Below are 56,794 nucleotides of genomic sequence, written 5' to 3'. Positions count from 1 at the left end.
CCGTGCGGGGGACGGTGCGGGCAAGGTCGGCGAACGGATGGCGGAATTCGGTTTGGACGGTGCAGACTATCTGCAAGGCTTTCCCGTGCGCTTTTGGGACGTATTCGGCGAAACGGGCATCCCCGTGCGCGTTACCGTATCCGAAATGGGGCCAATGCTGCTCTCGCGCCTGATGAATTTGAACGACACCCAGGAAGGCCTGCTCAACCTGGTATTCAAGGTTGCCGACGATAAAGGCTGGCATCTGATTGATTTGAAAGACCTGCGCGGGATGCTGCAATATGTGGCCGACCACGCCAAAGAATACCGCACCCAATACGGCAACGTTTCCGCCGCCAGCGTCGGCGCGATTCAGCGGCAGTTGCTGGTATTGGAGAAAGAAGGTGCGGAACAGTTTTTCGGCGAACCCGAACTAAACCTGCAGGACTGGCTGCAAAGCGAGGGTGGGAAAGGCGTCATCAACATCCTGAATTCGGAAAAACTGATGCGCTCCCCGCGCATGTACAGCGCGTTTTTGCTGTGGTTTCTGGCCGAACTGTTTGAAACCCTGCCCGAAGTCGGCGATGCCGACAAACCCAAATTCGTCATGTTCTTCGACGAAGCGCATTTAATGTTCGACAACGCCGCACCGGCCTTGGTAGAGCAAGTCGAGCAAGTGGTGCGCCTCATCCGCTCCAAAGGCGTGGGCGTATATTTCGTTACCCAAAACCCGCTCGACCTGCCCGACAGCATCCTCGGCCAACTCGGCAACCGCGTGCAGCACGCCCTGCGCGCCTTCACCCCGCGCGACCAAAAAGCGGTAAAGGCCGCCGCCGAAACCTTCCGCAGCAATCCGAAGCTGAACGTGGCCGAAGCCATTATCGAACTGGGCGTGGGCGAGGCATTGGTGTCCTTCCTCGATGAAAAAGGCATGCCCGGCATCGTGGAACGCGCCTTCGTCCTGCCGCCGCAATCGCAGCTTGCCCCACTCTCGGCCGAAGAGCGCGGCCGCCTGTTCCAAAACGACATCCTCTACCGCCACTATAAAGACGCGGTGGACAATTTCTCTGCCTACGAAGCCCTGCAGCAGCTTGCGGCGGAACAAACCCAAGCGGAACAGGCTGCCGGTGCGGAAAAAGCCGCACAACAGGCGCAGACACAGGCCGAAGCGGCGCAACCGGCCAAACCCGGACTGGTGGAAGGCTTCCTCGGCGGACTGTTCGGCGGACGGAAAAAGGCCAACCAAGGGCTGGGCTACAACGTTGCCGACAGCATCGGCAGCCAAATCAACCGCCAAGTCACCAACGCCATTTCGCGCAGTGTGATGGGCGTAATCAAAAACATGTTGAAATAAACGGCAGGCCGTCTGAAAACCCGTTACCCGGTTTTCAGACGGCCTCAAATGGAAAAAAGATGAAAAACGACGACTTCAACACCCTATTCGACGGCGAAGACTTCCAAAAAATGCTGGCACAGATGAGCGAGGAAGAACGTGCCGAATTCAAACGAGAATCGCAGCAACTGTTTGCCGAAGTATCCGAAATGTTTGCCGCCTTCGACAACCGCACCATCCATGAAAAACTGACCGCCGCCGTCTTGGCGCAAACGCCCGACGAAGAGCTGGTACTGACCGTGTTCGACACCCTGGCCGTACAGGCACCCGAAGGCATGGGTGAAGAAGCATACCTGCAAACGCTCTCCCCCGCCCGCCGCGCCGTTTACGCGCTGTACATCCTGGCCGGAGAAGTGGACAACGGCGGTTTCAACCAGTATTACTACAACACCGGCGCCGAAGCCGCCGCCTACCTGCCCGAAGCCTGCGAACTCGTCGGCGCGCCCAAATATGCCGACCTCGTACGCCGTGCCAACGCCTGTTACGAACGCGAAAAACTGGCCGACCGCCAAGACGGTTCGCTGGAAGGTTTCTGCGCCTCGTATGAGAACAACCCGCTCGAAGCCTACGACGACGAATTCTACCTGCTGGAAAACTGCCAACCTCTGGACGGCCTGCTGGTACGTTTCATCCGCGAAAATCCCGAAGCGTTTACCGACTGACGGAAATGCCGCCCAAGATCGGGATTTTATGAACGTACAATCCCGCCGCATTTTTCAGACGGCCTTTTACAGCGGGAGGCCGTCTGAAAACACAACCGCCCAACCCAACCGAGGAAAAAATCCCCATGCCGCACCATTTGGTTTTACAGTGTCCCGACATCGGGCGTTGCGACCTGTCCTTTCTCCCCCCTTTGCCGACAAGGCCGTCTGAAAACGGAAACGGCAGCATCCTGCGCTTTGAAGTGCCGGAAAACTTTGCCCTGCCGCCCGAAGCCACCGCCGAACTGGACAAGCTGAAAATCGACCACGCCGTATTGCCCGCCATCCCGTTCTCCGACCTCGGACTGATTGTCAGCGACATGGACTCGACACTGATTACCATAGAATGCGTGGACGAAATTGCCGCCGGAGTCGGACTGAAAGAACAAGTGGCGGCGATTACCGAACAATCCATGCGCGGCGAATTGGACTTCGAACAATCGCTGCGCAAACGCGTCGGCCTGTTGGCTGGATTACCGGAAAGCGTGCTGCAAGAAGTGTACGACCAAGTGCTGAAACTGTCGCCCGGTGCGGAATACCTCTTGAGCGAATGCAAAAAGCACGGCGTGAAATTCATGCTGGTATCGGGCGGCTTCACCTTTTTCACCGACCGCCTGCAAACCCGCCTCGGCCTCGACTACACCCACGCCAACCTGCTCGACACCGACGACGGCCGCCTGACAGGCCGTCTGAACGGCCGCATCATCGACGCACAAGCCAAAGCCGACCTGCTGCGCGAATACCGCGCCAAACTCGGTTTGCGCCACGGGCAGGTTTTGGCCGTGGGCGACGGGGCCAACGACATCCCCATGCTGACAGAAGCCGGCTTCGGCATCGCCTACCATGCCAAACCCAAAGCCCGGCAGGCTGCCGACGTATGCATCAACCACAACGGCTTGGAAGCCATACGCGGCTGTTTTTTATAGAGGATTCCGTTCAAACCGAAGCGGGGAACACACCTTGCCCGCCGGAACGGAAACCGGCATATCGGGCCGCCCCCAAACCTTTCCCTGCCGCCTTTCGGCAGGCGGGGGATTTCAGTATAATCCCCGCTTTTTACCGACGGGGGCTTGTTTTCCCCCTTAGGCGGCACTATTTAGCGAAAATCTGATTTCGAGCCTGAAAGCCGAAGTGCTATTGCAGGCTGTTTCCAAACGGCGGTGTGCACCACACGCTGCAAGACAGGCAGAATTCCGAATATCCGTCCGCCCGCCGCATTATCCGAAAATACCGAGACCACAATGAGTAATCCGCAAGACTACGAAGAACAAGAAGACGACAACCGCCCGCTGACCGCGGAGGAACAGCGCGCCCGCCTGCGCCAGCTGATTCTGCAGGGCAAAGACCGCGGCTACATCACTTACGCCGAAATCAACGATGCCCTGCCGGACGACATGTCCGACGCCGAACAAATTGACAACATCGTCAACATGATTCAGGGTTTGGGTATTCAAGTAACCGAAGAAGCCCCCGATGCCGACAGCCTGCTGATGAACGACAGCGGCACCGGCATGACCGATGACGACGCGGTAGAAGAAGCGGAGGCCGCCCTTTCCAACGCCGACTCCGAATTCGGCCGCACCACCGACCCCGTGCGCATGTATATGCGCGAAATGGGGCAGGTGGAACTCCTGACGCGCGAAGACGAAATCATCATCGCCAAAAAAATCGAAAACGCCCTGAAAAACATGATTCAGGCCATTTCGGCCTGCCCGGGTTCGATTGCGGAAATCCTCGAATTGATTGAAAAAATCCGCAACGACGAAATCAAAGTAGACGAAGTGGTCGAAGCGATTATCGACCCGAACGAAGTGCTGCTTAACGAACTGGGCCTGGGTCATTTGGAAACCGTACCGCCCGGCGCACGTCCCGGCGACAACACCGAAGAAGAGTCCGAAGACGGCGAAGATGAAGACGGCGAAGGCGATGCCGCCGATATGGGAAGCGTCAATCTGGAAGAATTGAAACGCGAAGTGCTGGAGCATTTTGCCGTTATCAAAGACAGCTACGGCCTGATGGTCGAGGCTTTGAATGCCAACGGCAGCAACCATCCAGAATACCTGAAACACCGCGACGCGATTGCCCACAAACTGCTGGAAGTCCGCTTTGCCACCCGTCAGATTGAAAGTCTGAGCAGCAGCCTGCGGCAGAAAGTAGACAACATCCGCAAGCTGGAGCGCGAAATCCGCGACATCTGCCTCGACCGCGTCCAAATGGACCGCGACTACTTCATCAGCCAATTCCTGCCGAACATCACCGATTTGACTTGGTTGGAAAACGAAATTGCCAAACGCCGCGTATGGGCGAACGCCTTGGAGCGTTTCCAACACGCCATCCTGGAAAAACAGTCCGAATTGGCGGAAATGGAAAAAACGGCGCAGATTTCCATCGAAGAACTGAAGGAAATCAATAAAAACATGCAAAGCAGCGAACGGGAAACCGCGCGTGCGAAAGAGGAAATGATACAGGCCAACCTGCGCCTGGTGATTTCCATCGCCAAAAAATACACCAACCGAGGCTTGCAGTTCCTTGATTTGATTCAGGAAGGCAACATCGGCCTGATGAAGGCGGTCGATAAATTCGAATACCGCCGCGGCTACAAATTCTCCACCTACGCGACATGGTGGATCCGTCAGGCAATCACCCGCTCGATTGCCGACCAGGCGCGCACCATCCGCATCCCGGTTCACATGATTGAAACCATCAACAAAATGAACCGCATCTCCCGCCAATACCTGCAGGAAACCGGAGAAGACCCCGATTCCGCCAAACTGGCCGAGCTGATGGAAATGCCGGAAGACAAAATCCGCAAAATCATGAAAATCGCCAAAGAGCCGATTTCGATGGAAACCCCGATCGGCGACGACGACGATTCGCACTTGGGCGACTTCATCGAAGACGTAAACAACGTCGCACCGGCGGATGCGGCCATGTATTCCAGCCTGCGCGAAGTTACCGCCGACGTACTGGAAAGCCTAACCCCGCGCGAAGCCAAGGTGCTGCGTATGCGTTTCGGCATCGACATGAACACCGACCACACGCTGGAAGAAGTCGGCAAGCAGTTTGACGTAACCCGCGAACGTATCCGCCAAATCGAAGCCAAAGCCCTGCGCAAATTGCGTCATCCGACCCGTAGCGACAGATTGAAAAGCTTCCTGGACAGCGAAGACAACAAATAGCCGTTTCACAGCAAGAGAGGCCGTCTGAAAAACAATTTTCAGACGGCCTCTTTATCATCGGAACATCAAACACCATCCAAACCCAAACACACAGCCGCAGTTTGTATGGCCAGCCATGGCATTGCCGTTCGGTTGAGCGTCGGACTGCCCATCCATCGCAAAACTGCAACAAATCATCCTGACGCAGAAACACTTTTCAGACGGCCTCCCCGGGAGGCTGCCTACGTTTAATTTTCGGGGCTGTCCTAGATAACTAGGGAAATTCAATTCAAGCTAAAATTATCCCCATGAGAAGAAGCCGCCTAAGTCAGTATAAGCAAAATAAGCTCATCGAACTATTCGTTGCAGGCGTTACCGCCAGAACGGCAGCCCAATTGGTCGGCGCCAACAAAAATACCTCAGCTTATTATTTCCACCGGCTGCGTCTGCTTATATTTCACAGCAGCCCGCATTTGGAAATGTTTGTTGGTGAAGTAGAAGCAGATGGAAGCTACTTTGGCGGGCATCGCAAAGGCAGACGGGGGCGCGGTGCGGTAGGGAAGGTCGCCGTATTCGGGCTTTTAAAGCGCAACGGCAAGGTTTATACCGTTGCCGTACCTAATACGCAAACGACCATCTTACTGCCTATTATCCGTGAGCAGGTAAAGCCTGACAGCATCGTTTATACAGATTGTTATAAGAGCTATGATGTGCCGGATGTCAGTGAGTTTAGTCACTTGCGCATCAACCACAGTACACACTTTGCCGAAAGGCAAAACCACATCAATGGGATAGAGAACTTTTGTAATCAGGCAAAACGTCATTTGCGCAAGTTCAACGGTATTCCCAAAGAGCATTTTGAGCTGTATCTGAAGGAGTGCGAATGGTGTTTTAACAACAGTGAAATAAAAGTTCAAATCTCTATTTTAAAACAACTAGGTAAAGCACGATTTATCCTAGTTATCTAGGACAGCCCCAAGATTTTTTCATTTTATATTCCTGTGTTTGAATAGGAGATGTATTGAAAAATGTAAAGCTAGTTATTGCCAACATTTTGCTTTACTAATTAATGTATAAATTTGCAAAAATATACCATTCGAGATAATATGAGACCTTTGCAAAATACCTCTCTTCACCTTTTCGTTGACAGCCGAAACCCAAACACAGGTTTTCGGCTGTTTCCGCCCCTAATTGCGCCTAATTTTACCCAAATCTCCCCTTAATCCTCCCCGGACACCCCATAATCAGGTATCCAAGGGGGATTAAGGGGGTATTTGAGTAGAATCAGTGGATATTTGAAACAAAAACAGCCGAAAATCTTTATTTAGGTTTCGGCTGTTGGGAGGGAGAAGGAATTTTGCAAAGGTCTCAATCAATGATTTCTCGGAAATGGATAAAGTCTGAAGGCGATTATTCGTTAGACGGTTTATCTGTCTGAGACTTGTGCGTTTGTAATATGCGCACTACCTTACCCTCATAACGCTGGCGTAACCACGCCTGTATCCGCTCGTAATCTTTGGCAGGTAGTGGCTGCTCCAATTCGAGAGAGACAACGACGATATCGTCATATGTATCTGTCTTCGGTTCTGCGTTTTTTTGGCTTTCAGACTGTTCGGAAACAGGCGTTGTTTGCGCTTTATCCCAAGCCAAGCCGCGTCCGACAACGATTTTTTCCGCTTCCGGATATTGGGCTTTTAATTCCTTAAGTACCGCAGCATCGTCAGCACCGGCGGTATCGGCAGTTTTGCCCGCCAGTACGGTATCGATGTAGGCCTGCTGCTCTTCCAGCTTGTTCTGTAACTGCACCGAGTTGTTATGGCTTGCCAGCAGTTCTTCAATTCTAGTGTCACTGCCCCCCGCATAGACTACTTTCACTTGCGGTTCTTTTATACCTGCCGCTTTCAGATTTGTGACCAGCAGAGTGGTAATTTTCTCGGCATTCCCTGTTCCGTTGACAATCAGCCCAACTGCACGTTCTTTGTAGTTCACCATTTTACGCAGCACGAAAAAACCTTCCTGCTGTTGTGCAGCGGCGATGGCATTGTTGGCTTTGGTATTAAACAGCTCCTGACGCACTAGTCCCGATGCCATATATCCGCTCGGAATCATCACTGCCAACACTACGGCTGTGATAATAATACGGTGCAGTCTGCGTTTGGTCTCACTTACCAGCCCCCTGCGCGGCAGCTTAAGTAGTTTGGAAAACAGTAGGGTGGAAAAAGCGATGAACACGCAGTTGATGGCAAACAGATAAAAAGCACCGAAAAAATAGTGCCAGTTACCGTGTGCTAGTCCATAGCCCGCCGTGCACAGAGGAGGCATCAGTGCAGTGGCAATTGCCACACCCGGGATGGCATTGCCTCCTTCTTTGCGCGTTAATGCCACAATGCCTGCACTACCGCCGAAGAAGGCAATTAACACGTCCCATAGGGTTGGCTGGGTACGTGCCAAAAGCTCGCTTTGTGCCTCTTTCAGCGGGGTTAGCAGGAAATACAGTGTAGCGGTAACCAAACTGATGGCGATGAACACAATAATATTGCGTGCTGCTTGGCGGATCAGTGCAGTATCGCCTACCGCGGCACCGTAACCCACACCGACGATCGGCCCCATCAACGGAGAAATCAACATCGCCCCAATCACTACCGCCGTGCTGTTTACATTCAGACCGATACTCGCCACGGCAATGGCAAACATTAATACCCACATATTGGTTCCGGTCACCCGAGTATTGGCGCGGATGACGGCATCAATTTTATCGGGATGGGCCTGGTCATGCGCAAGATTGAACACATCTTGCAACTTGGTCATGGCACCATTGTCTTCTTTTGGCTGGTTTTCTTGTTCTTCTTGGTTTTTAATGTTTTCTTGGTCTTGCATTTTCATCCTTAAATCAATCTTAACGATTGTCTCTGAATATTTAATTAACTGGAATTTCGGATACTGATAATTATGCTTGATAACTAAGTTCGAATATGATTAAACAGATACCTTGCAGAATATTAACATATACCCGAAAACGCTAACAACGCTGACAACGCTGATCCTGCGTAGGCCTTCACGAAACCAGCATATGCAAAAACCTTCTCTCAAATCCAATTCCTACTTTTTCAGCAGCAACCGCCATCAAAATTTTTTAAGGGGCTGTACTAGTAGATTAGCCCTAAATTCCACACCATTTTTGCAGGATTTTAAGCTGTTGAGACGATGTGCCAAAATTAAATCGAAATTCGCATTCTTTCAAGAACAGCGGGAAAGATTTGCGATCGATTCCGTTGTATTTTCGCAAGACGCGTTTTGCCTGATTCCAAAAATTCTCAATGCCGTTGATGTGGTTCTGACGGTCGGCAAACGCTTTGGAATGATTGATGCGGTAATGGATAAAACCGCTTACGTCTAGCTTGTCATAGCTGCTCAGACTATCGGTATAAACAATGCTGTCCGGCATGATTGTCTGTTTGCTAACAGGCATCAACGTATCGGACTTGGCATTATCTACGACAACGATATAGACCCGTCCGTTACGTTTCAGAATGCCGAAGACAACCACTTTTCCTGCCGCACCGCGACCACGTCTGCCTTTACGCCGTCCGCCGAAATAACTTTCGTCCAACTCGACAGGGCCCTCAAAAACCTCATCGGCAACCAAGGCCAGATAATGGCTGATGACCATACGGATTTTACGGTAGAACAGAATAGCGGAGTTGGGCTGAATGCCCAAAATATCGGCAGCGGAACGGGCGGTAACTTGGAGTACAAAAAATTCAAGTAGTTTGTAGTTTCTTTTGAACTCTCTTGCTTAATTTACAATTGGTTATCTGCATTTTCGCAGCCTAGCATAACTACTAATCTACGTCAGCCCCAAATTCAAATAAGAACGCACCATATCGTCATTCCCGCGCAGGCAGGAATCCGTGCATTTGATTTTTAGGAATGCTTGAAGGCTGGCGCAAACCCAATTTTTTGGATTACTGTCTTATTGTGAATGACGATGGTCGGTATTTTTAAATGGGGCGGTTCCGTTTATCCCCGACAGCCCTAGAACTAATCCGCCCGACGGGAAGGAGTGTCGGCTTTATCCCAAAGACGGCATATCGGTACTGTCTCGCAGATTGGTTTTTGAATCGCCACACTCACTGGCCGCGCAAAAACAGCGCGTCCAATTCTTTCAGCGTGAGTTTGACCCATGTAGGACGGCCGTGGTTGCACTGATTGCTGCGCGGGGTTTGTTCCATATCGCGCAGGAGGGCGTTCATTTCCGGCAGGGTGAGTTTCCGTCCGGCGCGTATCGAACCGTGGCAGGACATAGTGGCGAGGATGCGGTTTTCCCGCGCTTCCACCGCCTGCGACACGCCGACTTCGGCAAATTCGCGCAACATATCCCGCGCCAGTTGTTCCACGTCGGACTTGCCCAGCATTTGCGGTACGGCGCGCACAGCGATGCGGTTTTCGCCGATGGGCGAGAGGTCCAGGCCGAAACGGCGCAGTTCATCGCCGAAATCGGCCAGGGCGGCCATTTCGCCGTGCCCTGCGGCAAAGGTAACGGGGATGAGCAGCGACTGGCTGTTCAGACGGCCTTGTTCGCCGCGCTGGCGTTTCATTTTTTCGTAGTTCACGCGTTCGGCGGCGGCGTGCATGTCCACCAAAAGCAGGCTGTCTTCCGCTTGGGCAAGGATGTAAATGCCGAGCAGTTGGGCAATGGCGAAGCCCAGCGGGTAGGCGTTTCCGCTGCCTCCGCCGTGCGCTTCGTCCCGGCCGTCTGAAACGGCGGTTTGCGCTATTGCGCCGCCAAAGCGTTCGTGTTCGAGCTGTGCCAGTTCGTCGTCGCGCCGGTAGAGTTCGGCATAGGTGTCGATGGCGCGGCGGTTTTCGTTCAGGCTTAAACTGCGCTGTTGCGGCACCCGGGTGGCAGAATAGGAAACGGGGGCGGTTTTGCCTGCTTGGAGGCCGTCTGAAAACGGTGCATGGCTGCCGCCGTGGTTTTCAGACGGCCTTTCTTCGGCCAAGCCCATCATTTTGTACAGCACTTCGCCCGCATTGCCGACGCTCTCCGTCCGGTCGGCACGCGTGCCGGCCAGTGCTTTGTCGAGGGTGTGGAAAACGAGTTGGTGTACGGCCTGGCTGTCGCGGAAACGGATTTCGGTTTTGGTGGGATGGACGTTCACGTCCACGGCTTCGGGCGGCAGTTCGAGAAAGAGGACGAAGGCGGGCGCGAGGGCTTGGTGGAGCACGTCGCGGTAGGCCTGCTTGACGGCGTGCAGCATGACTTTGTCGCGCACGAAGCGGCGGTTGACGAAGCAATATTGTTGGCCGGTTTTGCCTTTGGCGAAGGTGGGTTTGGCAATCAGGCCGTAGAGCCGCATGCCGCCGCCCCCGCCTTCCACGGGCAATGAGGCCGTCTGAAAATCGCTGCCGAGTATGGCGGCCGCGCGTTCTTCGAGGCTTTGCGGCGGGTATTTGAAAACGGGTTTGCCGTCGCGTTTGAGGCTGAAGGCGGTTTCGGGATGGGCGAGCGCGAGGCGTTCGAGCATGGTGGCGCAGTGGGCGTATTCGGTATTTTCGGATTTGAGGAATTTGCGCCGTGCGGGGGTGTTGAAAAACAAATCGGCCACTTCCACGGTGGTGCCTTCGGGATGGGCGGCGGCGGCAACGGGCGACAGGATGCCGTCTTCGGCGCGGATTTCGTGGCCGTGCGCGCTGCCGGGAGTGCGGCTGGTGAGGGTAAGCCGGCTAACGGAGGCGATGCTGGCCAGCCCTTCGCCGCGAAAACCCATGCTGGAAACGTGTTCCAAATCGGTAAGGCTGGCGATTTTGCTGGTGGCGTGGCGGGAAAGCGCGAGCGGCAGGTCGTCGGCATGGATGCCGCCGCCGTTGTCGCGCACGAGCAGGCGTTTGATGCCGCCGCCGTCCAGTTCCACCTCGATTTCGGCCGCCCCCGCGTCTATGCTGTTTTCGACGATTTCCTTCAGGGCATTGGCGGGGCGTTCCACCACCTCTCCGGCGGCGATTTGGTTGACTAGATGGTCGGGCAGTGCGGCGATACGGGACATGGCTTCGGACTCGTTTGAGGCTGTCTGTAAATGAGGCGGGCATTATAACAGGCCGTCTGAAATTTGTTTTTCAGACGGCCTGCACTTGTTGGCGTTTGATTATTTGGTGCCGAAGATTTTATCGCCCGCGTCGCCCAAACCCGGGATGATGTAGCCGTTTTCATTCAAATGGCTGTCGAGTGCGGCGGTGTAAATTTTCACGTCGGGATGCGCCTCGCTCACCCGTTTCACGCCTTCGGGCGCGGCCACCAGTACCAAGGCCTTGATGTTAGTACAGCCTTTGCTTTTCAACAGGTCGATGGTGGCGACCATCGAGCCGCCCGTGGCCAGCATCGGGTCGATGATGAGTGCCGGACGCTGGTCCATTTTGCTGACGAATTTTTCAAAATACGACACCGGTTCGAGTGTTTCCTCGTTGCGCTGCAGGCCGACCACGCTGATTTTCGCCGTCGGAATCAAGTCCAACACGCCGTCGAGCATACCCAAACCCGCACGCAGGATGGGGACGACGGTCAGGGTTTTGCCTTTGATGCGCTCGCCTTCCATTTCGCCGCACCAGCCCGCGAAAGAAAAGGTTTCGGTTTCGAAATCGCGGCTGGCTTCATATGCCAGCAGCCGCGCCAGTTCGTTGGTGAGCGTGCGGAATTTGTAGGTGCTGCAATCGGCTTCGCGCATCAGGGCGAGTTTGTGTTTGACTAAGGGGTGGTCGATGATATGGAGGTTCATGGGAAATATCTCTGCTTTTTTCAGACGGCCGCAATTATAGGCGAACCACGAATTTCTGTCTTGACGGAAATAATAGAAATAACCATAATAAGCCGTATGAAACTGAATCCGACCACTCAAAAATTCGTGCTCCACTGGGGCGAAATGGGCTCTAAATGGGGCGTAAACCGCACGGTGGCGCAAATCCACGCGCTGCTCTACATCATCGGCAAACCGATGAATGCCGAGGAAATCAGCGAAACGCTGACCGTGGCGCGTTCCAACGTCAGCAACAGCATCCGCGAGCTGCAAGGCTTGAAACTGGTGCAAACCGTGCACCAGCTCGGCGACCGGCGCGATTATTTCACCACCTCCGACGATGTTTGGGTATTGGTGAAAACCATCGTCGAACAACGCCAACAGCGCGAAATCGAGCCGACACTGCACTTCCTCAACGAACTGATCGCCACGCCCGAATTCGAACAGGAGAACGAACAGGTGCAAAAACGCATCCGCGACACGCAGCAGTTTATGGACATTGCCACTAGCTGGACGAAGGAAATGCTCAAACTGCCCACCGGCACACTGGCGCAGGTTTTAAAACTCGGCACCAAAATCCAGCGTTTCCTGACCGGCGGCAAAAAAGACTGAATCCGCCGCACAATATCCGAAAAGCCGCACAGGCCGTCTGAAAACAGGCTTTCAGACGGCCTTTCCCTGTCTTTTGACTGCCGGATGGCATATAATCCGCCCACTCGAAACACTCTGCGGAAACTATGGAAAAAACGGTGCACAATCCCATGCGCCGCCGTCTGATACTGGCCGGCGGCGCGCTGCTTTTGTCTTCCCGCCCGATCTTGGCCGGAGCGCAGCGCGAAGAAACCCTGTCGGACGACGTGGCCTCCGTCATGCGGACGTCGGTAAACAACGTCAACCCCGCCCGTTTGGTTTTCACCAACCCGCGCGACGGCGAACGCTGGCTGCGCGACATGTCGGCACGGCTCAGCCGTTTTGTGCCCGACGAACCGTCGCGCCGCCGCCTGCTGATCAATATCCAATACGAAACCACCCGCGCAGGCCTCGATACCCAGCTGATACTCGGCCTGATCGAAGTGGAAAGCGCGTTCCGCCAATACGCCATCAGCAACGTCGGCGCAAAAGGCCTGATGCAGGTCATGCCGTTCTGGCAGCGTTACATCGGCAAACCCGACCACAACCTGTTCGATATCCGCACCAACCTGCGCTACGGTTGCACCATCCTGCGCCACTACCTTAATGTAGAAAACGGCAACATCGTCCGCGCCCTCGCCCGCTTCAACGGCAGCCTCGGCAGCAACAAATACCCCAACGCCGTCATCGGTGCCTGGCGCAACCGATGGCAATGGAATTAACCAACCCTGTTCATTTTTAAGGATAAACCATGCAAAACCAACAGAACGATTATCGACATCCCGCACCGTCAAACAACGGACAATACTACCAACAGCAGCCCCAACCGGTACAAGGCACCAATGCCCTGGCCATCTCCAGCCTGGTTTGCGGCATCATCGGCTGGATTATCCCGATACTCTTCGCCCTGCTGGCCATTATTTTCGGCCACGTTGCCCGCAGTCAGATTAAACGCAGCGGCCAGGGCGGTGCAGGTTTGGCCCTGGCCGGCCTGATTTTGGGTTATATCCAGTTCGTCATCATGTCTATCGGCATACTTGCCGCCATCGCCCTGCCCGCCTACCACGACTACGTTATCCGTTCCAAATGGGTAGAAGCCGACGTCTATCTGGTGCAGGCGCGCGACAAACTGGCCAAACGCATCGCCGCCGATAAAGACAACGCCATCATCATCAACATTCCCGCCGAAGAAATGAACATTCCCGGCATGGAAAAGCACTGGAACGAATTTACGGTGGAAAACGGCGTACTGCATGCCCAGCTCAACCCGAAAAGCCAACTGTACCCTTTGATTAAAAGCACAAACTTGAGCATTACACCGCAAGTAATGAAAGACAGCATCGTTTGGGAATGCCGATTCGAACAACAAATGAGACAAAGCCAGATGCCGAAATCATGCACAACCGACGGCAACATCACCTCTTTGTAAGCCGTCTGTAAAGCACCGTTCCAGCAACACAGCCCAACCGTAAAAAGGCCGTCTGAAAGCTTTCAGACGGCCTTTTCACATCCTGCCCAAACTATGCCAGACCCGGCATCCTTCCCGGATTCAGAATATTGTGCGGATCAAACAATTTTTTCAGCCGACGCTGGATACGAAGCACGTTTTCCTGCGGCAGGGTAAACGCGGTTTCGCCGGCCCGCAGCGCACCCCGGAACAATGTGGCATGCCCGCCGGCTTGAGATGCGGCAGCACGGATTTCGTCTGCGGGCAGGCTGGTTTGGTACCAACGCAGGCCGCCGCCCCATTCCATACAAAATGTTCCGTCCAATTCCAACTCGGGCGCGGTATCGGGCACGGATACGCGCCACAACCGTACATCTTTGTTTTCAGACGGCCTGAAGGCAGGCAGGAGCTGCTCACGCACCGCCAGCCACAAATCGGCATTCGCCCGCCCGGCCAAGCGTTCCCCACCCAGGCGGATTGCTGCCGCCTCTACACCCGCCGCACTGCCGCCGAGACGGACGAATAGCGCGCCGTTGTCCCAAAAACCGGCCGTCAGCGGCAGCGGCTGTCCCATCCAAGCGTGAAGCATCCTGCGGGCGGCGGCCGCCGAACATTCAAACTGCAAGGTGATTTCACGTTCGGGCGCAGGCAACACCTTTAGCGACACTTCCGCCAACACCCCCAAAGTCCCCATCGCTCCGGCCATGGTTTTATGGATGTCGTAACCGGCGACGTTTTTCACCACCCGGCCGCCGAAATCAAGCACCTGGCCGCAGCCGTCTATCAAACGGCAGCCGAGGACGAAATCGCGCACCGCGCCGAAATGCGCCCGCCCCGGTCCGGCCAAACCGCAGGCCACCGCGCCGCCCAAGGTTGCACCCGCACCGAAATGCGGCGGCTCAAACGGCAGGATTTGGCGGCGTTCGGCCAAAGCCGCTTCGATTTCTGCCAAGGGTGTGCCCGCTTTGGCGGTGATGACCAACTCGTCGGGATCGTAGGCGGTGATGCCGCTGTGGATGCGGGTATCAAGGATGGCGGCCGGACGCGCGGGTTCGCCGTAAAAATCCTTGCTGCCGCCGCCCCGCACGGTCAGTGCGTACCCTTCTTCGGCAGCCTGCCGGATTTGTTGCTGCAAATATTGCAATGAATTATCCATATCCTGCTTTCAGACGGCCTTTGTCTGTATTTTTCAGACGGCCTTAGGGTTGGTCGGCCTTTTGATATGCCGATAGTGTGTTTGACGTGCCGCCTCGGCCAAGTTTTCCGCCCATTTGATAAAAAAGCCGATTCCTGCAACGGCGGGCGGAAAAGATTATTGGATGCACACGTGCGTAAGACGTGAAAAATTCGGTAGGCATCAATACCTTTTCCCCGTAAAAAATACGGTGTTATTGCTCCATCACGCTTTTTGAAATATAGATAATATTTGCCTTAATGCCTGAATTTCATCATTCTTTTGTTGCAGCATTTCCTCTTTGGCAATCCGAAGCTCTTTTTCATGCTGCAACTGTAATTTTAATTTTTCCACTTCCCAAATCAATTCTTCTTGGTGGCCGAGATAATAGCTGGAATGGTTACCACTATTCTCCCCATTAAACAAAATCAATCCTTTGCCATCGGAAGCAATTAATTCAGCCACATCAATTTTAAAAATGGCAGCTAATTTCTCCAGTTTTTCTAAATCCAATTTACTTTTACCCCTTTCCAATCGCGAATAGCTACTTTCTGAAATCTGCATGCGTTCGGCCACCTCTTCTTGCGACCAATTATTCAATTCGCGTAGTGCGCGTACTTTATCATTTACAGACATACCAACCCTCCATGCAAATAATGCGATTTTATCTCAAAAACAGCTTTTCAGATGCGGTTTACGCCATGGTTGCTAACCAGCCTGCAGTATAAAATCAAACTGCCAAAAGGCAATTTCAATCTTATCTTTCAAAAGGAAATCAACTATGGCAAGCAATACGAATCCCAATTGGCCAAGTAAAACTGGAAATGCGTCCGGCGGCGGTCGCGGCAACAATCCGCCTAAAGGCGGCAACAACGGAACAAATAACGGGAAAGGTAAATAAATGAAAGGGAGAAACCTGTCGGTTTTGTTACTCATAGGCGGGTTATCCGCCTGTATAATAACGTTACCCACCACTTCCAGCAAAATAGTGGAAACGAATGCCGAAAAGGGAGATTTATATTCTATTACTTCGCAGCATTGCCGCCTTCAATGTAACGATTTTTTAATGGATCAGGCGCAAAAAATCTGCGAAGGTGGCTACACCATACAAGACAGGCAGGTTCTTGCCGGAGGCACTACGATGCTTATCCGCTGTACAAAAAAATAAATCCAACTTTATCCGTCTGCATTTTGTGAAAATAAACAGGCCGTCTGAAATATGTCATCCACTTTCAGACGGCCTCTTACTGCTTCTCGGCCTTCCCCCGCCTTATCCGTCCAAATGGCTGCTATCGCGTGCCAGCACGGTGCGTTTGCCGCCCGCATCGGCGGCAGAAATGATGCCGTCGGCCTCCATTTGTTCGATGAGGTTGGCGGCGCGGTTGTAGCCGATTTTCAGGTAACGCTGCACCGAGGAAATGGTGGCTTTGTTGGTTTTAATCACGCAAGAAACGGCCTCGTCGTACAGCGGATCGCTGCCGCCTTCGTTGTTGCGGCCTTCGTTGGCATTGCTGAAGATGTCGTCGCTGCCGACGCCGCCGGTGAGCAGGTCTTCGACGTAATCGGGTTCGCCGAACTGTTTGAGGTATTCCACCACGCCGTGTACTTCTTCGTCGGAAGCGAACGCGCCGTGTACGCGCTGCGGATAGCCGGTGCCCGGCGGCAGGAACAGCATGTCGCCCTGACCAAGCAGGTTTTCCGCACCCATTTGGTCGAGGATGGTGCGGCTGTCGATTTTGCTCGACACTTGGAAGGCGATGCGGGTCGGAATATTGGCTTTAATCAGGCCGGTAATCACGTCCACGCTCGGCCGCTGGGTGGCCAAAATCAAGTGGATGCCCGCAGCGCGCGCTTTCTGTGTGATGCGGGCGATCAATTCTTCGATTTTCTTGCCCGCCGTCATCATGAGGTCGGCAAATTCGTCCACCACCACAACGATAAACGGCAGTTTTTTCAACGATTCGGGATTGTCGGGCGTGAGGCTGAAGGGATTGCCGATTTTGCGGCCGTATGCGGCCTCTTCGCGTATTTTCTGGTTGTAGCCTGCGAGGTTGCGTACGCCCAAATGGCTCATCAGGCGGTAGCGTTTTTCCATTTCGTTCACACACCAGGTCAGCGCGTTGGCGGCCAGGCGCATGTCGGTTACCACCGGCGCGAGCAGGTGCGGGATGCCTTCGTAAATACTCAGCTCCAGCATTTTCGGGTCGATCATAATCATGCGCACGTCGTCGGGCGTGGCCTTAAACAGCATAGACAGAATCATGGCGTTCACGCCCACGGATTTGCCCGAACCGGTCGTACCGGCCACCAGAAGGTGCGGCGCGCGGGCAAGGTCGGTAACGACGGGCTGGCCGGTGATGTCCTGTCCCAGCGCGAGCGTGAGCTTGGAGGGTGATTCGGCGAACGCGGGCGAATCGAAAATTTCGCTCAGGCGTATCATCTGGCGTTTGGGATTGGGCAGTTCCAAGCCCATGCAGGTTTTGCCGGGGATGGTTTCCACCACGCGGATGGAGGCGACGCCGAGCGAGCGGGCGAGGTCTTTTTCCAAATTCAACACGGCATTGCCGCGCACGCCGACATCGGGTTCGATTTCGTAGCGGGTGATGACCGGCCCGGCATACGCTTCCAACACTTTGACTTTAACCTTGAACTCGGCCAGCTTTTCTTCGATGGTGATGCTGTTTTCTAGCAATGCTTCCTCACTCTGCGTCGCATCGGGATTGTAGCTGGCGGGTTTCAGCAGGTTGAGGCCTGGCAGTGGGTAGAGGCCGTCTGAAAACGGCGCGGGGTCGGAAAAACCGGCCTCATTGCCATATAGCGGGCCGTCGCTTTCAGACGGTTCGTCATATTCAGATAGCCTGTCGGCATAGCTGCCGTATTCCGGTTGTTCTTGCTCGGACGGCGCGAATACGTCGTCCAGCCATTCTTGAGCGTCCGCCGCATCGGAATAAATACCGCCGACCGTTTCTTCTTCGGCAAACGGATATTTAGACAGCCCACCTTCATCCCACGGCTGGATCATTTCGGCTGAAAACGCCACTGATGCAGGCGGCGGGACATCCACGCTCAAAGGCGGTGTCGGCGGCACGGCCGGAGGTTCGACCACCGTGGCATCGGGCGGCGGCACTTCAGCCGGCCTGCTGTACGGATAAGGGGCGAAACGGTTGGCCAGGGCACTGTCTGCCCGAAGCGGCTTGACGGCTGGTTTCGGCTTGACCACTTCTCCGCCGTAATTGGAAATCCGTGCGGAAGCAGGCAGGATGCTGGCATTGTCCACCGTGCTGATGCGGCGCAGTCGGCGGGACGGGCGTTCCGTGCGGGCCAGGTTGGAGATGACTTCGTCGGCAGGAATGATGCGCGGGGCAATGTCGCTGCGGCGCGCGCTCTGCCGCTGCCGTGCCATGCGCCGCATCATCAAATTGGCGCGGATGTCGCTTTCCTCTATGGTTTCGGGCGCGTTGAAGCCTTTTTCAGACGGCCTTACTGCTTCTTGTACGGCAGGTTTCGCGGCCGGGGCGTTGAAATTTTGGTTTTCCCGTTCGAGGCGGCGTTGCGCCGCGCGTTCTTCCACGCACAAAACGGAAGGGTCGCTGTAACTGATGACGGGCAGACCGGCAGCCGGTGTATGCGGCGGCCTGCCGCCGAACCGTTGCTCTTCATAACGGCCGGGGCGGGGTTTGATTTCACGGGCACGGCTACCTGCCGCAAGGTTGCGGGTGGCATCGGCCAAAGTGATGATTTCCGCGTCGGGCGGAGGGACATGTTCTTGCACTTCGGGGCTGAATTTTTCTATTAGGGCGGCAGCGGGCTCGCGGCGGAAACGCCCGACTTCGGCTTCGGTAATCACTTCCGCATCGGCAGCCGGTTTGGACGGCGGCCCTTCCATTTCGGCCGCTTCATCCGCCGGGTCGCCGCGGTGGGTGTATTCGAACTCCTCCGCCATGATTTCCTGCACGCTCTTGCGTTTGAAATGGCCGATTTCGTCGGCGGTAATCACTTCCGCATCGAGCGGCGGTGCGGTTTTGCGCACCTCGGCATCCGGCTCGGATTCAGATTCGGCGTTTTCGATATTCGTTTCGGCATCCGCCGCATCATCCGCCGCTGCGGAATACACGGGAACGGCCTCGGTAGGCGTTTCCGGCTGCAACGCAACTTCCTGTTCCGCTTCGGATTCTGCCTCGGGCGTTTGAACCGTTTCCGCGGTTTCCGCTTGAGAGGCCGTCTGAACATTTTCTTCGGCAGGCGGATTTTTTGCCTCTTCCGCCTCTTCCGCCTTCTGCGGCTGCGAGGCGGCAAAAATCGGCAGGTCGTGGAAATGTTCGGTCTGCGGCGAACCTGCCGCATCGGCGGCATTCAGTTTGCGGTAGCGTTTGGGCGCGACTTCGCGCAGCTTTTCCACCGTGCGCTCGTAAACGGCACGGCTTTCGTCGGCATCGCGCCTGTTGTGCCGGCTGTTGTTCAGGTTCGGCTTGGCGCCGTAAACGGCTTTGGCCTCTCCGCCGCTTTCCAGTGGCGGGGCATTTTCGTGACGGTTGAAATAGCGCAGTTCGCGCTGCCATTGGCGGTCGAGATAAAACCGCCAGCCGACCAAGGCGGCTACGGCAATCAATAACAAAATGCTGACGATAATCCAAAACATAAATTCCGGACGGCTTTCCGTAAGAATGCGTAAAGCCGCCATTTTAGCGTGTTTCGACGGCAAACAGAAACTTTCCGCCGTTTGCCATATAATGTGCGGCTTTCGTCTGAAACATTGCCGGATTATGGATTTCTTCACCGCATGGTTTGAAACGCCGTGGCTCTACGCCGCCTATATCGCTTTGCCCGCCTGCCTGCTGTTGTGCGCCAAACCCGCACTGAAGGCATGGCGGCGGAATCCTCAGGCGTTCGGTGTTTTGCTGTGTTTTTTCGCCGTCTTTTGGACATTGGGTGCAGGCTTGGACAGCGGGCAGCTCGGCGGTTTGCGCTACCACCTGCTCGGCGTGGCACTGGGCAGCCTGATGATAGGTTCGGCAGCGGCATTCTGGCTGGCCGCCCTGTTTATGCTGCCGCATATGCTGCTGACGGTCGGTGCGCAGAATCTGGCGGCCGCCCCGCTCAATGTCCTCGCCGTCACCCTGCCCGCATTGGCGGTGGCGGAATTGCTGCGTTATACCGTACGCCGTTTTCTTCCGCCCAATCTGTTCCTGTATATCTTTATCAACGGTTTCTTTTGCGCCGCCGCAGGCATGATGGCCACCGGCGCGGCAATTACCGCCCTGCTCTCGCAAAGCACCGTCTTTGCCGCCGTGGATTTATGGCAGCAGGCTTTTCCCGTTTTCTTCCTCATCAGCTGGGGAGAAGCCTTCCTGACCGGCATGTTTACCGCCATTTTCGTCGCCCTCAAACCCCAATTCCTGCTGACTTTCGACGACGATTTCTACTTGAACCGTCAAAACACCATTTGGCCGTCTGAATCATGAAACTTCCCTTTTTCGCTTCATTGTCGGCAGTAGTTTGCGGTGCGGCATTCGGTGCCGCCGCACGCTGGCTGCTCGCCCTTTGGCTAGACACGCCCGACCAGCCGTTTTCCCGCGCCACACTGTCGGCCAACTGGATAGGCGCGCTGCTTATCGGTTTGGCGGCCGGTTTGGCCGACAGCCTGCCGGACCTGCCGCCGTATTGGAAATTGTGGCTGATCACCGGCCTGCTCGGCAGCCTGACCACTTTTTCCGGTTTTTCACTCGAAATCGTTGCTATGCTGCAACAACAACGCTATTCCGCCGCCGTACTGACCATCCTGCTGCACCTCGGCGGCTCGCTGCTTTTCACCGCAGGCGGGCTGTTCCTCGTCCGCCTGCTCCACCACCCGGCCGTTTGAAAACAACCCCTTGCCTGCACTCTGTATTTTGCGCTTGCATTACGAAGCATTTGCATTTATATTTGCGAACACTATTAAATCCTATTTAACAAACCTATCGGGGAAGGAATTACGATCATGTTTGTATGCATCTGCAACGCGATTACCGATCACCAAATCAAAGAAACCGTATCGGCCGGCGCTTCCACCTTGAGCGACCTGCAGGCACAGCTCGGCGTTGCCACATGCTGCGGCTGCTGCAAAGATTTGGCCTCCTCCTTCCTGACTGCCGGCAACAATCAGCAAAACAGCTCCGTAACCGCCGGCATCAACATCGGCAACTAACATCACGACACCCCCAGGCCGTCTGAAAACCAAAAAATGTTTTCAGACGGCCTTCTCATGCTTTTCAGACGGCCACTGTTGCAAAAACGGGCGCGGTTATATAATGCGCCCGTCCGAACAGCACCCTCCCGCACATGATCTATCCCTGGCATCAATCCGACTGGCAACAGCTTGCCGCCCACTGGCGGCAACTGCCCCACGCCCTGCTCTTTTCCGGCAGGGAAAATACCGGCAAAACCGCCTTCACCCGCCACTTGGCCGCCACACTTCTGTGCGAACAAGCAACGGCAGACCGCCAACCCTGCGGGCAATGCCCATCCTGCCACCTGTTCGCCCAAAACAGCCACCCCGACTTCTACGAACTCACCCCCGAAATACCCGAAGGCGAAACCGTCGGCCGCAAACTGCTGCAAATCAAAATCGATGCCGTACGCGGCCTGATCGAACACATCCAACTGACCTCCGTGCGCGGCGGCAAACGCGTCGTCCTCATCCATCCGGCCGAAAGCATGAACACCCAGGCAGCCAACGGCCTGCTTAAAATACTGGAAGAACCACCCGCCGATATCGCCTTCCTGCTGGTTTCCCACGACCGCGACCGCCTGCTGCCCACCATCAAAAGCCGCTGCCACCAAATGGTGCTTTCCGCCCCCGACCGGCAAACCGCACTGGAATACGTCCGCCAACAACACCCGGCCCACGCCGAAGAACTGCTGGCCTTCCACAGCGGCGCGCCTCTCTTTGACGAAGACCCCGGCCAAACCGCCCTGCGCGGGGAACTGCTGCAACTTTTAGCCGCCCCCCGCCTGCTGGCCGTACTCGACTACGCCGCCGCCTTCGACAAACAAAAACAGCCGCTGGCCGTTTTTCTCGACTGGCTGCAAAAATGGCTGCTCGACATCGGATTGGCACAACAAAACATGCCGCCGCTCTACTATCCCGCCAGCCGCGAACAATCGGCCGCAGTCGCCGAACGCACCACACCGGCCGCCCTATTCCGGCTAAACGGCCGTCTGAACGAACTCATCCCTTACGGCCGCCATACATTAAGTGTTAAAATGCAGCTCGAATACCTGCTCACCGAATACCTGCACTTCTGGCAGAACAAATAGGAAACCGACATATGTCTTCAGCCATTGATTACGATTTCAACAAACCCGCTGACATCCCGATTCCGGCAAAAATGATGAACCTCCACATCCCAGACCGGCAATCTCTTTACAACAGCTACATGCCCTTTCTCGAACATGGCGGCCTCTTCATTGCAACCGAGGATAAATTCTCTCTCGGCGATGAAGTCCTGTTAGCACTTTCCTTGGGCAACAGCCAAGAAAAAAAATTCCTGCGCACCAACGTCGCCTGGATTAACTTCGCAATATCCACCGCCGTGCGACCCAAAGGCATAGGCGTGGCTTTCGGCAAAGACGAAATTTGCATTAACATCAAAAACATGATTGAAAAACAACTGGGCACCGCACTCAGAAGCGAGCGCGCCACATTCACACTTTAACCGACCGGCATGAGGCCGTCTGAAAACTGTTTTTCAGACGGCCTCACCCCTTACAAAAACCACACACATGCAACTGATAGACTCACACTGCCACCTCAACTTCGACGGCCTGGCCGACCGCCTGCCCGAAGTATTCGCCAACATGGCCGCCAACCAAGTTTCGCACGCCCTCGCCGTCAGCGTCAGCAGGCAAAGCTTCGACCAGGTTTTGGCCATCGCCGAACAACACGCGCACATCTACGCCAGCGTCGGCATCCACCCCGACGACCCTGAAGCGGAAGAATTCGGCACGGACGAACTCACGGCACACGCCCGCCACCCCAAAGTCATCGCCATCGGCGAAACCGGCCTCGACTACCACTGGTGCAAAGGCGATTTGGCCTGGCAGCACCGCCGCTTCGCCAACCACATCCTCGCCGCCAACGAAAGCGGCCTGCCGCTCATCGTCCACACCCGCGACGCGGCCGACGACACCATGCGGATGCTGCGCGAACACCGCGCGCACGGCGGCGTCATCCACTGTTTCACCGAAGACATGCGCGTGGCCAAACTGGCCTTGGATTTGGGCTTCTACATCTCCTTCTCCGGTATCGTTACCTTCAAAAACGCCAAAAGCATTCAGGAAGCCGCACAATACGTCCCGCTCGACAGAATGCTGGTGGAAACCGACGCCCCCTTCCTCGCCCCCGTTCCCAAACGCGGCAAACCGAACGAACCGGCCTACGTCCGCCATACCGCAGAATTTGTCGCCCGACTGCGCGGCGACAGCTTGGAAAACATCGCCGCCGCCACCACCGACAATTTTTTCAAACTATTCGACAAAATCCCCCGCCCGCAATAACCGCGACAAACGAACAGGCAACTCTGAGGCCGTCTGAAACTTTCAGACGGCCTTTCTTGATTCAAGCGAAGCGGTAAGGGAAAAACGACGGCCGGCAATCCGTTTCAAGCCAAAATACCGCACCCATGCCATCCGACTACCCTGCCAATCCCCCCGCCGCCATCGTCCCGCATTGCCACCAAACCTACTTCGGCCGACCGCCCGCACCGGTTTTGGCATCCCAATAATCGGCCTGCCGTTTATTCTCGGGCGTTTGTTCCGCAGATAGTCTGTAATATCGCCACAGCCGTTCGGCGGCGGCCGTGTCGCCGTTTTCCGCTTTCTCCCGCAGCAGGTCAATTTGCTGCGGCCGGAGATGGTAGATACTGCCGGTGGACACGGGGGCATCGGGATCGTAGCGTTCTTCGTCCAATACTTGTTGCAGGCGGGGCGGGAGGACGACGCCCCGCCGTTTCAGTTCATATGCCCACGCGGCGGCATCGTGATAACGGTAGGCGGCCAGGTGTCCTTCGGCATAGGCCGACAATTCTTCATTGGTCGGCACGGCATCGGAAGCCGTTGGCGGATGTTCTTGGGAAGCGGGTCGGTTATCGGGCATGGCGGGATTTTCCCGGCAGGAGGTAAGGAGCAATAAGGCGGTAAAGATGGCAGGCAGGCGTTTCATGGTTTTTCGCTCCGATAAAAGGTTTGAAAAGACGACGGGCGGAAAGGAAGCCGATAAACAGAGGCCGTCTGAAAAACAGTTTTCAGACGGCCTTTTCTTTACATCACATCCAACACGTCAATGCCCAGCAAATCCAAGCCTTGTTTCAGCGTGTCGCCGGTGAGCTTCGCCAGTTGCAGGCGGCTGTTTCGGGTTGCACCTTCGGCTTTGAGTATCGGGCAGGCTTCATAGAAGCGGCTGAACAGGGTGGCGGTTTGGTAGAGGTAGGCGGCGAGGTAGTGCGGATACGCCGTGTCCGCCACGCTTTGCAGCACGTCTTCGAATTTCAGCAGCTCGGCGGCAAGCTGTTTTTCCAGCGGTTCGGTCAAAACGGTGGGCGCAGTTGCGTCCCATTCGCCGGCTTTGCGGAACACGCTTTGCACGCGGGTGTAGGCGTATTGCAGGTAGGGGGCGGTGTTGCCTTCAAACGAGAGCATGGCGTCCCAGTCGAACACATAATCGCTGGTGCGGTTTTTGCTCAAATCGGCGTATTTGACCGCGCCGATGCCGACGGTTTTGCCGATTTTCGCCGCCTCATCCGCGCCCAATTCGGGATTTTTCTCTTTCACCAAAGCCGTGGCGCGTTCGACGGCTTCGGTCAGCAGGTCAACCAATTTTACGGTATCGCCGCTGCGCGTTTTGAACGGTTTGCCGTCTTTGCCCATCATGGTGCCGAAGCCGATAAACTCTGCTTTTGCATCTTCCGGCAGATAGCCTGCTTTGCGGGAAGTGGTGAAAAGTTGTTCGAAGTGCAGGGCTTGGCGGTGGTCGACGACGTACAGCAGGCGGTCAGCTTTCAGACGACCTATGCGGTAGCGCAGGCACGCCAAATCGGTGGAGGCGTAGAGGAAGCCGCCGCCTTGTTTTTGCACAATAAATGCGGCAGGTTCGCCTTCTTTGTTTTTGAACTCGTCCAAGAACACGACTTTCGCGCCGTCGTCTTCGACCGCCAGACCTTTTTGAACCAAATCATCGACCACGGGCTGTAAATCGTCGTTGTACTTCGATTCGCCCGCCACATCTTCAGGGCGCAGCTTCAAGCCCAGCGTGTCATAAACGGCTTGGGCGTGCGAGAGCGAAATATCGACAAACTGTTTCCACAACGCCAACACGGTTTCATCGCCGCCTTGCAGCTTCACAACGTATTCGCGCGCGGTGTCAGCAAATGCGGCATCTTCGTCAAAGCGTACTTTGGCGGCGCGGTAAAACTGCTCCAAATCCGCCAACTCAAACGCGGCATTGTCTTTTTGCTGCTCGACCAAATAAGCGACCAACATGCCGAACTGCGTACCCCAGTCGCCGACGTGGTTTTGGCGAATGACGGTGTTGCCCATAAATTCCAATACGCGCGAAATACTGTCGCCGATGATGCTGGAACGCAGATGGCCGACGTGCATTTCCTTCGCCAAATTGGGCGAGGAATAGTCAATGACGACGGTTTGCGGCTGTTCGGTTTTGCGGATGCCCAAATGGCCGCTGTGCAGCGCGTGGGAAAGGTTTTGCGCCAAAAAGTCGGCGCGCAGGCGCAGGTTGATGAAACCCGGGCCGGCGACTTCCGCGCTTTCAATCACATGATTGCCCGACAATTTGTCGGCCACCTGTTGCGCCAGTTCGCGCGGATTGCGGTTGTGCCGTTTGGCGGCGGCCATCACGCCGTTGATTTGATAGTCGCCGTGTTCGGCGTTTTTGGTCGGCTGCAAAACAATCGGACTGGAAGCCAGCCCGCAGGCGGCAAAGGCGGCTTCTACTTCGACGGCAACGGCTTGGGAGAGTTTCATAATGTTCGGCTTTCTTGTTTTGAGGCCGTCTGAAAAACGGTTTTCAGACGGCATCTTTATCGTGTAGGTATATAAAGAAGGGAAACCCGCATTCTACCGCAGAGGCCTCATACGATAAACCGTTTCCCGCCGCTTTAGGCCGTCTGAAAAAGCGTTATACTGTCGGCCATCGATATGACATCATCAGGAGAGGAAATGGATACTTTGGACGTTTTGGCGGTATTGCGGCAGTTGCAGGACAACATTTGCGCCGCATTGGAAGCGGAGGAAGGCGGCGCGGCATTCGTTGCCGACCATTGGCAGAGCCATTTGGGAAGCGGCGAAAGCCGCGTGTTGAAACAGGGCGCGGTGTTCGAACAGGCGGGCGTGAATTTTTCGCATGTGAAAGGTGCGGCCATGCCCGCCGCCGCCACGGCGCACCGCCCCGAGCTGGCCGGAGCGGCATTTGAAGCGATGGGCGTGTCGCTGGTCATCCATCCGCGCAACCCTTATGTGCCGACCAGCCACGCCAATGTGCGCTGTTTCATTGCCTATCCCAAAGATGCCGAACCGGTGTGGTGGTTCGGCGGCGGCTTCGACCTGACGCCGTTTTACCCTTTCGACGAAGACATCGTGCACTGGCATCAAACGGCAAAAACCCTGTGCGACCGTTTTTCAGACGGCCTCTACGATGAATACAAAGACTGGTGCGACCGCTATTTCTATCTCAAACACCGCGAAGAAACGCGCGGGGTCGGCGGCTTGTTTTTCGATGATTTGAACCGCTGGGATTTCGCCACCTGCCTGAACTTTATCCGCGAAACGGGCGAAGCCTACATCGAAGCCTACCGCCCCATCGTCGCCCGCCGCAAAAACACGCCCTACGGCGAACGCGAACGGCAGTTCCAGCTTTACCGCCGCGGCCGTTATGTCGAATTCAACCTGGTATTCGACCGCGGCACGCACTTCGGCCTGCAAAGCGGCGGCCGCACGGAAAGCATCCTGATGTCAATGCCGCCGCTGGTGCGTTTCGAATACGGCTACCGTCCCGAAGAAGGCAGCGACGAGGCGAGGCTGCAGGATTATCTGAAACCGCGCGACTGGCTGGGCAAATCAGAGAAAGCCTGAACCGTTTAACAGAAAAAGCAATGCGCTTGATATGCCGTCATCTCGGAGAACGGCATCCTTCCGGCAAAGGTTCCGCATCGGCGCAGCAAAGCGAAATCATCCGTTGCCCGGTTTCATGGCCGTCCCACGTTTTTTTTCAGACGGCCTCTACGGCGGACAAAGAAAAGGCAGGCCTTTTGACAGGTCTGCCTTTTCTTTGCGCCAAACCGGCTATGGTGCCGCACCCTCGTCGTCAAACTCAGGCTCAGCTTCGGATTCGAACACCTTGCCGTTCAGCTTCAACTGCCCTTGGGCAATTTCCACCCGCGTGGCGACATTGTCGTCTTTCAAGGTCAGATAACCGTTGTCGGCCATCATATTGACCGTACTCTTCACCATCAGGCGCAGGGTTTCGTTGATGTCTTCCATACTCGCCGTACCGGCCGCCTCGTCTTCGGGATTGACGGTAAACAGGCTGCGCGCCTGGCTGACGGCCATGTCTTCAAGCAAAGGCTCGGGCAGGTCGAATTTGAAATCGGCCCGGGTTTTTTTCAACATCAGGGAAACATCGTCCAAATCGGCTTTGCTCAGGCCGTTGAAAGAAAGTTGGCCGTCGGCATGGATTTTCCCCTTCGGCAGGGTGAAATCGAATGCGCGGACTTTGATAATCGGATTTCCGGTAAATAAACCTGAAGCCTCATTGCGCACGGTATGGAGCAAGGCCTTTTGAATTTCGTCCTCGCTCATGTTTTTCGAAGCGACTTCCGCCATTGTCCGCTTGATCGCCAACAGGGATTTTGCTTCCAGATGTTCGGCCGCGACATCGATGTCCAGCGGGCCGTAGTTTTCATCGCCGTAGGCCAGGCGGTCGAAACGGAAGCGGCCTTCGGTATTCGCCCAGCCGTCCTCTTCGTTCATGCGCGTGTCGAATTGCAGCTTGCTGACGGTGATTTTAGACGGCGGCACGGTGCCGGTGGGATTGATGAACGCCCCGATTTGCAAATCGGTTACCAAATTCACCAATTCGTTCAATTTGATGTTGTAATCGATGCCTTCCTGCCATTGGAGCGACAGTTTGTCCAATTTGAAACTGCTGCTGCCGACGGCCAGCTTGCTCGGGCTGTCGTAGGTATCGCTGCCGATTTGCAGGTTTTCCATCCGGATGTCGCCCTTGTCGGCAAGTTTGATGTGCAGCAGCGGGGCTTGGTAATTGCTTTTAAAGCCGGCCCATCCGGAGGTGTAGGAAGTTTCCCCGCTCAAGCCTTTCCAATTCAGGGCGATGCCCGACAATTCCTCATAATCAAACGCGGGCACGGACAGGTTCAGACGGCCTCCGCCGCCCAAACCGATGGTATTGGTCAGCGTTACCGGTGCTTGTTCGCCGAAAAAGCGTTTCAACACTTTTCCCGCTTCGGGGCTGTAGCGGAATTCGCTTTCAACCCGTGCGGCGGCAGGCTGCAAGCCGTCGGCAAACGGGCCGTGTTTGACATGGTTGATGACGGTAACCGGCTCGGACAGCACGGTTTTCAGATTATCGGGCAGATAATTGCCCGCATTGTTCAGCAATGACGGCTTCAGCCTGACTTCCAAAGTTTCCGTCGATTCGAACCAGCCGCGCTCGTAACGGCGCGATTCGACGGTGAGGAAACCGTTTTCCTGCAGCAGGCGGTATTGGTCTGCCAACACCTGCTCGGCCTGCCCGCCGAAATAATAAGGCGCACCTCCGAAAAACAAGGCGCCCGACGCCACCACGCCCGCAGATGCGGCAATCAGCTTTTTCTTCATCGTATTTCGCAACGCTTGGAATTCAAAGCGGCAAGCATAGCATCATTTACCCGCTTTGTCTTTTCAGACGGCCTTTTCCCGCATGAAAAAAGGCGTTTCCCGCCACATGTTATCCGTTATAATGACTGCCTTCACGAAAGGAGCGACAACATGTACGACTACCAATCCAACGCCACCAAATTCCTCAACGAATACATCGAAAAACATCCCGAAGAAGCTGAACGCCGTCTGAAAAACCGCGAGCTGCTTTGGGATGTCGAACTCAAAGCCGAAGAACAGGCCGCCTTTGCCGCCGCCAGCGTGGCCAAAAAGCCCTACACCTACTACTCCTACGACGACTAAACCGCCCAGATGAGCACCCGCGCCACCGTCTTCACACCCGAACTTTTAGACTACCTGTGCCGCATCGGCGAAGCCGAACCGCCCGTCTTGCAGCGTCTGCGGGAGCGTACCGCCGGACACCGCATGGGCAAAATGGCCGTCGCGCCCGAACAGGCCGCCGTACTCTCTTGGCTCGTCCGCCTGACAGGGGCGGAAAAATATCTCGAAATCGGCGTATTTACCGGCTACAGCAGCACCGCCGTGGCCCTTGCGCTGCCTGACCACGGCCGCATCACCGCCTGCGACATCAACGCCAGCTTTACCGAACACGCGCAACAGGCGTGGCGCGAAGCGGGCGTGGCGCACAAAATCAGCCTCCACCTCCAGCCCGCCCTGTTCACCCTCGACGAATTGCTGGAAAACGGCGAAGCGGGGAGCTACGACATCGCCTTTATCGATGCCGACAAACCGCCCACCCCGCAATACTACGAACGCTGTCTGCAACTGGTGCGCAAAGGCGGCATCATCGCCATAGACAACCTCCTGCTCGGCGGCCGCATCCTGTCCGAAAACGATGCCGACGCCCCGCCGTCATTGGCTGTTTTGCAGGCATTCAACGCCTCCCTGACCGGCGACCCGCGCGTGAACGCCATCACCCTTCCCGTCGGCGACGGGCTGACACTCCTCATCAAACAATAAGGCCGTCTGAAAAACGCCGCCGCATTTTTTCCGCTGCATGACCATGAAACACCTCGCCTCCGCCACTTCCGTCCTGCTACTGGCCGCCTGCACCGCCGTTCCCCCGGCCGCCCCCAAGCTGCCGCCGGAACAGCCGCAGCCGCCTTCCGCCGCAGAAAACGTCCCCTACCCCGTCCCCGACCTGCAAAGCCAGATCGACAACATGGGCATGGAAATCGCCAAGCTCCAGAATCAAATCGACACCCTGCAAACCCGTATCCGGCAGCTCGAACGCAACCGTCCGGCGCGTACTGCCGTAACCGTCCACGACAATACCCGGCACAGCAGTGAAAAACCGTCCGCAGCCCCTGCCGACAGCCCGCTTGAATCCGCGCGCAAACAATACCGCAGCGGCAACTTCGCCGCCGCCACCAAGCTGCTGCAGGCCAGCGAAAGCGGCGGCAGCGGCAACGAACACGACCGCCAAAGCATGTACCTGCTCATGCAGAGCCACCAACGCCTCGGCAACTGCGAATCCGTCATCAACATCGGCAACCGCTACATCTCGCGTTTCCGCAACAGTTCCGAAGCCGCCGACGCCATGTTCTCCATCGGCCAATGCCAGTGGAACATGCAGCAGCGCGACGTTGCCAGAGACACTTGGCGCAAGCTGATGCTCATTTACCCCGACAGTGCGGCGGCAAAAAAAGCCGCGAAACACGCGGACAAATATTGATGTCCTCCTGAAAACGGCAGGCCGTCTGAAAAAATAAAACGGCGCGGATTTCCGCGCCGTTTCCCGTATCGACCATTGCAAAAATCAGCCGCCGCACACGCCGCAGCAGCCGCTTTCGGTGGTTTCGCCTTTGTTGTCGTCGATCACCGGCAGCTCGATTTCTTCTTTCGGCTGCTGGTTTTGTTCGTTGTCATAAGTATCTACTTTGATTTTGTTTTCTTCCTGGCTCATGATTCTGCCTTTCTTTAAGGGGTTATAAAAGGGCGTATTGTAAAGCAAAGCGGTCTTTTTACCCACTATCGGCATCCCGTTTCGGATAGCCTGCCTCAAACGCGCCGCCCGCATTGTTTTCAGACGACCTCATCCGCCTTGTGCTTTGCCGCCGCACACGGCACAATTCCCGCTTTCCCTTTTCCGCCGTACCCGCCATGCCAGCCGATATTCCCGCCCTCGCCCGCCGCCTGCAACAGCAGAAACAGCAGGCCGCCGAACGCTATCTCGCCAACCGCCGCCCCAACCTCTTTTTCCGGCAATACTGCCGGACAATCGACCGTGCGCTGGCCGAATTATGGCCGTCGTTTTTCGATGACGGCCGCTTCTGCCTTCTGGCCGTCGGCGGCTACGGGCGCGGCGAAGTGTATCCCCATTCCGATACCGATTTGACACTGGTATCCGCCGCCCCGCTCGACGCCGGGGAAGAAGGACGGATGGCCGGGCTGGTGCAAACGCTGTGGGACCTCGGTCTTGCGCCGTCCCTGAAAGCAGGCACGGCGGCGGAACTGTGCGAAAGCGCGCGCCAAGACCTGACGGCCGACACAGCCTTTCTCGAAGCCCGTTTTTTATGCGGCAACGCCGCTTTGGCCGGACAATTCATCCAAACTTTAAACGCCCAACGCCACCCCGCCGCCTTTATCGAAGGCAAACTGCTCGAAATGCAGCAGCGGCACGACAAACAGCAAGGCTCCGGCGCGCTGCTCGAACCGAATGTCAAAACCTGTCCCGGCGGCCTGCGCGACATCCACACCATGCTTTGGCTGGCCAAGGCGCAAGGCATCGATGCCGGTTTTGACGCACTCATCCGCCAACGCATCCTCACCCGCGCCGAAGCCGGGATCCTCGCCAACAGCCACCGCGAACTGGCCGCCATCCGCATCGACCTGCACCTGGCCGCCGGCCGCGAAGAAGACCGTCTGATATTCGACCTGCAAACCCGTTTGGCGGAAAACATCCTGCCCGACGGCGAAGGAGGCCGTCTGAAAAGCGAAAAACTGATGCACCGCTTCTACCGCGCGGCCAAAGCGGTCAAACAGCTCAACGGCATCATCCTGCCGATGCTGAGCGGGCGCGTGTACACGCCGCTGCCGCGCGTGGAACGGGCCATCGACCGCCACTATTACCAAATCGGCAACCAAATCGCCGTCCGCGACAAAAACCTGTTCAAGCAACAGCCCGAACACATTTTCATCATCATCGAACTGCTGCAGCGGCACAGCGACCTGACCGCCATCGCGCCGAAAACCCTGCGCGCCTGGTGGGCGGCGGCGCGGAAAATCAACCGTGCCTTCTACGAAAACGAAGCCAACCGCCGCCGCTTTATCGGTTTTTTCCGACACGGGCGCGGCCTGACCCGCACCATGCGCTTCCTCAACCTCTACGGCGTACTCGGCCGCTATCTGCCCGAATGGAACAAAATCGTCGGCCTGCTGCAACACGACCTGTTCCACATCTACCCCGTGGACGACCACATCCTCACCGTCCTGCGGAACATGCGCCGCCTGGCAATGGAACAGCACGTGCACGAACTGCCCTTCGCCTCCGCCGTCATGAACGCCTTCGACAAAAAATACCTGCTCTACCTTGCCGCCCTCTTCCACGACATCGCCAAAGGGCGCGGCGGCGACCATGCCGTACAAGGCGTGGCCGACGCACGACGCTTCGCCGCCGACCACTTCCTGCCTGAAGAAGACGGCAAAATGCTCTGCTGGCTGGTGGAAAACCACCTGCTGATGTCGATGACCGCGCAGAAAGAAGACATCCAAGACCCCGACGTCGTCGCCCGCTTCTGCCGCCGCGTCGGCAACGCGGAACGCCTGTCCGCCCTCTACCTCCTCACCGTCGCCGACATACGCGGCACCAACCCGAAAATCTGGAATTCATGGAAAGCCGGCCTGCTGGAAAACCTCTTTCAGACGGCCTCCCGCCGTTTCAACGGCAACCCCGACAGCCGCGCCGCCGTTACCGGCCGCCGACAGGCCGCCGCCATTGCCGCCCTTACCGCCGCCGGCATCGGCGAAAAAGAACAGCACAAACTGTGGCAGGCACTCGGCGCGGCCTATTTCGTCCACCATCAGGAAAGCGAAATCCTCTGGCACACCACCCATCTGGTTCACCATCCCGAACAGGCCTGCGCCCGCATCCGCCCGCATCCGGCCAACGGCAACATGCTGCAAGTCATGGTTTACCTGCCCAACGCCGACCGCCTGTTTACCAACCTCTGCCGCATTTTCAGCCGCCACAACCTCGACATCGCCGCCTCCCGCGCCTTCATCACTGCCCACGACTACGTCCTCGACACCTTCGCCGTCCGGCCGCCCGAAGGCAGCACCGACGACGACCGGCAGCGGATAGAAAACGCCCTGTCGGCGGAACTGCAAGACTTCCTGCACGGCAAAATCCGCAACGGCTCGTTTTCAGACGGCATCCGCAGCCGCCGCGCCCGCCACCAGCCGATTGTGCCGGTTGTCGAAATCCGTGCCGAAGAAGAACAGCCCGGCTGGTTTACCCTGAGCCTGATTGCGGTCAACCGTCCCTACCTGCTCGCCAATACCGCCGAAGTGTTCAACCGCCACGGCATCAGCCTGCGCTATGCCCAAATCAGCACCACGGACGACCGCGTGGAAGACAGCTTCTTACTTTACAGCCCCGGCCTGGCCGACCCCAACCGCCAAGTCGCCCTGAAAAAAGACCTGTCCGCCGTATTGACCGTCTGAAAATACCGTACGGCACCGATACAAATACAAAACAATGCGGCAAACTGACGTTTCCAACCCACCCTTACCCGATACAAAACATGTTCCGAAAAAACCACCGCCAACACAAAAAACTGCATAACCAAGCCTACCTGGCCTTCGATGCGGGCGACCTGCAAACCGCCGCCGACAAATTCGCCGAACTGGCCAAAGCGCATCCCGACAATGCCCAATACCGCTACATGCTCGGACTTGCCGCCAAATACCGCATGGACTGGGCATTGTCGCTGCAAGCCAACCTCGCCGCCATCGCCTGCGCACCCGAGTTTGACGAAGCCGCCCATTGGAATGCCGCCATCGCCGCCACCGCCCTGCACGACTGGCAGACGGCGCGGCAACTGTGGGCGGCCTGCGGCATCCCCCTGCCCGAAGGCGAAGGCGAAATCGAAACCGATTTCGGCACCGCCGTATTACGGCTGAATCCTTGGGCAGGCGGCGAGTGCGTCTATGCCCGCCGAATCGACCCCTGCCGCTCCCGCATCATCAACGTCCCCCTGCCCGAAAGCGGCTACCGCATGGGCGACATCGTACTGCACGACGGCGCATCCACCGGCAGGCGCGCCGACGGCCAAGGCGGCGAAGTCTTGGTATTCAACGCATTGGAACGTTGGCGGCAGTCGCCCCGCCAAACCTACGCCGCTTTCGTACAATGCCCGTCTGAAGCCGATTCGCACGCACTGTCCGAACAATCGCTGCACACCGACACCTACGCCGAAGATTGGACAAGCAGCATCAGCTTCATCTGCCTGCGCTGCAGCTATGGCACGCCGCACAATCACGAACACCACGCATCTGCCGAACCGGGCGCATGGCAGGCCGAACGCAGCTTCGGCATCGCCGCCCGAAGTTTGGCCGACGCACAAGCACTGCTGAACGACTGGGCGGCACAGGCAGACGGCCGGGCGGTTTGGGAAATCGTCCCGCAGGATTACCCCCTGCCTCGGCATCCCGAAAGCGGCATCTGGTGGAAAAACTACGATGAAGACGACGAATAGGCACGCGAAACGCCACGGCATACCGCCGTCCGCTTAAACCCGAGACCCCAAAGTTTTCAGACGGCCTCCATAGACCGAGGCCGTCTGAAAAGACATTTAGCCGCCGAATCAAACCATGCGGGCAAACAGTCCGCACGTCTGCCGGACAAACGCATAAACGGCAGGCCTAAAAATTTGCCAAAGGGAACTTCCGCCCTGTCCGCATAAAGGCCGACCTGCCGCAGTATCCAGCCGCATCGCGCTGTCCGCTTGCCCAAACTGCTCCAATCCCGCCGAACCCGCTTTCAGACGGCCTTGGGGCATATTGAGGCCGTCTGAAAAATCATCCCGTCCCCCAAAAGATAAAATGATGGGCAACATTTCCAATTTTGCACGTCAAGATACCGTGAGCGTGGTTGAATTTGCCGACTACCTGCGCGAGTGCCTGCCGCCCGTACAATGGCCCGAAGCGGAAGCAGAACGAGATACATGGCGGCAGCGGCTGCCTTACAGTCTGGTGGTAAAGCTGTTCTACCCGCAGCTCGATTTTGCCGAACGCTGGTGCCGGCACACTTTCGGCGAGTGTTTCGGCGAATGCCTCCAGCGGCAATCTGAATATCCCTCTTGCTTCGAACCGCTGCCGCATTGCCACAACGGACGTTGGCGCGCCCGCCAGCCGGCGAAGACCGGTTACGATTTCGGCTATTGCGAATGGCTGTTTGCCGAGGAAGAGGCCTGCCGCCGCTTTGCAGCCTTCATACCGGAAATCGGATTCGGCGAAAATTACGGCTGAAGAGGCCGTCTGAAACATCGCTTTCACCCGATACGCAATCACCGCACAGCCGCGGTTTTCAGACGGCCAAACAGCTGGAAACACGCCAATCTATGGTAAAATCCGTCGTTTTTCCCGTATCTTCCGTCATCCATTTTTAAGAAAGCCTGCCGTTTTGGACTCGCTCAATACTTTCTTCCTCATCATCGCCCTGCTGTTATTCATCAGCGTCATCGCATCGCGTATTTCTTCTCGTTTCGGCATGCCCCTGCTGCTGGTTTTCCTTATCGTCGGCATGTTGGCGGGCGATGAAGGGTTGGGCGGCATCAAATTCGACAACTTCGCCTTTGCCAACATGGTCGGCCAACTCGCTTTGGCCATCATTCTGCTCGACGGCGGCCTGCGTACCAAATTCAACAGTTTCCGCATCGCCCTCAAACCCGCCGCCATTTTAGCCAGCTGGGGCGTAATTGCCACCGTCGCCCTGCTCGGCGTCTTTACCACCTTTTTTCTCGGCATCGACTGGAAATTGGGCGTATTGATGGCCGCCATTGTCGGCTCTACCGATGCGGCAGCGGTTTTCTCGCTGTTGCGCAGCAGCGGCGTGCGCCTCAATTCGCGTATTTCCGCTACTTTGGAGTTGGAAAGCGGCTGCAACGATCCGATGGCCATCCTGCTGGTCAGTGCCTTTATCGGCCTCATCATGAACCCTGCCGAAACCGATTCCGCCTCCATGCTGACACTGCTGGCCACCCAGCTCGGACTGGGGCTGTTTTCCGGTTATGCGGCAGGTAAATTACTGGCGAAAATATTGGAACGCATCAGCCTGGCCGAAGGGCTGTATGCCATTTTAATCGCCTCGGGCGGCCTGTTGGTGTTCGCCGTTACCAACCTGCTCGGCGGCAGCGGCTTTCTGGCGGTTTACTTGGCAGGCGTGTTCATCGGCAACTCGCGCAACAGCTCCACCGAACACGTTTTGAATGTGATGGACGGCCTGGCCTGGCTGGCCCAGGCATCGATGTTCCTCGTCCTCGGCCTGCTGGTCAGCCCCGTCAGACTGATTGAAACCGGCCCCAAAGCCGTCGTCATCGCCGCCTTCCTCATCTTCGCCGCCCGCCCGCTGGCCGTCTGGACTTCGCTCAAATTTTTCAGCTATCGTGCGCGCGAAGTTGCCTACATCAGCTGGGTCGGACTGCGCGGTGCCGTACCGATTACCCTTGCCATCACGCCCGTGATGATGGATGTGCCCGGCTCCCTGATGCTGTTCGATGTCGCCTTCGCCGTCGTCATCCTCTCACTGCTGATTCAGGGTGCGACCATCCCGTTTTTCGCCCGCCTGTTGAAAGTCGATTTACCGCCCAAGCCGGAACCGCTGTCGCAACGAGAAATCTGGTTGGCCGACAAACTGGCCGTATCCCTGCAATCGTTCAAAGTCGAGGCAAATTCCGACGCGGAAGACAGCCACCCGTCCGCCATGACGCGCGACAGGTTTTCAGACGGCCGCATCTTCGCCCTGCTCCGCAACGGCGAAAACATAGCCGTTCTGCCCAGCACGCAGATGAAGGCAGGCGACATCGTATGGTTCATCCTCGACGAACAGCTGGGCGATGACTTTGCCCAGCAATTTGCCGGTAACAACCATGGCGAACAAACCTTCTTCGGCGCATTCAACCTGAACCCCGAAGCCATTGTCGGCGACCTCGCCGAAGCCTACGGCCTGCCCGTGGACGAACACGAACGCAACCTCCGCCTGGACGAACTGTTCAGACGGCGTTTCGGCGATATGCCCGTCGCAGGCGACCGCATCGATTTGAACGGCTTTAAAATTACAGTGAAAGAATTAGACAATAAAGCTCAAATCCGCCAGCTGGGCTTGAAAATTCCGGATTGAGGCATTGCCATACTGTGAGTTAGCCAAAACCGGCAAGGTATCAATCAAACAGATGAAAAATATAAATTTGGAAAAAACATGAATTTGGGAAAATCATTTATTTAAACCATCATGTTCCCCAATCAGGCAGAAATTCAACGTGAATATTTAAACGGTCTATTTATCCACAACTATCAGCCATCAAAAGCCAAATTCCTCACGCAAAAGGACTGCCCAATCTTACGAAAATGACGGTTTGTGATGTTTATGATTTCCCAACTTAACATCCGGAATCAAGCTGGTTTACTGTAGTAAAAATCCAAACTCAATCCTGCAATTTGAAATTCTAAGACTGAAAATAAAAAAACCGCATCATAATTTGATGCGGTTTTTTCAATAAAAGTATTACTCGGCAGCGGCAACTACTGCTACGGTAACTTTTGCTACTGCATCGCTGTGCAATGCAATTTCCACTTCGTATTCACCGATGGCTTTAAACGGGCCTTCCGGTAAGCGAACATTGGCTTTCTCTGCTTTGATGCCGGTTGCTACAATGGCTGAAGCAATGTCGGCATTGGTAACGGAACCGAACAGACGGCCATCCACGCCGGCTTTTTGGGCCACAGTGATGACTTGTCCGTCCAATTTCTCTTTGCGGGCCAAAGCATCGGCAAGAATTTCAGCCTGACGGGCTTCCAATTCGGCACGGCGTGCTTCGAATTCGGCTTTATTGGCCTCTGTTGCACGTTTGGCTTTACCTTGCGGGATGAGGAAGTTGCGGGCATAGCCGTTTTTCACGGTTACGATATCGCCCAAGTTGCCTAAACCACCGATTTTTTCTAACAGAATAATTTGCATGATCTACGCTCCAAAATTATTTGTGTTGGTCGGTATAAGGCAGCAATGCCAAGAAACGGGCGCGTTTTACGGCAACAGCCAGCTGGCGTTGGTAGTGCGCTTTGGTTCCGGTGATGCGGGCGGGAATGATTTTGCCGTTTTCAGTAATGAAATCTTTCAGCAAATCAACTTGTTTGTAATCCACTTCTTGGATTTTTTCAGCCGTAAAACGGCAGAATTTTCTACGTTTGAATGTTTGACGAGCCATGTCGTTTAACCTTTATATTCTTGAATGTTCTGTATCCGCAGTATCGGCTTTGGATAACGCAGGCTGGCTGCGGCTAAAAAACCGCTGACCTGTACGGCCCAATCCTGCCGACCCTGCCAAACCAAAGCCTCCTTACCGACTATCCTGGCCGCCATTTCAAGCTTTGCCAGACATTTTTCACCGTTCTCATTTTGCCAAGACTCGTGTTTCAGCACTAAATCCAACACAGGCACGCCTGCGGGCGTATAACGGATGATGCCGCATTTTTCGATACGGGCGGTAAGGGTCAGGGAGTTGTCCAATTATGCTTCGGCAGTTTCTTGCTGTTGTTTCAACAGGTTTTTGGACTTCTCTTCTTTCATCATCGGAGAAGCGTCGGTAACTGCATGTTTGGTCTGAATAGTCAGATGACGCAGTACGGCATCGTTGAAACGGAAACCAGTCTCCAATTCTTCGATAACGGCCGGAGTGGCTTCAATGTTCATCAGAACATAATGTGCTTTATGAATTTTGTTGATGGGGTATGCCAACTGGCGGCGGCCCCAGTCTTCCAAACGGTGGATTTTACCGTTGTTTTCGGTTACCAGTGCTTTGTAGCGTTCAACCATAGCGGGTACTTGCTCGCTTTGATCAGGGTGAACGATAAACACGATCTCGTAATGACGCATGTTATCTCCTTACGGTTTAAAGACAGTCTGCCGCCATGCGATTGCGGCAGACAAGGTTGTAAAACGCGGCATTATAGCTGCCGGACATGGTTTGCGCAAGGGACTAACTGTCCATATTGCTGAACAAATCGCCTGCAAACAAATCCGGCTCACTCATTCTCGCGCAGCAATCGACCTTAATGTCCTCGTGAACCCGACAGCAACACGGCAGAATCTCACCGGGCGCGACAAAGGCGAGCGGGAAATCGTCGTAGGACACCCTGCCGTCCAATATTTTAACGCGACAGGAACCGCAATAGCCGCTGCGGCACTGGTATTCGACCTCGTGGCCGGTGCGCTCCAAGCCCTCCAATAAGGTTTCGCCCTCTTGAAGCTCGAAGGTTTTGTCGTGTGTACTGATGAGTGCCATTGTTATCTGTTTAAGCGGGAAAGGTCGTCTGCACGGTGCAACCGAAATCTTTCATTTCGTTTCTACACCTGTTCAGACGACCTCTGATGATGGAAATGCGGAAAAACCGCCGAGTTTGATTACAATTCGAAATCGCCCAAATCGTCCGCGCTGACTTCCGAATCAATTTGACCGATTAAATAAGAAGAAATTTCCACTTCCTGCGGCGCCACCTGTACATTGTCGGACGACAGCCACGCGTTAATCCATGGAATTGGGTTCTGGGTGGCTCCTTCGAATCCGGCAGGCAAGCCGACCGCCTGCATACGCAGGTTGGTGATGTATTCGACGTATTGCGCCAGAATTTCCTTGTTCAGACCGATCATCGAACCGTCTTTAAACAGATAGGCCGCCCATTCTTTTTCCTGCTCCGCCGCTTTTTTGAAGAGTTTGAAACATTCGTCCTGCAACTCGACGGCGATTTCCGCCATTTCAGGATCGTCGGCACCGGCGCGCATCAGGTTGAGCATATGCTGGGTGCTGGTCAGGTGCAGGGCTTCGTCGCGGGCAATCAGTTTGATGATTTTGGCGTTGCCTTCCATCAACTCGCGCTCGGCAAAAGCAAACGAGCAGGCAAATGAGACGTAGAAACGGATGGCTTCCAACACATTAACGCACATCAGGCAGAGATAGAGTTTTTTCTTCAACTCGCGCAAAGACACGGTAACGAGCTTGCCGCCGACATTGTGCGTCCCTTCGCCCAACAGGTTGTAATACTGGGTGTATTCGATTAAATCATCGTAATAGCAGGCAATGTCTTCGGCGCGGGCGATGATGTATTCGTTCTGCACAATGTCGTCGAACACGACCGACGGATCATTCACGATATTGCGGATAATATGGGTATAGCTGCGCGAGTGGATGGTTTCGCTGAAGCTCCACGTTTCAATCCAAGTCTCCAACTCGGGAATCGACACCAAAGGCAGCAAGGCAACGTTCGGACTGCGGCCTTGAATGGAATCGAGCAAGGTTTGGTATTTCAGATTGCTGATGAAAATGTGTTTTTCGTGTTCGGGCAGGTTCGCGTAGTCGATACGGTCGCGCGACACGTCGATTTCTTCCGGCCGCCAGAAGAAAGACAGTTGTTTTTCAATCAGTTTTTCAAATACTTCGTATTTCTGCTGGTCATAACGTGCAACATTAACAGGCTGACCAAAAAACATCGGCTCTTTAAGCGCGTCGTTTTTGGTTTTCAGGAAGGTACTGTAAGACATGGTCAAGTGTTCACAGGACATGGCGTTATTCTCTCTGTAAAACGGTTTTTCAGACGGCCTTCAACATCAAGGCCGTCTGAACGGATTAACGATTGCGGCTTCAGGCCAAACGGTCGGACGGTTTTTTCAACAGCCAAAACAGCACGGCCAACACAACGCCGGTCGCGGCAAATCCCAGCAGCGGCTGACGGCTGAAACCAAGCACCAGATAGCCGGCACCGGCCGCCCCGGCAACCGCCAATGCATACGGCAGCTGGGTGGTAACGTGATCCATATGGTTACACTGCGCACCGGTGGACGACAAGATGGTGGTATCCGAAATCGGCGAACAGTGGTCGCCGCACACCGCACCCGCCATCACGGCCGACATGCACGGCACAATTAACGCAGCATCGACTTTTACCGCCATTGCCGCAGCAATCGGCAGCATGATGCCAAACGTGCCCCAACTTGTGCCGGTGGCAAAAGCCATGATGCAGCCTAACGCAAACAGGATAAACGGCAGCAGGCCGGGATGGATGTTGCCGGCAACCAGCGTAGACAGGTAATCGCCAGTATGCATTTGGCCGACCACGATACTGATGAGCCACGCCAAAATCAGAATGGTGATGGCACCAAACATCGATTTCAGGCCGTGCCACACCGCCGTACCGTAATCACTTTTGCGTATCGTGCCGACGGTGCAAAGCAATACCGCCAACACACCCGAACTGCCGCCGACCACCAGCGACGTATTGACATCGGTTTTCTCAAACGCACCCAGCAGGCTGAAGGTTTCCAATTCGCGGCTGCCGGTGTAAATCATGGCGGAAACCGTGGCACAAATCAGTACCAAAACCGGCACAATCAGAGCATAAACACGGCCTGTCTGCCCGCTTGCAGACTGCGCATGGGTATGCGCATCCTCTTTTAAAGCATTTCGCTCGAAACGGGCCATCGAACCGATGTCATAAGAGAACCACGCCGTAACAAACACCATCAGCAACGCAAACAGGGCGTAATAATTCATCAGGCTCATCGCGGTGAAAATACCCATCGGCGTATATCCGTCGATATTGTACATCACCAGCAATCCCGACAAAGTGGCGATAATCGACGCCCCCCAACTTGAAACCGGCATCAGCACGCACATCGGGGCGGCGGTGGAATCGAGAATATAGGCCAGTTTTGCGCGGGAAACACGGAATTTGTCGGTAACGGGGCGTGCAATCGCGCCGACAGCCAAACTATGGAAGTAGTCGTCGATAAAGGTAACGAATACCAGGCAGGCGGTCAGCATTTTCGCACCGCGCCGCGATTTGATGCGCTGTTGCGCCCACTCGGCAAAAGCCTGATTGCTGCCGGAAAAAGTCAGCAACGACGTAAATACGCCGAGCAAGAGCAAAAACAGCAGGATTTTCGTTTTACCCCAGTCAAACGCGCCATCGGCATATACCAACGACACCGTAATGTCTTTCAGGTGCAACAGGCCGTCAAGCGGATTGCCGCCCGTCAGCATCAGTGCACCAACGATAATGCCTATGCCCAACGACAACAATACGCGGCGGGTAATCACAGCCAATGCCAACGCAAGAAACGGCGGCACGACCGACCAATAGGAGTGTGTGTAGTCCAGGAGTTGTATGATGATTCTCCCAAAAAGTTGGTTAATCGGGCGGCGGCGCAAACTCAGCCGCAGCAGTCGGTACGGAGCCGCAACGTTTAGGCGGCTGAAAGGCCGCCCATTGTATCGTTAATTGCCGTTTATGTGTAAAGAAGAGTTAAAGTGGAGAAATTTTCAGACGGCCTTTACGGGCAATAAGGCCGTCTGAAAACTGTCCACATTTATCAAATCTTACAAGCCCCGCCTGCGCAGCCGTCATCCTGAATATCGGTCTGCGTATCGTCCGCGCCGTCGCGGGTGTTGTGGTAGTACAGGGTTTTGACGCCGTATTTGTAGGCAGTCAGCAGATCTTTGAGCATTTGTTTCATGGAAACTTTGTTGCCTTCGAACTTACTCGGATCATAGGCAGTGTTGGCGGAAATCGCCTGGTCGACGAATTTTTGCATCACACCGACAAGTTTCAGGTAGCCTTCGTTGCCCGGAAGCTGCCATAGGGTTTCGTAGGCATCTTTCAGGGTTTCAAACTCCGGCACGACTTGTTTCAGGATACCGTCTTTCGATGCTTTAACCGTTACCAGTCCGCGCGGAGGCTCGATGCCGTTGGTGGCGTTGGCGATTTGCGAACTGGTTTCAGACGGCATGAGTGCGGTCAGGGTGGAGTTGCGCAGACCGTATTTGACGATGTCGGCGCGCAGGCTTTCCCAGTCGCACAACAGCGGTTCGCTGCACACGGCATCCAAGTCTTTTTTGTAAGTATCAATGGGCAGTTTGCCTTGCGAATAAACGGTTTGATTGAAGAGCGGGCATGCGCCGTATTCTTTGGCAAGGTTCACCGATGCTTTGAGCAGGTAATACTGCATGGCTTCAAAGGTGCGGTGAGTCAGGCCGAGCGCGGAATCGTCGCTGTAACGGACGCCGTTTTTCGCCAGATAGTAGGCGTAGTTGATGACGCCGATGCCGAGCGTGCGGCGGTTCATGGTCGCGGTGCGGGCGGCTTCGACCGGATAGTCTTGATAATCCAGCAAAGCATCGAGTGCGCGCACGGTCAAATCGGCAAGTCCTTCCAGCTCGTCCAAGCTGTTTAATGCGCCCAAGTTGAAGGCAGACAGGGTACACAGGGCGATTTCGCCGTTCGGGTCGTTGATGTTGTCCAGCGGTTTGGTCGGCAGGGCGATTTCCATGCACAGGTTGGACTGGTGCACGGGCGCGACGCGCGGGTCAAACGGGCTGTGCGTGTTGCAGTGGTCAACGTTTTGGATGTAGATGCGTCCCGTTCCGGCGCGTTCCTGCATCAGCGTGGAGAACAAATCGGTAGCCGACAAGGTGCGTTTGCGGATGTTCGGGTCTTGCTCGTATTTTGTGTAGAGACGTTCGAATTCATCTTGGTCGGCAAAGAACGCGTCGTACAGGCCGGGAACTTCGTTGGGCGAGAATAGCGTAATGTTGCCGCCTTTAATCAGGCGGGTGTACAGCAGGCGGTTAATTTGCACGCCGTAATCAAGCTGGCGGATGCGGTTGTCTTCCACGCCGCGGTTGTTTTTCAACACCAACAGGCTTTCGGCTTCGATGTGCCACAAGGGGTAGAACAAAGTTGCCGCGCCGCCGCGTACGCCGCCTTGCGAGCAGGATTTAACCGCCGCTTGGAACATTTTAAAAAACGGGATGCAGCCGGTATGTTGCGCTTCGCCGCCGCGAATTTCGCTGCCTAAACCGCGAATACGTCCGGCGTTGATGCCGATGCCCGCGCGTTGGGAAACGTATTTCACAATCGCGCTGGTGGTGGCGTTGATGGAATCCAGACTGTCGTCGCATTCAATCAATACGCAGCTTGAGAACTGGCGCGTAGGCGTGCGCACGCCGCTCATAATCGGAGTCGGTAACGATACTTTAAATGTGGAAACGGCGTCGTAAAAGCGTTTGACGTAATCCAAGCGCGTCTCTTGCGGGTATTTGCTGAAGAGACACATTGCCACCAAAATGTATAAGAACTGCGGTGTTTCATAAATCTGGCGGGTCACGCGGTTCTGCACCAGATATTTGCCTTCGAGCTGCTTCACGGCAGCGTAGGAAAAGGTCATGTCGCGGCTGTGGTCAATATAGGCGTTCAGCTCGTCAAACTCTTCTCGGCTGTAATCTTCGATGATGTGGCGGTCGTATTTGCCCGCATCGGTGAGTTTTTTAACGTGGTCGAACAGGTGCGGCGGTTCGAACTCGCCGTAAGCGATTTTGCGCAGGTGGAAAATCGCCAGACGCGCGGCGAGATATTGATAGTCGGGCGTATCCTGCGAAATCAGGTCGGCAGCCGCCTTGATGATGGTTTCGTGGATGTCGTCGGTGCGGATGCCGTTGTAAAACTGGATGTGCGATTTGAGCTCGACTTGCGATACGGAAACGTTTTTCAAGCCTTCCGCCGCCCAAGTAACGACGCGGTGGATTTTGTCTAAGTCGATATTTTCCAAACGTCCGTCGCGCTTGGTTACTTTAATGCTTACAGCGGCATTCATGCGTTACCCTTCCAACAATCAAAATACTAGATGTAGTATGGTTTATTCTCTCAAACTACAATATATCGTATTTTGCACACAGCTGACAGCTTGACAAAATACCGGCAGGCAGCTTAGAGAAGCCCCTCCGAACGGCGTAGATTTCCGCCTAATCGACGCTGCACATGAATGCATGCCTCCGCCCTAGCTGCCCAACCGAATACGTTAAAGTTTGTAATGACCATATGATGCAGGGGCATATATACAACAGCAGTGCCACAAAATGATGAAAAGTAATCCTTTCAGACGGCCTCAAGCTACAAAAAATCATTGAATTCAAACATATCATCCCGCCGCCCCTATTGCTTTCCCATTCCAACCCTATCCGGCCGGGCACTTTACACGACAGTGTAAAAAAACATTAAAATACCGTCCGAAAAGCGAAACGGACTACCAAATCCGTAATAATGGCGACACACGGGCAACCGCCCGCGTGTTTCGTTTAACCCATCAAACAAAGGAAACGATTATGAAAAAACTGCTTATTCTGACCGCCGCACTGGCTTTGGCTGCCTGCTCCAGCACTTGGAGCGGTGTAAAGCAAGACACCTCCCACAACGTCAGCCGCACGAAAGAGGCCGTAAAAGACGGAGGTAACGCCGTCGGCCGCGGCATCTCCCATGTCGGCGAAAAAATTGAAAACGCCACCGAATAATTAACCCGGAAGGCCGTCTGAAAACCGACACCGAAGTTTTCAGACGGCCTTTTCCAACCTCCAACCACAATACAAACCGCTATGAAATCCTTTACCCAGCTTACCGCCCTTGTCGCCCCACTCGACCGCGTGAACGTCGATACCGACGCCATCATCCCCAAACAATTTTTAAAATCCATCAAACGAAGCGGCTTCGGCCCCAACGCCTTTGACGAATGGCGTTACCTCGACCACGGCGAACCGGGTATGGACAACAGCAAACGGCCGCTGAACCCCGATTTCTCGCTGAACCAGCCGCGTTACCAAGGCGCGCAAATCCTGCTCACGCGCAAAAACTTCGGCTGCGGCTCCTCGCGCGAACACGCCCCTTGGGCATTGGATGATTACGGTTTCCGCGCCGTCATCGCCCCCAGCTTCGCCGACATCTTCTTCAACAACTGCTACAAAAACGGCCTCCTGCCCATCGTGCTAACCGAAGAACAAGTCGACCAGCTTTTCAAAGAAGTTGAAGCCACCGAAGGCTATCAGCTCTCCATCGACCTTGCCGAGCAAACCCTGATCACCCCGAGCGGCGAAACGTTCAAATTCGACATTACCGAACACCGCAAACACTGTCTGCTCAACGGTTTGGACGAAATCGGCCTGACCTTGCAGCATGCAGACGACATCAAAGCGTTTGAAGCGCAACGCCGCCAAAGCCAGCCTTGGCTGTTTAACGGTTAAAACAGCAGGCAGCCTGTATGTTCAATGAACAGGCTGCCTGTTTTGCCACCCACCCGACTGCGTATGAGAGGGACAAATCGAATGGCCAAGAAAAAAATCGACCCGCAAGACATTGCTGCCGCCACGCGGGAACATCCGTATTCATTAACTCAAAACGTCTGCACCTACAATATTGTGTATGACACTGCGCTGCAATCGCCCTTTCCGCCGGAAACCGACCCGCTGACATTCCGTCGTGTCGGCGGGCAACGTCAATTTGTCTATGCTGACAAAAACCATGCCTACCATTTCGTCCGCCGTCCGCCCGAAGGCATGGACGATATGGAGTTTTGCTGCCGACCTTTAGAATTTCAGCAGCAATATCAGGGCTATGAAATTGCCGCAGGCATCGATGGCGGCAGCCTGAAACACTTGGGTGGCGCGGACAGCGATTTGTTCCAGGACAAAAACGGTTATTATTGGCAGCGCGGACTGCTGTTGCAGCCTGCCGATGATTTAGATGAAGTACGGGAATACCTGCGGCTGATAAAACCATAAGTTTCAGACGGCCTGTTACCTGAAACCTTATCGAAAGGAAACGCTATGAAAGCTATGCATGTTTGGATGGCCGCGCTGCTGACCGCTGCTTCTTTTTCAGCCCGTGCCGAAGGCGTGCACAGCAAAGAGCAGGCGATTCGGCGCGTGTCCGAATCCGTGGCTCGCAATCAGCTGACCAGCCTGAAACCCGAATGCCTGATGTTTATGGCGGAGAAAACCAAACAAGGCTACACGGTGGACGTGCGCGAAAAACACGATGCCCAATGCGGCGGCGACCCGGCAACCGCTCCGCGTTTGTTCAGTTATGAAATCGACCGGCGCAGCGGCAAAATGAAAACCGATGCTGCCGCACCCGATAGCGAATGGACAGGCGAATACCGCGCCATCGATTGAAAATAATGTGCAGGCTGCTTTCCCATTGCCAAAAAGCAGCCTGCACTTTTTACGGAAACCCGATTGATTCTGAACACGATGATGATTATCCCGCTGGTTCAGGTTTTGTATTATGATGGCATTGTCAAAACCAATATGATTGGTTTTGGATGAAGCAGTGTCGTTCAGCCGGATAAAAGATAGCAAAGTTGGGTGACACAGACCGTCTGAAAAAGCAGTACACATAACGGGCAAACTCGGGATGGCGGCATTCTTGTTTTTCAGACGGCCGAATCTGCTTTACAGATGGCGGGCTTCCAAAATTCCGTACCTGCTTCTGCTGCTGTCTTTTTTATGTTTTCACGCTGAAGGGCAGAAAGATAGAGATGATGAAACGACCATTTTTATCGTTGCTGGTCCTTTTCCTGTTGGCAGGCTGCCAACGGGACGCGGCCGTTTCCCAGCCAACCGCACTATCCGGTGCTGTTTCCTCACCCGCCGTTCCGTGTGGCAAACTGAGTAAGCCCGCCGATATTGACGACCTGTTGCAACAAATCCGCGCGGAACTCGGCAGCACCTGCTTGTTTGATTTGAGTGCGCAGCAGCTGGAAACAGCATGGGGCATAAAAGTGTTTGATTTTCGAGGCCTGAACTGGGAACAGATCGAGGAACTGGATATTCAGGCCAATGCCTTCCGCAAAACGGAAAACGCCTTCTACATCCTGCGCCTGCCACCCAACCCCGACCACAACACCGTCGGCTATCCCTACACCTACACCGATGAAATCCGTATTGAAGCCGGCGACAAACTGATAGCAGAAAAAGGGTTCGGTATCGGACGTGACAGCACACGCCAGCGTTTTCCCACCTCGTTTCCACCGCCGGACTACATTGGGATACCGATGGAAATGGATGTGGGGCTCAATCCCGCTTTCAGTGAGAAGCCGCCCATGCCCAGCGATTTCGATTGGTTCGCCGCGCACGTCTGGTCTAACCCGGATAAAAATCCGGAATTGCCGCACCTGATGATTTTTGCCGAAATGGGCGGTATACCGAATGAAATTGTCGTCTACCGCCAGGCACTTTCGAAAAGCTATCCTTTTTACTGCAACAATCTGGAAAGATGCGGTGGGAGGTATCGGCAATGGTATGAGCAGTATCAGAGCGATAAGGCGGCGCAGTAAAACGAATCGACAAGAATTCGGATAGGGCAAGCCTGAGCTACCCATTCCGTGAAAATCCTGCCGTGCGGCCTCGGCAGCTGGAATCTCGGCCGCACCCAAGCCGAACCCACCGTGCCCGCTCCCTATTATCTGATTGCAAACGATGCCGCCGGCGGCTATTTCGCCCTCAACGGCGGCGGATTGGACGGCACCCCCGGCAATGTTTTCTACCTCCCGCCGGATACCCTCGAATGGGAAGATTGCGAAAAAGGCTATGGCGATTTTTTGCATTGGGCATTAGTAGGCGACCTGCAGATGTATTATGAAAACCTGCGCTGGCAAAATTGGCGCGAAGAAATCCGCAATTTGAGTGGCGACAATGTTTATACGTTCTTTCCATTTTTATGTACCGAAGAAGGTGGCGACATCAACCAAGTCAGCCGCAAGCCTATCCCCATTGCCGAACATTATGCTTCCACTTTAGATTTACAAAAATCTATCCTGTAAGGAATGCTTTTTCAGACGACTTTTTTATCAAAGCCAAATTTGGCGGGAAGAGACCTTTGCAAAAATAGTCTGTTAACGAAATTTGACGCATAAAAATGTGCTAAAAAATTTTCAATCGACTAAAACCTTTCTGATACTGAGAAAAAAGTGGAAGAAATCAGGGAGGTTCCTCATTTTGAAAATGGTGTTGAGCATAAAATTTTAATAACTTATGTTATTGCAAAGGTCTCGGGAAATATAACCTGAGATATATAAAACCATTCACTCACGACCACCATGAAAAAAATTATCCTGCTCCCTATACTTCTTATCAGCCTCGCCACACATGCGGAATTCTCAGAAATTCAAGATCCTGACGGATACAGCAACTTACGCGAAAAACCGAACACCCAAAGCCGAATCCTGACCAAAATTCCAAATGGCACCCATGTTTATACCCCCGAGATGGACGGAAAGCTTCATTTAGAACACGGTTGGCAGATGACCTACGATTTGCGCGGTAAAAAAAGCCTGGATGGTTGGGTGCATACTTCGCGACTGATTCCGTTGTCGCATTATGAAAGTATCCCCGTTACGGCTACTGCCGACGGTTTTACCTGTCAAAAAAACGGCATGGGCGTGCGCATTAAATCGGAACGTTTCAACTATAAAAAAGAAAAACATCTGTTTACACACGATCAATACGGACTTTCCCATTATCGCGGAAAAGAAATGTTCGGCACTGACGGTACAATTCCATTCAGCCACTATCGTGAAATTGCCTTTTTCCGCAACGGTAAAACACAAATCGCCCCCCGAGCCCAATATGACCACCTGTTCAACCCATATTTTGAAAAGGCAGGCGATAATACGCAACTGAGCCACTGTTACTACCGCGCTAAAGACGACACCCTTTTCTTAACGACCGTTATCGGAGATGGTGCCGCCTATACCGAAGTCTTATTTGTCTTCCGGCAAGGCATCCTGAAGAACGTATTGGCTTCGCTACACCCTGAGGTTTAATTTTCAGACGGCCTTTTCATCTCTTTCTGCAAAACATGATTACCGACACCATCACCAACGCCGCCCGCTACGCCGCACTGCACCCCGACTTTGCCGATGCCGTCCACCTACTGCAAACGCTGGATTTCGCCGCCCTGCCCGACGGTCAAGTGCCGTGCGCAAACCCCAATATCCGTCTCTTTATCGGCAGCGAACCGATGAGGAGCAAAGCCGAGGCAAAGCCCGAAGCGCATTTGAAACACATCGACATCCAAGTCCCCATCAGCGGGGAAGAAACCTACGGTTGGATAGACAGGGGCCGTCTGAAAAACGGTTTGGGCTACGACGAAAAGCGCGACATCGAATTTTTCGACTGCGAACCGGAAACCTGGCTCACGCTCCAACCGGGCGAGTTCGCCCTCTTCTTTCCCAACGACGCGCACGCCCCGCTGGTGGGCGGAGAAAAAACCATACGCAAAGCTGTCTTTAAAATCCGTGTTGCAGAATAAGGAGCCTGATATGTCTTTTTGGAAAAAACTGTTCGGCGGCAAGCCCAAACTCATGGATTGGCGTGAATTCTGCCAACATTTCGCCGATGCGGCAAACCGCGAACCGGGCGTGTCGGCAGCCATCGAATGGGCGGATACGCCGCACGACACCTATATCGCGATTACCGCCGAAGGAGAGGCCGAATCGGGCAGGCTGTACGTCGCCAACGCCTACGCGCAATACAGCCAAGACCCCGAAGGCTTGGACGGGCTGCTGGCCGCCCATCTGACCGCTATGCGGCAAATGGCATCGGCAATACAAGAGTCTGCCGCCATTGAAAGCGGGCAAATCCGCATCACGCTGAAAAACGCGGCCTGGCTGGACGAAATACGGGAACTAAACGGCCCGTCAACCGAAGAATTGCCGCTTTGCGAACCGCTAGCCGGCGACATACTGCTGGTGTACATGCTGGATTTGAGTACCGCCATGCGCTCGATGACGCAGGCCGACGCCGACAAATTGGGCTTGTCCGACCGTACCAAACTGCGTGAAACCGCATTGGACAATATCCGCCGCCTGATCAGGCAGGACGGCCTCGAAACCGACCGCGCCGAAGGGCACAGCCTGTGCCAAATCCGCTTGGACGGCTTTTACGATACCGCGCTGGTGCTGCTGCTGGACGAAATCCTGCATGACGATGCCGTTTTGGCCGCCAACCCCGTCTTTGCCGTCCCCGCCCGCGACGCGCTTTTGCTGTGCAACCCCGCCGATGAAGAGAGCCTGTACGCGCTGGCCGATTTGACACGGCAGGCATATAGCGAATCGGCTTATACCGTATCCGACATCCTGTATCAGTATCACAAAGGCAGCATCAGCATTTTCCAAAGCCATTGAACGGCAAAAGGCCGTCTGAAAGAAAATTTTTCAGACGGCCTTCCGTTATAATCCGCATTTCAGACGGCCTGCCGTCGGAAACTCCCCCAACCAAACAAGGAAACCCGAAATGACCAAACAAATCGCCATCCTGCCCGGAGACGGCATCGGCCCCGAAATTACCGCCCAAGCCGTGCGCGTACTCGACAAACTGATTTCAGACGGCCTGGACGCACGTTACGAATACGCCCCCTTGGGCGGTGCGGCCTACGACCAATACGGCCACCCCTATCCCGAATTTACGCAAAACCTGTGCCGTGCCGCCGACGCCGTGCTGCTCGGCGCGGTCGGCGGGCCACAATACGACACACTCGAACGCCCGCTGCGCCCCGAACGCGGCCTCTTGGCCATCCGCAAAGACCTGGGCCTGTTTGCCAACCTGCGCCCCGCCGTTTTATACAAAGAACTTGCCGACGCCTCCACATTAAAACCCGAAGTCGTGGCCGGACTGGACATCCTCATCGTGCGCGAACTCACCGGCGACATCTACTTCGGCGAACCGCGCGGCATCCGCACGCTGGAAAACGGCGAGCGCGAAGGCTACAACACCATGAAATACAGCGAGTCCGAAATCCGCCGTATTGCCAAAATCGCCTTCGAAGCGGCGCAAAAGCGCAACAAAAAACTCTGCTCCGTCGATAAGGCCAACGTACTGGAAACCACCGAACTGTGGAAAGAAATCTTCAACGAAGTTTCCAAAGATTATCCCGACGTCGAACTCTCCCACATGTATGTGGACAACGCCGCCATGCAGCTCGTGCGCGCGCCCAAACAGTTTGACGTGATTGCCACCGGCAACATCTTCGGCGACATTCTAAGCGACCAGGCCTCCATGCTCACCGGCTCCATCGGCATGCTGCCCTCCGCCTCCCTGAACGAAAGCGGCAAAGGCCTGTACGAACCGTCGCACGGCTCCGCGCCCGACATCGCCGGACAAGACAAAGCCAACCCGCTGGCCACGATTTTGTCGCTGGCCATGCTGCTGCGCTACAGCCTGAACGACGAAGCCCGCGCCCGACAAGTCGAAAACGCCGTGCAAAAAGTGTTGGAACAAGGCCTGCGTACCGCCGACATTATGCAGGACGGAGGCAAACTCGTCTCCTGCTCCGAAATGGGCAGCGCAGTCGTCGCCGCACTTTAAAACCTAAAAGAGGCCGTCTGAAAACACCGTTTTGCCAAACCAACGCCGCCCTCCCGTTTTCAGACGGCCTGCAACTTGCCCTACCGACAAAGAGGCCGAACATGAACATCAAAATCCTGCTTCCCGCCTTAACCACCGCCTTCTTCCTAAGTGCCTGCGGCAGCGTCCCGAAACCGCAAAGCAACCTGCTGACGATTGCCGAATTCGAAAGTGACAACAGCATCGTCAGCCAAATCAGCAAACCCGAACAACGGATTATCGCCTACTACGACGGCGAATTCCGAAAAAAGGCCAAGCCTGCCAAAGGCGGCTACTACCGCATGCTACTGGGCCGCACAGCCGAAGGCCGGGCCGTTGTCCAAGATTTTTATCAAGACAACGGCGCACGCCAAAGTTCCCCCTTCATCATTCCCGACGATAAAAAATTGAAGCTGGCCGATCCGTTCGACATCGGCTTGAACGGCAAAATAGCCTTTTACAGCCGCGAAGGCCGTCTGAAACGCATAAGCCGCTATAAAAACGGCCTTGCCGTCGAAGAATGGCGATACGACCTCAAAAACCGCCTGATCAACCACACTTCCACCACTCCATCGGGCGACAGCAGCATCCTCACCTACGGTGAAAACGGCAAGCTGCTCCACAGCTTCACATTTCAAGAAGATACCGGTTCTTCAGCGTATTATCGCCCCGACGGCAGCCTGATATACACCATCAGATACGACGTAAGTGAAGACAGCACGGTCATCTTGGATGCCCGCGGCCGGCCCGCTTCGCAAGAATTGCAAGACGAAGCCGAACGCTTCCTCAGGCCGCGCATGGATGAATTGGACGAATTGGAAAAATTGGACAACTAAACCCATCCACCAATCGAGGCCGTCTGAAAACAAAACCCCGTGAAAAAAACGCCGCCCTCCCGTTTTCAAACGGCCTGCACCTCACCCGAAACCTAACGACGAAAAGGCTAAACATGAACATCAAAATCCTGCTTCCCACCCTTACTGCCGCACTCCTCCTGAATGCCTGCGGCAGCATCGTCCCGAAACCGCAAACTGACCTGTTTACGATTGCCAAATTTGAAAGCGACAACACCATCGTCAGCCAAATCAGCAATCCCGAACGGCAAATTATCGCCTACTACGACAACAATCACCGAGAGAGTGCCAAGCCTGCAAAAGGCGGCTACTACCGCATGCTGCTGGGGCGCACCGCCGAAGGCCGGGCCGTTATCCAAGACTTTTACCAAGACAACGGCGCACGCCAAATTTCCCCCGTCATCATTCCCGACGATCAAAAATTGAAGCTGTCCACCCCGCTCGAAATCGGGTTGAACGGCAAAATGGCCTTTTACAGCCGTAAAGGCCGTCTGCAAAGCATAGGCCTATATGAAAACGGCCGCGTCGTCGAAGAATGGACATACGACCTCAAAGACCGTCTGATCAGCCATAACTACGGCACCCAAAGAAGTAGCAGCCACGCCGTCTACGGAGAAAACGGCAAGCTGCTCCACCACTTCAAATATCAGCAAAACACCGGAATCGAATCCAAGTTTTACCGCCCGGACGGCAGCCTGATGTATACCTTCCGCCATGATAAGGCAACAGACAAAACAACCGTCGTGGACATCCACGGCAACCCCGTATCGCAAGAATTGCAAGATGAAGGCAAACGCCTCGTCGAGCCGCGTATGGACGAATTGGACAAATTGGCAGAATCGGACGAATAAACCCATCCGCCAATCGAGGCCGTCTGAAAACCCGCCTCCGAACCGCCGCAGGATTTTTCAGACGGCCTCCTTCCCCGTCCCGCAGCATTTCTTATCATGCTGCATTTCATATAAAATACCGACAGCAAAGGCCGTCTGAAACCGAGGTTGTACCAACCGAGACCTTTTCAGACGGCCTTCTCCAAACACCAGCCAATCAAAGGAATACAAAAATGCCAGACTACCGCTCCAAAACCTCCACCCACGGCCGCAATATGGCGGGTGCACGCGCATTGTGGCGCGCCACCGGCGTGATGGAAACCGACTTCGGCAAGCCCATCATCGCCGTTGCCAACTCGTTCACCCAATTCGTACCCGGCCATGTCCACTTGCACAACATGGGCCAACTGGTTGCCCGCGAAATTGAAAAAGCGGGCGCAATCGCCAAAGAATTCAACACCATCGCCATCGACGACGGCATCGCCATGGGACACAGCGGCATGCTGTACTCCCTGCCCAGCCGCGATTTGATTGCCGACTCCATCGAATACATGGTCAACGCCCACTGCGCCGACGCGCTGGTGTGCATTTCCAACTGCGACAAAATCACCCCTGGAATGCTGATTGCCGCCATGCGCCTGAACATCCCGACCATCTTTGTTTCCGGCGGTCCGATGGAAGCGGGCAAGGTCATCGGCGTGGCCAACATCCAGCCCGAACGCCGCTTGGACTTGATTGACGCCATGATTGAATCGGCGGACGACAATGTCAGCAACCAACAGGTCGAAGAAGTCGAACAAAACGCCTGCCCGACCTGCGGCTCCTGCTCCGGCATGTTCACCGCCAACTCCATGAACTGCCTGACCGAAGCGCTCGGCCTGTCCCTGCCCGGCAACGGCTCCTACCTCGCCACCCACGCCGGCCGCAAAGAATTGTTCCTCGAAGCCGGCCGCATGATTGTCGAAATCACCAAACGCTATTACGAACAAAACGACGAAACCGTGCTGCCGCGCAGCATCGCCACCAAAAAAGCGTTTGAAAACGCCATGACCATGGACATCGCCATGGGCGGCTCCACCAACACCATCCTGCACTTGCTCGCCGTCGCCAACGAAGCGGGCGTGGATTTCAAAATGGCCGACATCGACCGCCTGAGCCGCGTCGTGCCCTGCATCTGCAAAACCGCGCCCAACAACCACGACTACTACATGGAAGACGTGCACCGCGCCGGCGGCATCTTCGCCATCCTGAAAGAATTGGACAAAGCGGGCAAACTGCACACTGACGTGTACACCATCCACGCACCGACGCTGAAAGACGCGATTGAAAAATGGGACGTGACCAATCCCGAAAACACCCACGCCATCGAACGCTTCAAAGCCGCCCCCGGCGGCGTGCGCACCACCCAAGCGTTCTCGCAAAACCGCATGTGGAAAACCCTCGACCTCGACCGCGAAAAAGGCTGCATCCGCAACGTCGAACACGCCTATTCGCAAGACGGCGGTTTAGCGGTACTCTTCGGCAACATCGCCGAACGCGGCTGCGTGGTGAAAACCGCAGGCGTGGACGAGAGTATCCTCAAATTCACCGGCCGCGCCCGCGTGTTTGAAAGCCAAGAAGCCGCCGTTGAAGGCATTTTGGGCAACCAAATCGTGGCAGGCGATATCGTCATCATCCGCTACGAAGGCCCTAAAGGCGGCCCGGGCATGCAAGAAATGCTGTATCCGACTTCTTACCTGAAATCCAAAGGTTTGGGCAAAGCCTGCGCCCTGCTGACCGACGGCCGCTTCTCCGGCGGTACTTCCGGCCTGTCTATCGGCCACGCTTCACCTGAAGCGGCAGAAGGCGGCGCAATCGGTTTAGTACACGAAGGTGACACGATTGAAATCGACATCCCTAACCGCAGCATCAACCTGAAAGTGTCCGACGAAAAGCTAGCCGCCCGCCGAGCCGAAATGGAAGCGCGCGGCAGCAAAGCGTGGAAACCGGAAAACCGCGACCGCTACGTCTCCGCCGCCCTGCGCGCTTACGGCGCAATGGCGACTTCCGCCGACAAAGGCGCGGTGCGCGACGTATCGCAAATCGAACGGTAAAACAGTGCGACAATAAAGATTTTCAGACGGCCATACGGTATCGTAGGTCGTCTGAAACCTAAAAAGCAGCCTGCACTTTTTCGCCCAAGAAGACAACGGACACAGCTTTTTCGCGCTGGACTACCGCAACACCGGCGCAAACGGCGAACCACTCGTCATCAATATCTATCAGGACGATTTGACGGAAGAATACATTGCAGACAGCTTCTCCGGTTTCGTCTGGCACCTGACCGAAGACGAGTAAGGTTTTTCAGGCAACCTGAAACCCTGTCCCCACCCACCCGAAAGAATCCCATGACTCCCGAACAGCAAACCCAAATCGCCGCCTTAGACCGGATACACGGCGGCAGCCTCTCCCCAGAATTTGTTGCAGCAAC

General features: G+C 55.1%; 57 protein-coding genes and 1 pseudogene (2 of these 58 only partly in view). 36 read left to right on the top strand and 22 right to left on the bottom strand.

Features of this window, described 5'->3' with window-relative positions; translation table 11 throughout:
* The 5 genes from ACTHSL_RS00880 to ACTHSL_RS00860 all read left to right on the top strand — a co-directional run.
* A protein-coding gene (locus ACTHSL_RS00880; protein WP_440379980.1) for a helicase HerA-like domain-containing protein crosses the window boundary here: on the top strand, window positions 1-1,333 show its 3' portion. The gene continues 203 nt to the left of window position 1, outside the view; 1,333 of the gene's 1,536 nt are visible here — the last part of the coding sequence; the start codon falls outside the window, past its left edge; it ends in the stop codon at window positions 1,331-1,333.
* A 59-nt stretch (window positions 1,334-1,392) separates the two neighbouring features.
* Entirely contained in the window at window positions 1,393-2,034 is a 642-nt protein-coding gene (locus ACTHSL_RS00875; RefSeq protein WP_440379979.1) for a DMP19 family protein, read from the top strand.
* Between the two features lie 125 nt (window positions 2,035-2,159).
* Window positions 2,160-2,999 (top strand): phosphoserine phosphatase SerB, encoded by an 840-nt coding sequence (gene serB, locus ACTHSL_RS00870; RefSeq protein ID WP_440379978.1) that lies wholly within the window; start codon window positions 2,160-2,162, stop codon window positions 2,997-2,999.
* A gap of 315 nt (window positions 3,000-3,314) precedes the next feature.
* Complete coding sequence (gene rpoD / locus ACTHSL_RS00865) at window positions 3,315-5,252, top strand: RNA polymerase sigma factor RpoD (protein WP_440379977.1); 1,938 nt, start codon at window positions 3,315-3,317, stop codon at window positions 5,250-5,252.
* Between the two features lie 287 nt (window positions 5,253-5,539).
* Window positions 5,540-6,199, top strand: coding sequence for an IS1595 family transposase (locus tag ACTHSL_RS00860; RefSeq protein WP_440379976.1), 660 nt, complete (start codon window positions 5,540-5,542; stop codon window positions 6,197-6,199).
* Window positions 6,200-6,641: 442 nt separating this feature from the next.
* Here ACTHSL_RS00860 and ACTHSL_RS00855 read toward each other — a convergent pair whose 3' ends face one another.
* The 4 genes and pseudogenes from ACTHSL_RS00855 to upp all read right to left on the bottom strand — a co-directional run bounded on the left by ACTHSL_RS00855 (window position 6,642) and on the right by upp (window position 12,004).
* Window positions 6,642-8,108, bottom strand: coding sequence for a TIGR00341 family protein (locus ACTHSL_RS00855; RefSeq protein WP_440379975.1), 1,467 nt, complete (start codon window positions 8,106-8,108; stop codon window positions 6,642-6,644).
* Window positions 8,109-8,391: 283 nt separating this feature from the next.
* Window positions 8,392-9,052: pseudogene (locus tag ACTHSL_RS00850) on the bottom strand (IS1595 family transposase).
* A 309-nt stretch (window positions 9,053-9,361) separates the two neighbouring features.
* A complete protein-coding gene (gene mutL / locus ACTHSL_RS00845) occupies window positions 9,362-11,278 on the bottom strand; it encodes a DNA mismatch repair endonuclease MutL (protein ID WP_440379974.1) in 1,917 nt (638 codons plus the stop codon).
* A 99-nt stretch (window positions 11,279-11,377) separates the two neighbouring features.
* Window positions 11,378-12,004, bottom strand: coding sequence for a uracil phosphoribosyltransferase (gene upp / locus ACTHSL_RS00840; protein ID WP_003772240.1), 627 nt, complete (start codon window positions 12,002-12,004; stop codon window positions 11,378-11,380).
* Window positions 12,005-12,100: 96 nt separating this feature from the next.
* Between upp and ACTHSL_RS00835 the strand changes: the two genes are divergently transcribed.
* The 3 genes from ACTHSL_RS00835 (at window position 12,101) to ACTHSL_RS00825 (ending at window position 14,081) form a co-directional block, all read left to right on the top strand.
* Window positions 12,101-12,634 carry a GbsR/MarR family transcriptional regulator gene (locus ACTHSL_RS00835; protein WP_003772238.1) on the top strand — a complete coding sequence of 178 codons (534 nt, stop codon included), beginning with the start codon at window positions 12,101-12,103 and terminating at the stop codon, window positions 12,632-12,634.
* 125 nt (window positions 12,635-12,759) lie between these two features.
* A complete protein-coding gene (locus ACTHSL_RS00830; protein ID WP_070454134.1) occupies window positions 12,760-13,374 on the top strand; it encodes a lytic transglycosylase domain-containing protein in 615 nt (204 codons plus the stop codon).
* A gap of 29 nt (window positions 13,375-13,403) precedes the next feature.
* A complete protein-coding gene (locus ACTHSL_RS00825) occupies window positions 13,404-14,081 on the top strand; it encodes a DUF4190 domain-containing protein (protein WP_440379973.1) in 678 nt (225 codons plus the stop codon).
* A gap of 91 nt (window positions 14,082-14,172) precedes the next feature.
* Here ACTHSL_RS00825 and glcE read toward each other — a convergent pair whose 3' ends face one another.
* From glcE to ACTHSL_RS00805, 4 genes are all read right to left on the bottom strand, one after another.
* Window positions 14,173-15,255: a glycolate oxidase subunit GlcE gene (gene glcE / locus ACTHSL_RS00820; protein ID WP_440379972.1), complete on the bottom strand. Its 1,083-nt coding sequence runs from the start codon at window positions 15,253-15,255 to the stop codon at window positions 14,173-14,175.
* A gap of 243 nt (window positions 15,256-15,498) precedes the next feature.
* On the bottom strand, window positions 15,499-15,909 hold the full coding sequence (locus ACTHSL_RS00815) for a helix-turn-helix domain-containing protein (protein WP_440379971.1): 411 nt from the start codon (window positions 15,907-15,909) through the stop codon (window positions 15,499-15,501).
* A 72-nt stretch (window positions 15,910-15,981) separates the two neighbouring features.
* Window positions 15,982-16,209: a hypothetical protein gene (locus ACTHSL_RS00810; protein ID WP_338194432.1), complete on the bottom strand. Its 228-nt coding sequence runs from the start codon at window positions 16,207-16,209 to the stop codon at window positions 15,982-15,984.
* A 334-nt stretch (window positions 16,210-16,543) separates the two neighbouring features.
* On the bottom strand, window positions 16,544-19,912 hold the full coding sequence (locus ACTHSL_RS00805; RefSeq protein ID WP_440379970.1) for a DNA translocase FtsK: 3,369 nt from the start codon (window positions 19,910-19,912) through the stop codon (window positions 16,544-16,546).
* A 25-nt stretch (window positions 19,913-19,937) separates the two neighbouring features.
* Between ACTHSL_RS00805 and ACTHSL_RS00800 the strand changes: the two genes are divergently transcribed.
* From ACTHSL_RS00800 to ACTHSL_RS00775, 6 genes are all read left to right on the top strand, one after another.
* Window positions 19,938-20,735, top strand: coding sequence for an energy-coupling factor ABC transporter permease (locus tag ACTHSL_RS00800; protein ID WP_440379969.1), 798 nt, complete (start codon window positions 19,938-19,940; stop codon window positions 20,733-20,735).
* Window positions 20,732-21,133 (top strand): fluoride efflux transporter CrcB, encoded by a 402-nt coding sequence (gene crcB, locus ACTHSL_RS00795; protein ID WP_049252670.1) that lies wholly within the window; start codon window positions 20,732-20,734, stop codon window positions 21,131-21,133. Before ACTHSL_RS00800 ends, crcB begins: the two co-directional genes overlap by 4 nt.
* A 117-nt stretch (window positions 21,134-21,250) precedes the next feature.
* On the top strand, window positions 21,251-21,457 hold the full coding sequence (locus tag ACTHSL_RS00790; RefSeq protein ID WP_003772222.1) for a (2Fe-2S)-binding protein: 207 nt from the start codon (window positions 21,251-21,253) through the stop codon (window positions 21,455-21,457).
* A 134-nt stretch (window positions 21,458-21,591) separates the two neighbouring features.
* The gene (holB, locus tag ACTHSL_RS00785) at window positions 21,592-22,569 is read left to right on the top strand and encodes a DNA polymerase III subunit delta' (RefSeq protein ID WP_440379968.1); all 978 of its coding nucleotides are present in this window, start codon (window positions 21,592-21,594) and stop codon (window positions 22,567-22,569) included.
* A gap of 11 nt (window positions 22,570-22,580) precedes the next feature.
* A complete protein-coding gene (locus ACTHSL_RS00780; protein ID WP_107970489.1) occupies window positions 22,581-22,967 on the top strand; it encodes a PilZ domain-containing protein in 387 nt (128 codons plus the stop codon).
* 67 nt (window positions 22,968-23,034) lie between these two features.
* Entirely contained in the window at window positions 23,035-23,808 is a 774-nt protein-coding gene (locus ACTHSL_RS00775; RefSeq protein WP_440379967.1) for a TatD family hydrolase, read from the top strand.
* Window positions 23,809-23,992: 184 nt separating this feature from the next.
* Here the strand turns inward: ACTHSL_RS00775 and ACTHSL_RS00770 are convergent, their stop codons facing one another.
* On the bottom strand, window positions 23,993-24,472 hold the full coding sequence (locus ACTHSL_RS00770) for a hypothetical protein (protein WP_440379966.1): 480 nt from the start codon (window positions 24,470-24,472) through the stop codon (window positions 23,993-23,995).
* A 98-nt stretch (window positions 24,473-24,570) separates the two neighbouring features.
* A complete protein-coding gene (gene argS / locus ACTHSL_RS00765) occupies window positions 24,571-26,289 on the bottom strand; it encodes an arginine--tRNA ligase (protein ID WP_107884416.1) in 1,719 nt (572 codons plus the stop codon).
* 195 nt (window positions 26,290-26,484) lie between these two features.
* Here argS and hemF point away from each other — a divergent pair, with 195 nt between their 5' ends.
* Entirely contained in the window at window positions 26,485-27,396 is a 912-nt protein-coding gene (hemF, locus tag ACTHSL_RS00760; protein WP_107883855.1) for an oxygen-dependent coproporphyrinogen oxidase, read from the top strand.
* A 210-nt stretch (window positions 27,397-27,606) separates the two neighbouring features.
* Here the strand turns inward: hemF and ACTHSL_RS00755 are convergent, their stop codons facing one another.
* Window positions 27,607-29,160, bottom strand: coding sequence for a YdgA family protein (locus ACTHSL_RS00755; RefSeq protein ID WP_440379965.1), 1,554 nt, complete (start codon window positions 29,158-29,160; stop codon window positions 27,607-27,609).
* A 150-nt stretch (window positions 29,161-29,310) separates the two neighbouring features.
* Here ACTHSL_RS00755 and ACTHSL_RS00750 point away from each other — a divergent pair, with 150 nt between their 5' ends.
* From ACTHSL_RS00750 to ACTHSL_RS00740, 3 genes are read left to right on the top strand one after another with little or no spacing between them, the layout of a single operon-like run.
* Window positions 29,311-29,502: a DUF3460 family protein gene (locus tag ACTHSL_RS00750; protein WP_440379964.1), complete on the top strand. Its 192-nt coding sequence runs from the start codon at window positions 29,311-29,313 to the stop codon at window positions 29,500-29,502.
* Between the two features lie 9 nt (window positions 29,503-29,511).
* On the top strand, window positions 29,512-30,180 hold the full coding sequence (locus ACTHSL_RS00745) for a class I SAM-dependent methyltransferase (RefSeq protein ID WP_440379963.1): 669 nt from the start codon (window positions 29,512-29,514) through the stop codon (window positions 30,178-30,180).
* 43 nt (window positions 30,181-30,223) lie between these two features.
* A complete protein-coding gene (locus ACTHSL_RS00740) occupies window positions 30,224-30,895 on the top strand; it encodes a tetratricopeptide repeat protein (protein ID WP_440379962.1) in 672 nt (223 codons plus the stop codon).
* 84 nt (window positions 30,896-30,979) lie between these two features.
* Here the strand turns inward: ACTHSL_RS00740 and ACTHSL_RS00735 are convergent, their stop codons facing one another.
* Complete coding sequence (locus ACTHSL_RS00735) at window positions 30,980-31,126, bottom strand: hypothetical protein (RefSeq protein WP_168160521.1); 147 nt, start codon at window positions 31,124-31,126, stop codon at window positions 30,980-30,982.
* Between the two features lie 197 nt (window positions 31,127-31,323).
* On the opposite strand from ACTHSL_RS00735, the gene glnD reads away from it, so the two are divergent.
* Both glnD and ACTHSL_RS00725 read left to right on the top strand, forming a co-directional pair.
* The gene (gene glnD, locus ACTHSL_RS00730; RefSeq protein WP_440379961.1) at window positions 31,324-33,885 is read left to right on the top strand and encodes a [protein-PII] uridylyltransferase; all 2,562 of its coding nucleotides are present in this window, start codon (window positions 31,324-31,326) and stop codon (window positions 33,883-33,885) included.
* A gap of 80 nt (window positions 33,886-33,965) precedes the next feature.
* Window positions 33,966-34,919 (top strand): hypothetical protein, encoded by a 954-nt coding sequence (locus ACTHSL_RS00725; RefSeq protein WP_440379960.1) that lies wholly within the window; start codon window positions 33,966-33,968, stop codon window positions 34,917-34,919.
* A gap of 108 nt (window positions 34,920-35,027) precedes the next feature.
* Here the strand turns inward: ACTHSL_RS00725 and ACTHSL_RS00720 are convergent, their stop codons facing one another.
* Complete coding sequence (locus tag ACTHSL_RS00720) at window positions 35,028-35,279, bottom strand: hypothetical protein (protein ID WP_440379959.1); 252 nt, start codon at window positions 35,277-35,279, stop codon at window positions 35,028-35,030.
* Between ACTHSL_RS00720 and ACTHSL_RS00715 the strand changes: the two genes are divergently transcribed.
* Window positions 35,266-35,691, top strand: a complete 426-nt coding sequence (locus ACTHSL_RS00715; protein ID WP_440379958.1) for a hypothetical protein — start codon at window positions 35,266-35,268, stop codon at window positions 35,689-35,691. The two genes, ACTHSL_RS00720 and ACTHSL_RS00715, sit on opposite strands and share 14 nt — an antisense overlap.
* Before the next feature lie 154 nt (window positions 35,692-35,845).
* Entirely contained in the window at window positions 35,846-37,561 is a 1,716-nt protein-coding gene (locus ACTHSL_RS00710; protein WP_440379957.1) for a potassium/proton antiporter, read from the top strand.
* Window positions 37,562-37,945: 384 nt separating this feature from the next.
* Here ACTHSL_RS00710 and rplI read toward each other — a convergent pair whose 3' ends face one another.
* The 8 genes from rplI to nrdA all read right to left on the bottom strand — a co-directional run bounded on the left by rplI (window position 37,946) and on the right by nrdA (window position 45,082).
* Window positions 37,946-38,398 (bottom strand): 50S ribosomal protein L9, encoded by a 453-nt coding sequence (gene rplI, locus ACTHSL_RS00705; protein WP_003772198.1) that lies wholly within the window; start codon window positions 38,396-38,398, stop codon window positions 37,946-37,948.
* A 16-nt stretch (window positions 38,399-38,414) separates the two neighbouring features.
* Window positions 38,415-38,645, bottom strand: a complete 231-nt coding sequence (gene rpsR / locus ACTHSL_RS00700; protein WP_002641495.1) for a 30S ribosomal protein S18 — start codon at window positions 38,643-38,645, stop codon at window positions 38,415-38,417.
* 5 nt (window positions 38,646-38,650) lie between these two features.
* Window positions 38,651-38,947, bottom strand: coding sequence for a primosomal replication protein N (gene priB / locus ACTHSL_RS00695; protein ID WP_049253301.1), 297 nt, complete (start codon window positions 38,945-38,947; stop codon window positions 38,651-38,653).
* Window positions 38,948-39,313 carry a 30S ribosomal protein S6 gene (gene rpsF, locus ACTHSL_RS00690; protein WP_003772196.1) on the bottom strand — a complete coding sequence of 122 codons (366 nt, stop codon included), beginning with the start codon at window positions 39,311-39,313 and terminating at the stop codon, window positions 38,948-38,950.
* A gap of 103 nt (window positions 39,314-39,416) precedes the next feature.
* The gene (gene yfaE, locus ACTHSL_RS00685) at window positions 39,417-39,722 is read right to left on the bottom strand and encodes a class I ribonucleotide reductase maintenance protein YfaE (RefSeq protein ID WP_440379956.1); all 306 of its coding nucleotides are present in this window, start codon (window positions 39,720-39,722) and stop codon (window positions 39,417-39,419) included.
* A gap of 119 nt (window positions 39,723-39,841) precedes the next feature.
* Window positions 39,842-40,975, bottom strand: coding sequence for a class Ia ribonucleoside-diphosphate reductase subunit beta (gene nrdB / locus ACTHSL_RS00680; protein WP_440379986.1), 1,134 nt, complete (start codon window positions 40,973-40,975; stop codon window positions 39,842-39,844).
* Between the two features lie 100 nt (window positions 40,976-41,075).
* Entirely contained in the window at window positions 41,076-42,599 is a 1,524-nt protein-coding gene (locus tag ACTHSL_RS00675) for a Na+/H+ antiporter NhaC family protein (protein ID WP_440379985.1), read from the bottom strand.
* A 203-nt stretch (window positions 42,600-42,802) separates the two neighbouring features.
* Entirely contained in the window at window positions 42,803-45,082 is a 2,280-nt protein-coding gene (gene nrdA, locus ACTHSL_RS00670) for a class 1a ribonucleoside-diphosphate reductase subunit alpha (RefSeq protein ID WP_440379955.1), read from the bottom strand.
* 508 nt (window positions 45,083-45,590) lie between these two features.
* Here nrdA and ACTHSL_RS00665 point away from each other — a divergent pair.
* From ACTHSL_RS00665 to ilvD, 13 genes are all read left to right on the top strand, one after another.
* Window positions 45,591-45,776 carry a hypothetical protein gene (locus ACTHSL_RS00665; RefSeq protein WP_107992508.1) on the top strand — a complete coding sequence of 62 codons (186 nt, stop codon included), beginning with the start codon at window positions 45,591-45,593 and terminating at the stop codon, window positions 45,774-45,776.
* 81 nt (window positions 45,777-45,857) lie between these two features.
* Window positions 45,858-46,499 (top strand): 3-isopropylmalate dehydratase small subunit, encoded by a 642-nt coding sequence (gene leuD / locus ACTHSL_RS00660; protein ID WP_204811005.1) that lies wholly within the window; start codon window positions 45,858-45,860, stop codon window positions 46,497-46,499.
* An 81-nt stretch (window positions 46,500-46,580) separates the two neighbouring features.
* On the top strand, window positions 46,581-47,036 hold the full coding sequence (locus ACTHSL_RS00655; RefSeq protein ID WP_204811007.1) for a hypothetical protein: 456 nt from the start codon (window positions 46,581-46,583) through the stop codon (window positions 47,034-47,036).
* 45 nt (window positions 47,037-47,081) lie between these two features.
* Window positions 47,082-47,429, top strand: coding sequence for a hypothetical protein (locus ACTHSL_RS00650; RefSeq protein WP_440379954.1), 348 nt, complete (start codon window positions 47,082-47,084; stop codon window positions 47,427-47,429).
* A 524-nt stretch (window positions 47,430-47,953) separates the two neighbouring features.
* Window positions 47,954-48,592, top strand: coding sequence for a hypothetical protein (locus tag ACTHSL_RS00645; RefSeq protein WP_440379953.1), 639 nt, complete (start codon window positions 47,954-47,956; stop codon window positions 48,590-48,592).
* Window positions 48,593-48,640: 48 nt separating this feature from the next.
* A complete protein-coding gene (locus ACTHSL_RS00640; protein ID WP_440379952.1) occupies window positions 48,641-49,078 on the top strand; it encodes a DUF2625 family protein in 438 nt (145 codons plus the stop codon).
* A gap of 276 nt (window positions 49,079-49,354) precedes the next feature.
* Complete coding sequence (locus ACTHSL_RS00635) at window positions 49,355-50,080, top strand: SH3 domain-containing protein (RefSeq protein ID WP_440379951.1); 726 nt, start codon at window positions 49,355-49,357, stop codon at window positions 50,078-50,080.
* Window positions 50,081-50,115: 35 nt separating this feature from the next.
* Window positions 50,116-50,568 (top strand): YhcH/YjgK/YiaL family protein, encoded by a 453-nt coding sequence (locus ACTHSL_RS00630; protein ID WP_440379950.1) that lies wholly within the window; start codon window positions 50,116-50,118, stop codon window positions 50,566-50,568.
* Window positions 50,569-50,578: 10 nt separating this feature from the next.
* A complete protein-coding gene (locus ACTHSL_RS00625) occupies window positions 50,579-51,442 on the top strand; it encodes a DUF1444 family protein (protein ID WP_440379949.1) in 864 nt (287 codons plus the stop codon).
* A 109-nt stretch (window positions 51,443-51,551) separates the two neighbouring features.
* The gene (leuB, locus tag ACTHSL_RS00620; RefSeq protein WP_440379948.1) at window positions 51,552-52,622 is read left to right on the top strand and encodes a 3-isopropylmalate dehydrogenase; all 1,071 of its coding nucleotides are present in this window, start codon (window positions 51,552-51,554) and stop codon (window positions 52,620-52,622) included.
* A 101-nt stretch (window positions 52,623-52,723) separates the two neighbouring features.
* A complete protein-coding gene (locus ACTHSL_RS00615; protein WP_440379947.1) occupies window positions 52,724-53,476 on the top strand; it encodes a hypothetical protein in 753 nt (250 codons plus the stop codon).
* 113 nt (window positions 53,477-53,589) lie between these two features.
* Window positions 53,590-54,345: a hypothetical protein gene (locus ACTHSL_RS00610; RefSeq protein WP_440379946.1), complete on the top strand. Its 756-nt coding sequence runs from the start codon at window positions 53,590-53,592 to the stop codon at window positions 54,343-54,345.
* Window positions 54,346-54,557: 212 nt separating this feature from the next.
* On the top strand, window positions 54,558-56,417 hold the full coding sequence (gene ilvD / locus ACTHSL_RS00605; protein ID WP_440379945.1) for a dihydroxy-acid dehydratase: 1,860 nt from the start codon (window positions 54,558-54,560) through the stop codon (window positions 56,415-56,417).
* 58 nt (window positions 56,418-56,475) lie between these two features.
* On the opposite strand, the gene ACTHSL_RS00600 is transcribed toward ilvD, so the two are convergent.
* Window positions 56,476-56,643 (bottom strand): hypothetical protein, encoded by a 168-nt coding sequence (locus ACTHSL_RS00600; RefSeq protein WP_440379944.1) that lies wholly within the window; start codon window positions 56,641-56,643, stop codon window positions 56,476-56,478.
* Between the two features lie 68 nt (window positions 56,644-56,711).
* On the opposite strand from ACTHSL_RS00600, the gene ACTHSL_RS00595 reads away from it, so the two are divergent.
* A protein-coding gene (locus ACTHSL_RS00595; protein WP_440379943.1) for an alpha/beta hydrolase crosses the window boundary here: on the top strand, window positions 56,712-56,794 show its 5' end (the start). Its footprint extends 757 nt past the window's final position; only the first 83 of its 840 coding nucleotides appear in the window; the start codon lies at window positions 56,712-56,714; its stop codon lies off the right edge, out of view.

The sequence above is a fragment of the Neisseria sp. P0008.S010 genome (assembly GCF_051962715.1).
Classification (GTDB): Bacteria; Pseudomonadota; Gammaproteobacteria; order Burkholderiales; family Neisseriaceae; genus Neisseria; species Neisseria elongata.
Note: the sequence above shows the minus strand (reverse complement) of the source record. Positions and strands in the feature narration are given on the sequence as shown.

Excerpts from the sequence above, each read along its gene's own strand:
- yfaE (WP_440379956.1), bottom strand. The coding sequence starts at position 39,722 with ATGGCACTCATCAGTACACACGACAAAACCTTCGAGCTTCAAGAGGGC.
- ACTHSL_RS00625 (WP_440379949.1), top strand. The coding sequence starts at position 50,579 with ATGTCTTTTTGGAAAAAACTGTTCGGCGGCAAGCCCAAACTCATGGAT.
- ACTHSL_RS00650 (WP_440379954.1), top strand. The coding sequence starts at position 47,082 with ATGAAAGCTATGCATGTTTGGATGGCCGCGCTGCTGACCGCTGCTTCT.
- ACTHSL_RS00735 (WP_168160521.1), bottom strand. The coding sequence starts at position 31,126 with ATGAGCCAGGAAGAAAACAAAATCAAAGTAGATACTTATGACAACGAA.
- crcB (WP_049252670.1), top strand. The coding sequence starts at position 20,732 with ATGAAACTTCCCTTTTTCGCTTCATTGTCGGCAGTAGTTTGCGGTGCG.
- ACTHSL_RS00755 (WP_440379965.1), bottom strand. The coding sequence starts at position 29,160 with ATGAAGAAAAAGCTGATTGCCGCATCTGCGGGCGTGGTGGCGTCGGGC.
- argS (WP_107884416.1), bottom strand. The coding sequence starts at position 26,289 with ATGAAACTCTCCCAAGCCGTTGCCGTCGAAGTAGAAGCCGCCTTTGCC.
- ACTHSL_RS00875 (WP_440379979.1), top strand. The coding sequence starts at position 1,393 with ATGAAAAACGACGACTTCAACACCCTATTCGACGGCGAAGACTTCCAA.
- holB (WP_440379968.1), top strand. The coding sequence starts at position 21,592 with ATGATCTATCCCTGGCATCAATCCGACTGGCAACAGCTTGCCGCCCAC.
- ACTHSL_RS00665 (WP_107992508.1), top strand. The coding sequence starts at position 45,591 with ATGAAAAAACTGCTTATTCTGACCGCCGCACTGGCTTTGGCTGCCTGC.
- ACTHSL_RS00775 (WP_440379967.1), top strand. The coding sequence starts at position 23,035 with ATGCAACTGATAGACTCACACTGCCACCTCAACTTCGACGGCCTGGCC.
- ilvD (WP_440379945.1), top strand. The coding sequence starts at position 54,558 with ATGCCAGACTACCGCTCCAAAACCTCCACCCACGGCCGCAATATGGCG.
- rpoD (WP_440379977.1), top strand. The coding sequence starts at position 3,315 with ATGAGTAATCCGCAAGACTACGAAGAACAAGAAGACGACAACCGCCCG.
- ACTHSL_RS00715 (WP_440379958.1), top strand. The coding sequence starts at position 35,266 with ATGATGGGCAACATTTCCAATTTTGCACGTCAAGATACCGTGAGCGTG.
- ACTHSL_RS00815 (WP_440379971.1), bottom strand. The coding sequence starts at position 15,909 with ATGTCTGTAAATGATAAAGTACGCGCACTACGCGAATTGAATAATTGG.
- ACTHSL_RS00855 (WP_440379975.1), bottom strand. The coding sequence starts at position 8,108 with ATGCAAGACCAAGAAAACATTAAAAACCAAGAAGAACAAGAAAACCAG.
- ACTHSL_RS00780 (WP_107970489.1), top strand. The coding sequence starts at position 22,581 with ATGTCTTCAGCCATTGATTACGATTTCAACAAACCCGCTGACATCCCG.
- ACTHSL_RS00750 (WP_440379964.1), top strand. The coding sequence starts at position 29,311 with ATGTACGACTACCAATCCAACGCCACCAAATTCCTCAACGAATACATC.
- leuB (WP_440379948.1), top strand. The coding sequence starts at position 51,552 with ATGACCAAACAAATCGCCATCCTGCCCGGAGACGGCATCGGCCCCGAA.
- ACTHSL_RS00770 (WP_440379966.1), bottom strand. The coding sequence starts at position 24,472 with ATGAAACGCCTGCCTGCCATCTTTACCGCCTTATTGCTCCTTACCTCC.
- ACTHSL_RS00800 (WP_440379969.1), top strand. The coding sequence starts at position 19,938 with ATGCGTAAAGCCGCCATTTTAGCGTGTTTCGACGGCAAACAGAAACTT.
- rplI (WP_003772198.1), bottom strand. The coding sequence starts at position 38,398 with ATGCAAATTATTCTGTTAGAAAAAATCGGTGGTTTAGGCAACTTGGGC.
- ACTHSL_RS00810 (WP_338194432.1), bottom strand. The coding sequence starts at position 16,209 with ATGAGTAACAAAACCGACAGGTTTCTCCCTTTCATTTATTTACCTTTC.
- nrdA (WP_440379955.1), bottom strand. The coding sequence starts at position 45,082 with ATGAATGCCGCTGTAAGCATTAAAGTAACCAAGCGCGACGGACGTTTG.
- ACTHSL_RS00610 (WP_440379946.1), top strand. The coding sequence starts at position 53,590 with ATGAACATCAAAATCCTGCTTCCCACCCTTACTGCCGCACTCCTCCTG.
- ACTHSL_RS00860 (WP_440379976.1), top strand. The coding sequence starts at position 5,540 with ATGAGAAGAAGCCGCCTAAGTCAGTATAAGCAAAATAAGCTCATCGAA.
- glcE (WP_440379972.1), bottom strand. The coding sequence starts at position 15,255 with ATGGATAATTCATTGCAATATTTGCAGCAACAAATCCGGCAGGCTGCC.
- hemF (WP_107883855.1), top strand. The coding sequence starts at position 26,485 with ATGGATACTTTGGACGTTTTGGCGGTATTGCGGCAGTTGCAGGACAAC.
- ACTHSL_RS00805 (WP_440379970.1), bottom strand. The coding sequence starts at position 19,912 with ATGTTTTGGATTATCGTCAGCATTTTGTTATTGATTGCCGTAGCCGCC.
- ACTHSL_RS00745 (WP_440379963.1), top strand. The coding sequence starts at position 29,512 with ATGAGCACCCGCGCCACCGTCTTCACACCCGAACTTTTAGACTACCTG.
- ACTHSL_RS00655 (WP_204811007.1), top strand. The coding sequence starts at position 46,581 with ATGGCCAAGAAAAAAATCGACCCGCAAGACATTGCTGCCGCCACGCGG.
- mutL (WP_440379974.1), bottom strand. The coding sequence starts at position 11,278 with ATGTCCCGTATCGCCGCACTGCCCGACCATCTAGTCAACCAAATCGCC.
- ACTHSL_RS00830 (WP_070454134.1), top strand. The coding sequence starts at position 12,760 with ATGGAAAAAACGGTGCACAATCCCATGCGCCGCCGTCTGATACTGGCC.
- serB (WP_440379978.1), top strand. The coding sequence starts at position 2,160 with ATGCCGCACCATTTGGTTTTACAGTGTCCCGACATCGGGCGTTGCGAC.
- ACTHSL_RS00725 (WP_440379960.1), top strand. The coding sequence starts at position 33,966 with ATGTTCCGAAAAAACCACCGCCAACACAAAAAACTGCATAACCAAGCC.
- ACTHSL_RS00630 (WP_440379950.1), top strand. The coding sequence starts at position 50,116 with ATGATTACCGACACCATCACCAACGCCGCCCGCTACGCCGCACTGCAC.
- upp (WP_003772240.1), bottom strand. The coding sequence starts at position 12,004 with ATGAACCTCCATATCATCGACCACCCCTTAGTCAAACACAAACTCGCC.
- ACTHSL_RS00635 (WP_440379951.1), top strand. The coding sequence starts at position 49,355 with ATGAAAAAAATTATCCTGCTCCCTATACTTCTTATCAGCCTCGCCACA.
- ACTHSL_RS00835 (WP_003772238.1), top strand. The coding sequence starts at position 12,101 with ATGAAACTGAATCCGACCACTCAAAAATTCGTGCTCCACTGGGGCGAA.
- leuD (WP_204811005.1), top strand. The coding sequence starts at position 45,858 with ATGAAATCCTTTACCCAGCTTACCGCCCTTGTCGCCCCACTCGACCGC.
- ACTHSL_RS00825 (WP_440379973.1), top strand. The coding sequence starts at position 13,404 with ATGCAAAACCAACAGAACGATTATCGACATCCCGCACCGTCAAACAAC.
- nrdB (WP_440379986.1), bottom strand. The coding sequence starts at position 40,975 with ATGTCTTACAGTACCTTCCTGAAAACCAAAAACGACGCGCTTAAAGAG.
- ACTHSL_RS00615 (WP_440379947.1), top strand. The coding sequence starts at position 52,724 with ATGAACATCAAAATCCTGCTTCCCGCCTTAACCACCGCCTTCTTCCTA.
- rpsR (WP_002641495.1), bottom strand. The coding sequence starts at position 38,645 with ATGGCTCGTCAAACATTCAAACGTAGAAAATTCTGCCGTTTTACGGCT.
- ACTHSL_RS00790 (WP_003772222.1), top strand. The coding sequence starts at position 21,251 with ATGTTTGTATGCATCTGCAACGCGATTACCGATCACCAAATCAAAGAA.
- glnD (WP_440379961.1), top strand. The coding sequence starts at position 31,324 with ATGCCAGCCGATATTCCCGCCCTCGCCCGCCGCCTGCAACAGCAGAAA.
- rpsF (WP_003772196.1), bottom strand. The coding sequence starts at position 39,313 with ATGCGTCATTACGAGATCGTGTTTATCGTTCACCCTGATCAAAGCGAG.
- ACTHSL_RS00720 (WP_440379959.1), bottom strand. The coding sequence starts at position 35,279 with ATGTTGCCCATCATTTTATCTTTTGGGGGACGGGATGATTTTTCAGAC.
- ACTHSL_RS00740 (WP_440379962.1), top strand. The coding sequence starts at position 30,224 with ATGAAACACCTCGCCTCCGCCACTTCCGTCCTGCTACTGGCCGCCTGC.